The organism is Candidatus Chloroploca sp. Khr17, assembly GCF_004138165.1.
In the GTDB taxonomy this organism is placed as follows: domain Bacteria; phylum Chloroflexota; class Chloroflexia; order Chloroflexales; family Chloroflexaceae; genus Chloroploca.
On the sequence record NZ_RYFF01000019.1, the window covers coordinates 57,230 to 101,367 of the forward strand.

General features: G+C 58.6%; 36 protein-coding genes (1 of these 36 cut by a window edge). 16 read left to right on the forward strand and 20 right to left on the reverse strand.

Annotated elements, in window-relative coordinates; translation table 11 throughout:
* Positions 1–22 carry the 5' portion of an NAD-dependent DNA ligase LigA gene (gene ligA, locus EKD05_RS12930; protein WP_129673345.1) on the reverse strand. It extends 2,072 nt beyond the left edge of the window, so 22 of the gene's 2,094 nt are visible here — the first part of the coding sequence; the start codon lies at positions 20–22; the stop codon falls past the left edge of the window.
* A 259-nt stretch (positions 23–281) separates the two neighbouring features.
* Here ligA and EKD05_RS12935 point away from each other — a divergent pair, with 259 nt between their 5' ends.
* A complete protein-coding gene (locus EKD05_RS12935; protein WP_129673347.1) occupies positions 282–1,241 on the forward strand; it encodes a CPBP family intramembrane glutamic endopeptidase in 960 nt (319 codons plus the stop codon).
* Here the strand turns inward: EKD05_RS12935 and EKD05_RS12940 are convergent.
* Both EKD05_RS12940 and EKD05_RS12945 read right to left on the reverse strand, forming a co-directional pair.
* On the reverse strand, positions 1,226–2,386 hold the full coding sequence (locus EKD05_RS12940) for a glycosyltransferase family 4 protein (protein WP_129673349.1): 1,161 nt from the start codon (positions 2,384–2,386) through the stop codon (positions 1,226–1,228). The genes EKD05_RS12935 and EKD05_RS12940 overlap by 16 nt on opposite strands.
* Positions 2,387–2,842: 456 nt before the next feature.
* Complete coding sequence (locus EKD05_RS12945) at positions 2,843–3,871, reverse strand: polyprenyl synthetase family protein (protein WP_129673351.1); 1,029 nt, start codon at positions 3,869–3,871, stop codon at positions 2,843–2,845.
* 291 nt (positions 3,872–4,162) lie between these two features.
* Here EKD05_RS12945 and EKD05_RS12950 point away from each other — a divergent pair, with 291 nt between their 5' ends.
* Complete coding sequence (locus EKD05_RS12950) at positions 4,163–4,582, forward strand: BlaI/MecI/CopY family transcriptional regulator (RefSeq protein ID WP_129673353.1); 420 nt, start codon at positions 4,163–4,165, stop codon at positions 4,580–4,582.
* 119 nt (positions 4,583–4,701) lie between these two features.
* On the opposite strand, the gene rimO is transcribed toward EKD05_RS12950, so the two are convergent.
* Genes rimO through EKD05_RS12965 form a run of 3 tightly spaced genes read right to left on the reverse strand, consistent with a single transcriptional unit; the run spans position 4,702 to position 7,496 of the window.
* On the reverse strand, positions 4,702–6,078 hold the full coding sequence (gene rimO, locus EKD05_RS12955) for a 30S ribosomal protein S12 methylthiotransferase RimO (RefSeq protein ID WP_129673355.1): 1,377 nt from the start codon (positions 6,076–6,078) through the stop codon (positions 4,702–4,704).
* Between the two features lie 14 nt (positions 6,079–6,092).
* Positions 6,093–6,590 carry a YajQ family cyclic di-GMP-binding protein gene (locus EKD05_RS12960; RefSeq protein ID WP_129673357.1) on the reverse strand — a complete coding sequence of 166 codons (498 nt, stop codon included), beginning with the start codon at positions 6,588–6,590 and terminating at the stop codon, positions 6,093–6,095.
* A gap of 24 nt (positions 6,591–6,614) precedes the next feature.
* Positions 6,615–7,496, reverse strand: a complete 882-nt coding sequence (locus tag EKD05_RS12965; RefSeq protein ID WP_129673359.1) for a RodZ domain-containing protein — start codon at positions 7,494–7,496, stop codon at positions 6,615–6,617.
* Between the two features lie 499 nt (positions 7,497–7,995).
* Between EKD05_RS12965 and EKD05_RS12970 the strand changes: the two genes are divergently transcribed.
* Positions 7,996–8,862: a bifunctional 2-polyprenyl-6-hydroxyphenol methylase/3-demethylubiquinol 3-O-methyltransferase UbiG gene (locus EKD05_RS12970; protein WP_129673361.1), complete on the forward strand. Its 867-nt coding sequence runs from the start codon at positions 7,996–7,998 to the stop codon at positions 8,860–8,862.
* A 65-nt stretch (positions 8,863–8,927) separates the two neighbouring features.
* Here the strand turns inward: EKD05_RS12970 and EKD05_RS12975 are convergent, their stop codons facing one another.
* Positions 8,928–10,256 carry an amidohydrolase family protein gene (locus EKD05_RS12975; RefSeq protein WP_129673363.1) on the reverse strand — a complete coding sequence of 443 codons (1,329 nt, stop codon included), beginning with the start codon at positions 10,254–10,256 and terminating at the stop codon, positions 8,928–8,930.
* Between the two features lie 278 nt (positions 10,257–10,534).
* On the opposite strand from EKD05_RS12975, the gene EKD05_RS12980 reads away from it, so the two are divergent.
* The 4 genes from EKD05_RS12980 (at position 10,535) to EKD05_RS12995 (ending at position 13,469) form a co-directional block, all read left to right on the forward strand.
* Positions 10,535–10,882, forward strand: coding sequence for a hypothetical protein (locus EKD05_RS12980; protein WP_129673365.1), 348 nt, complete (start codon positions 10,535–10,537; stop codon positions 10,880–10,882).
* A 14-nt stretch (positions 10,883–10,896) separates the two neighbouring features.
* Positions 10,897–12,171, forward strand: a complete 1,275-nt coding sequence (locus tag EKD05_RS12985) for a glutamate-5-semialdehyde dehydrogenase (protein WP_129673367.1) — start codon at positions 10,897–10,899, stop codon at positions 12,169–12,171.
* Positions 12,172–12,284: 113 nt separating this feature from the next.
* On the forward strand, positions 12,285–13,046 hold the full coding sequence (locus EKD05_RS12990) for a type 1 glutamine amidotransferase (protein ID WP_129673369.1): 762 nt from the start codon (positions 12,285–12,287) through the stop codon (positions 13,044–13,046).
* 165 nt (positions 13,047–13,211) lie between these two features.
* On the forward strand, positions 13,212–13,469 hold the full coding sequence (locus EKD05_RS12995) for a hypothetical protein (RefSeq protein WP_129673371.1): 258 nt from the start codon (positions 13,212–13,214) through the stop codon (positions 13,467–13,469).
* A gap of 17 nt (positions 13,470–13,486) precedes the next feature.
* Here the strand turns inward: EKD05_RS12995 and EKD05_RS13000 are convergent, their stop codons facing one another.
* Together EKD05_RS13000 and EKD05_RS13005 are read right to left on the reverse strand one after the other, a co-directional pair.
* On the reverse strand, positions 13,487–14,353 hold the full coding sequence (locus EKD05_RS13000; protein WP_129673373.1) for a hypothetical protein: 867 nt from the start codon (positions 14,351–14,353) through the stop codon (positions 13,487–13,489).
* Positions 14,354–14,370: 17 nt separating this feature from the next.
* Entirely contained in the window at positions 14,371–16,470 is a 2,100-nt protein-coding gene (locus tag EKD05_RS13005; protein ID WP_129673375.1) for an immune inhibitor A domain-containing protein, read from the reverse strand.
* A gap of 519 nt (positions 16,471–16,989) precedes the next feature.
* On the opposite strand from EKD05_RS13005, the gene EKD05_RS13010 reads away from it, so the two are divergent.
* The 3 genes from EKD05_RS13010 to EKD05_RS13020 all read left to right on the forward strand — a co-directional run bounded on the left by EKD05_RS13010 (position 16,990) and on the right by EKD05_RS13020 (position 18,944).
* Entirely contained in the window at positions 16,990–17,778 is a 789-nt protein-coding gene (locus EKD05_RS13010) for a DUF4058 family protein (RefSeq protein WP_129673377.1), read from the forward strand.
* 244 nt (positions 17,779–18,022) lie between these two features.
* Positions 18,023–18,436, forward strand: coding sequence for an SRPBCC family protein (locus tag EKD05_RS13015; RefSeq protein ID WP_165360723.1), 414 nt, complete (start codon positions 18,023–18,025; stop codon positions 18,434–18,436).
* A gap of 43 nt (positions 18,437–18,479) precedes the next feature.
* On the forward strand, positions 18,480–18,944 hold the full coding sequence (locus tag EKD05_RS13020; RefSeq protein WP_129673381.1) for a MarR family winged helix-turn-helix transcriptional regulator: 465 nt from the start codon (positions 18,480–18,482) through the stop codon (positions 18,942–18,944).
* 198 nt (positions 18,945–19,142) lie between these two features.
* Here EKD05_RS13020 and EKD05_RS13025 read toward each other — a convergent pair whose 3' ends face one another.
* A complete protein-coding gene (locus EKD05_RS13025) occupies positions 19,143–20,021 on the reverse strand; it encodes a zinc metalloprotease HtpX (protein ID WP_129673383.1) in 879 nt (292 codons plus the stop codon).
* A 427-nt stretch (positions 20,022–20,448) separates the two neighbouring features.
* Complete coding sequence (locus EKD05_RS13030) at positions 20,449–21,216, reverse strand: ABC transporter ATP-binding protein (RefSeq protein WP_129673385.1); 768 nt, start codon at positions 21,214–21,216, stop codon at positions 20,449–20,451.
* A gap of 533 nt (positions 21,217–21,749) precedes the next feature.
* Here EKD05_RS13030 and EKD05_RS13035 point away from each other — a divergent pair.
* The 6 genes from EKD05_RS13035 (at position 21,750) to EKD05_RS13060 (ending at position 34,551) form a co-directional block, all read left to right on the forward strand.
* Positions 21,750–22,937 (forward strand): acyl-CoA dehydrogenase family protein, encoded by a 1,188-nt coding sequence (locus EKD05_RS13035; protein WP_129673387.1) that lies wholly within the window; start codon positions 21,750–21,752, stop codon positions 22,935–22,937.
* 197 nt (positions 22,938–23,134) lie between these two features.
* The gene (locus EKD05_RS13040; RefSeq protein WP_129673389.1) at positions 23,135–27,544 is read left to right on the forward strand and encodes an IPT/TIG domain-containing protein; all 4,410 of its coding nucleotides are present in this window, start codon (positions 23,135–23,137) and stop codon (positions 27,542–27,544) included.
* Positions 27,545–27,708: 164 nt separating this feature from the next.
* The gene (locus EKD05_RS13045; RefSeq protein ID WP_129673391.1) at positions 27,709–30,900 is read left to right on the forward strand and encodes a DEAD/DEAH box helicase; all 3,192 of its coding nucleotides are present in this window, start codon (positions 27,709–27,711) and stop codon (positions 30,898–30,900) included.
* Positions 30,901–31,060: 160 nt separating this feature from the next.
* Positions 31,061–31,453 (forward strand): hypothetical protein, encoded by a 393-nt coding sequence (locus tag EKD05_RS13050; RefSeq protein ID WP_129673393.1) that lies wholly within the window; start codon positions 31,061–31,063, stop codon positions 31,451–31,453.
* 16 nt (positions 31,454–31,469) lie between these two features.
* On the forward strand, positions 31,470–33,596 hold the full coding sequence (locus tag EKD05_RS13055) for a histidine kinase (protein WP_129673395.1): 2,127 nt from the start codon (positions 31,470–31,472) through the stop codon (positions 33,594–33,596).
* A 307-nt stretch (positions 33,597–33,903) separates the two neighbouring features.
* Positions 33,904–34,551 (forward strand): response regulator transcription factor, encoded by a 648-nt coding sequence (locus EKD05_RS13060; RefSeq protein ID WP_129673397.1) that lies wholly within the window; start codon positions 33,904–33,906, stop codon positions 34,549–34,551.
* A gap of 123 nt (positions 34,552–34,674) precedes the next feature.
* Here EKD05_RS13060 and EKD05_RS13065 read toward each other — a convergent pair whose 3' ends face one another.
* From EKD05_RS13065 to EKD05_RS26350, 9 genes are all read right to left on the reverse strand, one after another.
* Entirely contained in the window at positions 34,675–35,658 is a 984-nt protein-coding gene (locus tag EKD05_RS13065; RefSeq protein ID WP_129673399.1) for a P1 family peptidase, read from the reverse strand.
* Positions 35,655–36,182, reverse strand: a complete 528-nt coding sequence (locus EKD05_RS13070; RefSeq protein ID WP_129673401.1) for a zinc ribbon domain-containing protein — start codon at positions 36,180–36,182, stop codon at positions 35,655–35,657. Before EKD05_RS13070 ends, EKD05_RS13065 begins: the two co-directional genes overlap by 4 nt.
* Positions 36,183–36,515 (reverse strand): cyclic-di-AMP receptor, encoded by a 333-nt coding sequence (locus EKD05_RS13075; protein WP_097652499.1) that lies wholly within the window; start codon positions 36,513–36,515, stop codon positions 36,183–36,185.
* Complete coding sequence (tmk, locus tag EKD05_RS13080) at positions 36,512–37,207, reverse strand: dTMP kinase (RefSeq protein WP_129673403.1); 696 nt, start codon at positions 37,205–37,207, stop codon at positions 36,512–36,514. The genes EKD05_RS13075 and tmk overlap by 4 nt, the downstream gene beginning before the upstream one ends.
* 189 nt (positions 37,208–37,396) lie before the next feature.
* On the reverse strand, positions 37,397–39,112 hold the full coding sequence (locus EKD05_RS13085; protein ID WP_129673405.1) for a R3H domain-containing nucleic acid-binding protein: 1,716 nt from the start codon (positions 39,110–39,112) through the stop codon (positions 37,397–37,399).
* Positions 39,113–39,120: 8 nt separating this feature from the next.
* Positions 39,121–40,104: a hypothetical protein gene (locus EKD05_RS13090; protein ID WP_129673407.1), complete on the reverse strand. Its 984-nt coding sequence runs from the start codon at positions 40,102–40,104 to the stop codon at positions 39,121–39,123.
* Positions 40,105–40,151: 47 nt separating this feature from the next.
* A complete protein-coding gene (gene pdxT / locus EKD05_RS13095) occupies positions 40,152–40,724 on the reverse strand; it encodes a pyridoxal 5'-phosphate synthase glutaminase subunit PdxT (RefSeq protein WP_129673409.1) in 573 nt (190 codons plus the stop codon).
* Between the two features lie 28 nt (positions 40,725–40,752).
* On the reverse strand, positions 40,753–41,634 hold the full coding sequence (gene pdxS / locus EKD05_RS13100; RefSeq protein WP_129673411.1) for a pyridoxal 5'-phosphate synthase lyase subunit PdxS: 882 nt from the start codon (positions 41,632–41,634) through the stop codon (positions 40,753–40,755).
* Positions 41,635–41,873: 239 nt separating this feature from the next.
* Positions 41,874–44,138 (reverse strand): cohesin domain-containing protein (locus EKD05_RS26350; RefSeq protein WP_205703939.1); only part of this gene is annotated, 2,265 nt, incomplete at its 5' end.

Sequence of the window (44,138 nt, forward strand, 5' to 3'; positions counted from 1 at the left end):
GGCGAGCGTCTGTGAGCGTCATACGTGATCTTCCTGGTTATTGGTATAGCACTGCTAGCTGGGTTGTAAACAGGAGTGCTGGCTTTAGCCGGCTAAAGCCAGCACTCCTCAGCCGCACATTGTCTAGGACTGCTCTATTATAGTGCGAAAGCTCTACTAGTCTACACCAAAACCTATACCCCGGATGGGGATAAACTGGTGCGTAAGACTGATGCCATTGTTCGTCTGCATGATCTATGATACATCTAGTCTGAACTGAAAGTGAAGGGACACTCTACCTCATGCAAACCGCAAAATACCCGCTTGATCTGAAAGGGATCGTGAGCTTTCTTCTGCTCGCCAACGGCCTCGGCTGGCTTGTGGTCAGCCCGCTCTGGCTCAGTGGACAAGGCTTGCAGCATCCGCTCGTTGGGCTCATCCTGCCGGCTCTGATGTTCACGCCGGCCCTTGCGACGTTGATTGTTACCAGGTGGATCAGCCGCCCCCCTGAGGGCATGCGGACTGCCACTGGTCTGCGCCTGGGCAAAGGCTACCGCTGGGGCTGGTATTGGCTCTTTGCATGGGTTGGCATTACTCTGATGATCTTTGCCAGCCCTTTTGTCGCTGCACTCTTTGGCGTCTATCAACTCGATGTACAGACATTTTCCGGGTTTGCCGCCAATGTTGAGCAGGCCGGCGGGCTACCCGCAGGCATGTCGATCCAGACGATCGTGCTGATCCAGCTTGCGACCGTATTGATTGCGCCGATCCTCAACGGGCTCTTCACCTTTGGCGAAGAATGGGGCTGGCGCGGCTATCTGCTCCCCCAACTCTTGCCCCTCGGCCAGTGGCCTGCCCTGCTGATCAGCGGGGTGATCTGGGGACTCTGGCATGCCCCGGTCATCCTGCTTGGCTACAACTACCCCGATCATCTCGCCACCGGCTGGCTCATGATGGTCGCGATGACGACGGTCTGGGGCATTCTGCTTGGCTGGACACGCCTGGCAACGGGGAGCGTCTGGCCTGCGGTGATTGGACACGGTGCGCTCAACGGGGCAGCTGGCATTGTCTTCTTGCTGCACGCCGAAGGGACAACCTTTGATACCGCCCTCGTTGGCGTCACCGGGGTCACTGGCTGGATCATCCCCCTGCTCTTCATCGGGGTGCTGATCCTGACCAAACAACTGCCGGTACGCCATGCGCCCGATGAGGCACGTATGACAGCAGAACCAGCACTCACGGTGACTCAGGCAGCCGCATAGATCGCATCGTGCTGGGCGGCAATGGTTGACCAGTCGAAACTGGTTGCCAGCTGCCGCCCTGCCGCAGCCAGGCTGGCCTGTAAGGGCGCATCGCTTGCCAGGCGACGCAACGCTTCAGCGAGCGCCGGCGCATCGCCAGGCGGCACAAAGAGCACCGCTTCGCGCAGCAGGGTCGCCGTCGCTGCGTCGGCTGGGGTCGTCGTAATGACAGGGCAGCCATGCGTAAGCGCCGCCAGCAGGCTTCCCCGGCGGAACGAGGCCCCATCGGCAAAAGGCAGCGCCATGCAATCAGCACTCAACAGGTGCGCCGAGACAAACTCGTTGGTGACATGACCGGTAAGAATAGTTCGCCGCGCAAACTCTTTCTGACTCACCCGTGTGCGCAGCGCCGAAGCATAGGTCACATCCTGGGGCGCCGTCGCCGCGCCGCCAATCATGATCAAGCGCCAGGGCAGTTCAGATCCTTCGAGGGCATCGAGGATGAGATGCGCCCCTTTGGTGGGTGAGAGCAACCCAAAAAAGGCGACGACAAATTCATCAGGCCTGATGCCCAGCATCGCACGCCACTCTTCACGCAAGAAAGCCTGCGGCGGCGCAACCGCCATATTCGAGCCAAGCGGAATATGCGCTGCCCGATAGCGGGCCAGCGCCTGCGCATCGGCACTGGTGGTCGCAATGACTGTGTCGGCATCAGCCGCGAGCCGATGATGCACCCAATCGCGCAACGGGCCAGCTTTGGGCAGCAGGTAGGGGCGCAAGAGATCGTGAAAGGTGACCGCAACGCGCAACCGGGGGCGCAGCCCCCGCAGACGCCAGGGCAACAGATTGATGCCGGCTTGCATCCCATAGGCCCCCGTCTGATACTGAATATGCAGCCAGTCGGGGCGCAGCACATCAAGCGCCGCAATGAGGGCAGGCCAGCAGCGGGCCGACCAGTCGAGCCCTGTTCCCGCCGCCGTCAGGACTTCGCGCTGATGGCCCTCCGCGACCCGATAGAGCACGAGCAAGCCCCCTTCAATGGTCAGCACCGTGACGGTATAGCCACGGGCATCAAGGGCCTGCGCAAGGCACCGGGTATAATCACCAACGCCCCCCGGTACCGGTGGATACTCGCCAGTCAACAAGAGAATGCTGCGCGCCTGCATAGCTATCGTCCTCTCAATGTGCCATTCATCCAGCCATACGCTTAACGGCGTCGCCAACGACGCACCTTCATTAAACAAAGTTTTCTGATACCACCGGGGGCTTCGACAGGCTCAGGCTTCGACAGGCTCAGGCTTCGACAGGCTCAGGCTTCGACAGGCTCAGGCTTCGACAGGCTCAGGCTTCGACAGGCTCAGGCTTCGACAGGCTCAGGCTCCGTCCGTTCGCAACGCCCATCGCCCGCGGTTGGCTGAGCTTGTCGAAGCCAATCCCTATGCCAGGAAACGTACGTTACACACCAATGAGTAGTCTGTAACGTACGTTTTCTGATGTTGTATGATCCTCATGTTGCCCCCTCCCCAGCCCTCCCCCGCTGGGGGAGGGAGCCGGAGGCCTCCCCCCAGCGGGGGGAGGTTGGGAGGGGGGCGGAATGTCAGACAACGCCGTTGAGAGACTACTCATGCCTGGCGTCCGATCAAGCCCTCGGCAAGGGCACGCAAATGGGCCTGGGCTGCTTCAGCGGGTGTTCCTGCGACTGGTTCGATCTGCGCGAGGGCCGCAAAGGCGGCGGCGTGATGTTCACGGGCCTGCGCCGCACAGAAGGCTTGCGCATCAACTCCATCAAGAATCGCCAGCGCCTGCGCAACCGCAGCGTCGTCCATAGCTTCACCACGATAGATCCGCGCCAGTTCATCGCGGTGCGGGCTATGCGCCAGCGCATACACGACCGGCAGACTGACCTTCTTCCTGACCAGATCCGCCGCCAGCGGCTTGCCGGTCAACACTGGTGCGCCCCAGATCCCCAGGATATCGTCTTCGATCTGGAAGGCGAGGCCGACACTCCGCCCAAAATCACGCAGCGCGGCGACGGTAGTCGGCGAGGCCCCCGCCACGATCGCCCCGAGCTCACACGCACCGGCAACCAAAATCGCCGTCTTGCGCGCAATCATCATCAAATACGCTTCGGGATCAATACTCAGATCACCTTCGAAGCTCAGATCAAGAAACTGACCTTCGCAGATCTGCAAAATAACTTCATCAAAGCGATGCAACACCGCAAGCACACGCTCGGGGGGCACCCCGGTCGTGGTCAGGCCATGGATCGCCAGGTGCGCCAGAACAAACATCCCGTCACCGGCATTGATCCCCTGAGCGAGCCCCCACAACGACCAGAGCGTAGGGCGGCCACGGCGAGTCGCACTGTCGTCCTCGATATCATCGTGGATCAGCGTAAAGTCGTGCAGCAACTGAATCCCGGCGGCGAGCGGCAAGGCCTGCGTCGGATCACCACCCGCCGCCTGGCATGCCAGCAAAACGAGTTGCGGACGGATCAGCTTGCCAGGATCAGACTCGGTGAGGGCCAGTTGCTCATCGCGCCAACCAAGGTGATACTCCTGCATCTGATAAAAGCGGGCCAACCGGGCCTCGACCGATGGAAAGACGGCACGCATTGCCGCCTGAATAGCTCCTCGTGTATCAGGTTGCATCAGGTTTCTCTCAGCTAAAGCCCTTACAGGCTACCGTTTTCTATAGTACGAGTAACGCTAGTAAATACCGCATTCTAATGCATTGGATAACCCGTACCGACCGCGACAACGATCATGGGTAACTGTAACCTCTACGTAATCCTGATGCATTGTTTGAGACGAGAGCGACTAGTACACTGCATCATATGTAAGGCGGTAGGAGCACGGGCCAACAGATCAAACGTGTGAATGTTGACCCCAGGATCGCCAGCCTTGAGCCACAGATTCTGCTCTAGGGAAAGGATTACGTCCATGCCACTGAATATGCGCTTTCGTTTCAGCCCGGCCAAAGATGGCCTCGTCAAAGTCCTCGGCCCGCTTGAGACTGACATTATGCAAATTGTCTGGCAAGAAGATCGTAGCACCGTCAAACATGTTCATCGGAGCCTGTCACAGAGCCGCGAGATTGCCTATACAACGGTGATGACCACGATGAGCCGCCTCGCTGAAAAAGGGGTGCTCAACCGCAATCGTGAAGGCTTGGCCTATGTCTACTCGCCAGCGATCACTGAAGATGATTTTGTGCAGATGGTCGTCCATCAGGTACTCGATGGCCTGATGGACGAGTATAGCGATACCGCCATTGACTATATGGTTGACTATCTTGCGCGCAACAATCCTGCCGAACTCGAGCGCCTGCACCAGACCATCAGAGCACGTACCAATATCTAACTGTTCGCTCCACCTCACTGCCCTCTCCCTTTGCTAGCAGCATAGGCCAGTCGCCCTGGCCTATGCTGCCAGCAAAGGATGGGCAAGCAGGGGCGTGCATGGGCAACCCGTGCTTACCCCTACCCCTTTACCTCCCCCCAGAGATCGTATGCCGTTGCTTGCGTGACCTGAACCCGAGCAAACGCGCCAATTGGCGGGTTACCCCACACAAAGACCTGACCATCAACTTCGGGCGCATCACGGAACGAGCGGCCCACCGCAAGGGAGCGACCATCATCGCTCGTGCCGTGCCCTTCAATCAAGACCGGGAGCGTACGGCCGATCCAGCGGGTCATGCGCTGCTGTGAAATACCCTGTTGCAACTGCATCAGCGTATGCCAGCGTCGCTCGATCACCTGTGGGCGCACCTGATCAGGCAGCGTCGCGGCATGGGTTCCGGGTTCTTGCGAATAACGAAACGCCCCAACGCGGTCAAGTTGCATCGTTTCGAGGAACGTAAGCAGCGCGCGAAACTCTTCAGGGGTCTCACCAGGAAACCCGACAATAAAGGTCGAGCGCAGCGCCAGATCCGGCATCGCGGCACGCATCGTCGTCAACAACGCCATCGTTCGTTCAGTATCGGGGGGGCGTCGCATCCGGCGCAGCGTCGCGGGATGGGCATGCTGCAGTGGCATGTCGAGGTATTTGACAATCTGCGGGTGGTCAGCCATCACCTGAATGAGGCGCTCGGAAATCCCGTGAGGATACGCATACATCAACCGGATCCAAGTCGTTTCAGGCACCACCTGGCAAAGTTCCTCGAGCAAAGTCGCGAGGCCATCGCGCAGCCCGAGATCACGGCCATAATCAGTCAAATGCTGAGCGACCAACACCAATTCACGAACGCCGTGTTGCACCAATTCACGCGCCTCGGCGAGCACGGCCCCGACTGGTTTCGAGGCCATATCACCCTTGAAACTTGGGATGGTACAGAAGGCGCACCGCAAATTGCAGCCATCAGAGATCTTGAGGTAGGCAGAAGGTGTTTGACGGACACGTCGGATCTGAGCCGTGCGCCAATCGGCGTAGCCCGACAAGGGTGGTGCCGCGGCCACTGGCGCAGCAACCGGTTGAAGACTGAGCACCGGGATGGCCTGACCCTGTTTTGTCGTACGCTCGGTCGCGCCCCCAACCAGATCGGCAATCCGCATCCATTGCTGCGTCGAAAGCGTCTGATCGACCCCCGGCACTGCCGCCACCAGTTCACCGTGCGACTGGGCCATACAACCCGCTGCAATCAACTGCTGACCTTCGCGCTTGCCCCTGGCGAGTTCATGCAGCACCCCAAGCGTCTCTTCGCGAGCCGCAGCAATGAAGCTACACGTATTGACAATAATCACATCGGCTTCATCCGCCGTGGTTGCCTGCGTATGGCCTGCCTCAGTGAGCAAGCCGTCCATCCCCTCGCTATCAACGGCATTCTTGGGACAACCCAGGGTAACAAGATGATATTTCACAGTAGATCTTTACTCTAGCGATAGTTGGTAAACTGAAGGGGAACCTCAATCGTATCCTGAGCGTCACGGAGGAACTGAATAATCGCTTGCAACTCATCACGGCTTTTCGACGTAACGCGCAGAGTCTCGCCCTGAATGCGTGGTTGAACCTTGGGAAAGGCATCACGGATCATTTTGGCAAGCTTCTTCGCAAGATCGCTATTGATCCCCTTGCGCAGGGTCGCTGTCTGCGCGACCCTTCCCCCACTGACATCCTGCATCTTGGCATAGTCAAGAATCTTAAGGGACAACTGACGCCGCAGCATTTTGGTCTCAAGGATATCACGCACACTCCGCAGGCTCAGTTCATTATCAGTCGTGATCACCAACTCAGTCTTGCTCAACTCAAGCGTCGTACGGGTGTCCTTGAGATCATAGCGCGTATTGATCTCGCGGAGCGCCTGATCGACCGCATTGACCAGTTCCTGGTGATCAAAATCAGAGACAACATCGAAGCTATTTTCTGCAGCCATACCTCTACCTTATAAGATCACAGCTTAATTCGACGGCCAGGCCCAGTTGACTGGTTGACCGGCAACCTGCCCGAGCGGGCCCTGTTGCAGACCATTGACCGTCACGAGCACATCAGGGGGATTGCCCGCCCGCACGATCACGCGGCGCTGAGCACTAAAACTCAGACGCTCGCCGGCGCGCATAATGCCTTCAAAGGCAACATTGCCATCAGTCTGCACCCGCACCCACGAGTTCTCATTGCCACGGACACTTGGAACGAACACTTCAAGTGCAATGGGGGCCGAAGAAGTCGGTGTCGGCGTTTCCCGTGAAGGCGCACCAGCGCCACCTGGCCTGGAGACAGGTGGCGCTGCCGTTGCCGTAGAGCGGGGGACACCAGTTTCAGATGCCACGCCCCCGGCAACCGGTGGTATGATCACCACTGAGGGTAAAGGCGACGAGGTTGGCAGCGCCGCCGTGGGCATCGCTGGGAGCGGCGAAGGCGTCGAGATCACCACCGGCTCAACCTGAGCAACTGTTGCGCGATCACCAATGCGCCCCACCGCATTCAAGGCAATATAGCTCAACCCAATCAAGGCCACGGTCACAAAAAAGACCCCAAAGAAACTTGGCAACACATACGAGCGCTTACGTGGTGGCTTTGCCAGAGGCAAGACACGAATCGGATCAGTACCCCCACGCTCGTAGCGATAGAGTTCAATCATCTCATCGGGAACCAACCCGAGATACTGCGCATAATTGCGGATAAAGCCGCGTATCGTCACATCGCCAGGTAAGCGCTGGAAAGCACCTTCTTCAAGGGCAATAAGCGACTGCTGCAAAATCCTTGTGTCCATTGACGCCTGGACCAACGAAAGCCCTTGACTCTCGCGGGCCTGGCGGAAGCGCGCCCCGAGCTCACTCATCTGTATCCCCATGATGCAAGGCGACTATGTACGATCATGTACCTACCTGTATGAATGGAACGTAGCAGCAAAGGAGAATGAGGCAGGCCAAGCCAGGCCAGGAAGAGATGTTGCAAAGTAGCGGCCAAAGCAATTCTATTATACCATGCCAGGTATAACCTCCTGACATACTGAGTTGCTAGGAATCGCGCTGATGCAGTTTCTTACGCATGTTTCAGAATCGGGCCTTCCAGCTTGACCGTTTGGTAGCACCGGCTTCCAGCCGGTGGGGTTTGCTGACCGGCTGGAAGCCGGTGCTACTCTGCGCCGATACGGGCGGGCGAGCCGGGGCCGGGTTTGCTGACCGGTTGGAAGCCGGTGCTACCTTCGCTGCGAACTGTCAAGCTCGTTTGAAACATGCCTTAGTGGGTCAACTACGTTTCCCGGCATTCTGGAGTGCCGGCTTTAGCCGGCTGACGTCGGCACTCCCTTCGGCTATAGCAACCAAAGGTAGAGAACAATGAACTCTTTCACAAGCATCAACACCGGTGGCATCGATTGGCTCGCACGGTGGCGTGAGTTGTATGATGCCGAACGCGCCCAGGGCGAGGCGGCCACCGATCCGACCTTTCGCCGTCAGAGTGATTGCTGGAGTGGCCGCGCCGAACGGTTTGCTGCCACGAGTCGCCGCATCGAGCAGCCTGATGCCTTTATGCAACGCCTGGCCCCACGGCTACGACCAACCGACCGCGTGCTTGATGTCGGGGCAGGGACGGGGCGTTATGTGCCATTCCTCGCGCAGCACGTAGCCGAGGTGATTGCCGTTGAACCGTCACCCGCGATGCGCATTGAACTTGAGTTGACACTTGCCCGCGAACAGGTAACAAACGTGCAAGTCTGCCCGGAAAACTGGCCGTTGCGTGAGCCGATCCAGGCTGAGGTGGTACTCTCAGCCCACGTGGTCTATGGTGTGCGCGAGATTGGCCCGTTTCTCGCGGCGCTTGATGCGGCAGCGACCCGTCTCTGTGTGCTCTTTCTTGGGCTCAAACATCCCACGGCAGTGCTCGCCCCCTTCTGGGAGCGGGTGCATAGCGAGCCACGTTTGCCGTTGCCGGCTGCGCTCGAAACGCTGGCGGCTTGTCACCAACTTGGGCTACCCGCTAACCTTGAACTCGTCCCGGCGGTGCGACCGTTCCGTTTTGCCGGGGTTGAAGAAGCGCTCGAAGAGTTGCAGATACGTCTGCGCCTCGGACCAGATCCGCAACGGGAAGCCGTGCTTCGCGAGGCAATCGCCGACTTGCTCGTGATGACCCCCGAGGGCATGCTAGCCCCACGCAACGCCCCGAGCCACGCCGCCGTGATCTGGTGGACGCCGACCTCGCGGTAGCGATGCTCAGCGTAAGACCTCACAGGTCTTGAAGACCTGTGAGGTCTATGATATACGCCAGGCATTTATTCAGTTGGGTAGTGCGCAACCTGCGCATTGGCCTGGCGGATGACCATATGGCCTGCCCGCTGACGAACTTCTTCGATGACGCGCTGGCGGTCAATGGTGCGCAACTGGCGGCCCTGCATCAAGATGCGCCCGGCGACAATGACGGTGTCAACATCGGTCGCACGTGCGCTATAGAGCAACGTAGCGGCCGGGTTGTGCATCGGTTGCAGATGCGGTGCATCGTGCCCAATCAAGACTACGTCGGCCTGGTACCCGACGCGCAGTTCGCCCGTCACCCCGGCAAGGCCAAGTGCATGGGCACCTTCGCGGGTCGCAAGGGCGAGGACTTCGCCAAGGGGCAGAATCTGGGCATCCCGACGCGTGTGTTTCTCAAGCAAGGCGATCAAGCGGGCGGCTTCTAGCAGATCATAGCTATTGTTACTCGCGGCGCCATCACTGCCAAGCCCGACAGTCAGCCCAAGCTGACGCATCTGCACCACCGGCGTGACGCCAAGCGCCATCTTAAGTTCCGTCTTGGGCGTACTGACCACCCGAACATCAGCGGCCGCCAGGATCGCCAGATCTTCCTGGGTGGGATGCGCCAGGTGCGCCGCTAACGTAGGCACCTCAAAAAGGCCGGTATCGCGCACCAGCGCCACCGGCGTCTTACCGTGATGCGCCAAGCTCTGCGCTACCTGGCCAGCCGTCTCAGCCAGGTGCAGGTGAACTCCAAGCCCGTGCTGACGAGCCACTTCCGCGGTACGTTGTAGGAGGGCGGGCGTACAGGTATAGGGCGAATGTGGCCCGAGACCCGTCGTGATGCGCCCCGCAGCCGATCCTTGCCAGCGCTTGGCAAAGGCCAGACTGGTCGCCAACTGGTCGTTCTCTTGTGGCCCACTAAAAAAGACCTGCGCAAGATAGGCGCGCATGCCCGCTACGTCAACGGCGCGCGCGACTTCGTCCATCGCAAAATAGTGATCAGCCACACAGGTCACGCCAGCCTCGATCATCTCGGCAAACCCGAGGAGGCTCCCCCAATAGACATCTTCCGCCGACAGGTTCATCTCCATCGGCCAGATATAGTCGTTAAACCAGGACTCAACGGCGACATCTTCTGCGACCCCGCGCAGCAGGCTCATCGCGGTATGGGCATGGGCATTGATCAGGCCGGGGATGGCGAGTTTGCCCTGGGCATCAAGCACCTCACGGGCGAGCCCGGGGCTAATGGTAGGCGCAATTGCGGCGATACGACCATCAGTGATTGCCAGCGCATGCCGGGGCAAAAAACTGGCGGAAGGCCCCTCAATTTGAAGAATGTCGGCATTGATCACCAGAAGATCGTACATCAACCTTGCTGCTTCCTCTCAAACAATGATACTGGATTGTAGAACATAATCGGCAAAGGGGCAAGTGGATAATGCGCACACAAACCAGCTACGCTGGTTTGTGTGTGCACGAAGGCGTAGTTAGTCCGCCTTCGGCGGTGGGGTGTGGCGCGGCTGCGCCGCGCCACGAGAGTTTTTGGTTTGTTTTGGCGGCTTCGCCGCCAAAACAAACCAAAAACTGGGGTATGGTTGAGCAAGGCTATGTTACAATATTCGCGACTCCGAAGAGGGGGAGCAAGATGATCAATAGTGAAGTATTGCGCCTGATTCTGACGGTTGCCCTGATGTTTTTGTTGCTCAAACAAGCCGGACGAGCAATGCCTGGTTCGCGGCGGCGGCTTGCATTTGGGCTTGGGGCAGGTGGTATTGGCACCATTGCCGTGATGAATGCATTGGTGGCAATGCAGTTTGGGGCAACATGGCTCTATACTGCATTGGGCCTGGCTGGCTTTGCGTTGCTGGCGGGCAGTGTGCTGGCGCTGGTTTTTGCGTATCGCGGGGGCGAGCTTGATGAACAATTTCGCCAGGTGCGCGCCTCAACCCTCGCCGAGCGTGAACGGCGCGAACAGAAAGAACGTGGTGAATAGTAGGTGAAAGCGCTATGAAGCTAGAGCTTGAGTTGATCGGTCAACAGGCACGCCAGGCGGCACGATACCTAGGCTTGCTGAGCACCGAAGCCAAAAATGAGGCCCTGCTGGTCATCGCCGATGCTCTTCAGGACGCCCACGAGCCAATCCTGGCGGCGAATGCAGCGGATCTTGCCGCTGCCCGTGCTGCTGGTACGAGTGCGGCGTTGCTTGATCGCATGCTTTTGACCCCCGCCCGCCTCACGGCGATTGCCGAAGATACGCGCCGCCTGGCCGCGTTGCCTGATCCCGTTGGCGCACGCTATGAGAAACAGAACCTGCCCAATGGCTTAACGCTCGCCAAGCAGCGGGTGCCAATCGGGGTGATCGGGGTGATCTATGAGGCTCGCCCGAATGTGACGGTTGATATTGCGGCGATCTGCCTCAAGACTGGCAATGCGACGATTATGCGCGGCGGCAGCGATATTGCCCGCAGTGTCGCGGCGCTGAGTGCGGTGATCAGCGGGGCCCTTGAACGGGTCGGGGTGCCTACCGCAGCCGTGCAGAGCCTGACTGATCCTGATCGTGATCTGGTGCGTGCGTTGTTACGCCTTGATCGTTATGTCGATATGATCATCCCGCGGGGTGGGGCGGGGCTTCACCGTTTCTGCCTCGAAAACGCGACCGTGCCGGTCATCACCGGGGGCATCGGGGTGGTGCATCTCTTTGTCGAGGCCAGCGCCGATCTTGAACGGGCAGTACCGCTGATCCACAATGCCAAGGTGCAACGCCCGAGCGTCTGCAATGCGCTGGATACGCTGCTGGTGCAGCGCGCGATCGCCCCGGCATTGTTGCCCCAGGTGGCTGCGTCGCTCTGCGCTGATGGCGTTGAGTTGCGCTGCGATCCGGCAAGCCTGGCGATCCTGACGTCCCATCCTGATGCTTCATCATGGTCGCTTGTCGCAGCTAAGCCGGGTGATTTTGGAACCGAGTTCATCGATCTGATCCTGTCGATCAAGGTCGTTGATGATATTGATGCGGCTCTTCACCATATCCATGCCTATAGCTCGGGCCATACCGAAGCAATCCTGACCGAGGACGCGGCGATGGCACAACGCTTTACCAATGAGGTTGACGCCGGGGCGGTCTTTGTCAATGCGAGTACCCGTTTTAACGACGGAGGTCAGTTTGGCCTCGGGGCTGAAGTGGCTGTTTCGACTCAGAAATTGCACTGGCGTGGCCCGATGGGGCTTGAAGCGCTGACGACGTTTAAGTGGGTCGGTTCAGGTGACTACCTGCGCCGTGCGTGATCATCGATCAACGACGTTTTCTGAGATGCTCCCGAAGGGAGGGCCGGCTTCAGCCGGCTGAAGCCGGCCCTCCCTGATTTCATCATAAGCAAGAGCTTGCTCTGGATGATACAATGACTTATTGCTTGCATCTAGCCCATTGTTATCCATCGCATATGTCGATCTACGGCGACCGGGGCAATGTGATTGCGCTGGAGCAACGCTGCGCATGGCGCGGCATTGCGCTTGACGTGACGCCGATCGAGCCGGGCGATGCGGTTGATTGGTCGTCGTTCGATCTGGCGTTTTTTGGCGGCGGTCAGGATAGCGGCCAGGCGCTGATTGTCCAGGATCTCTTTGAGCGCCAGCGGGCAGGTTTCTGTGCGGCCATCGAAGCTGATCTGGTTTTACTGGCCATCTGTGGGGGCTATCAGTTGCTCGGGAACTACTTTTTGACCCACACCGGCGAACGCCTCCCCGGGCTCGGCATCCTCGATCTGCATACCGTTGGCGGCAAGCAACGCCTCATTGGCAATGTCGTTGTCGAAGCAACGTTTGGCCATGGCCCGCCAGTTCACCTGGTTGGCTTTGAGAACCACAGTGGCCGTACCTATCACGGCCCTGGCGTACGCTCGCTCGGGCAGGTCGTCGTGGGTCACGGTGATAACGGCGAAGACGGGGTGGGCGGCTCGGTCTATCGCAATACCTACGGCTGTTATCTGCACGGCTCGCTCCTGCCCAAAAATCCGCAACTGACCGATCATTTGATCCGGCTGGCCTTGCAGCGACGGTATGGATCTGAGGCGAAACTAACGCCATTGGAGGCCCGGCTCGAAATGCATGCGCAACAGACGATGCTCAAGCGTCTGCTGCCGCGCAGATTTTTTCGGCTTTAAGGCATGTTTCAAACAAACTTGACCATTTGCGGTGCTTGGAGTGCCGACTTCAGTCGGCTGAACTGGAAGCCGACTGAAGTCGGCACTCCAAACGGTCAAGCAAGCATACCCAATGCTGAAACATGCCTAAGACAAGGATTTAGGAGCGAAAAAAAAGGAAAACCCATGCAGACGCTTGTTACAGGTGGAACAATCGATGAAGAAGAGGTCGCAGCAGCGCTGGCGGTGGTCGCAGCAGTGCTTGAAAGCGAGGCGGCAGCGCTAGCGCAGCCAGGTGCGCCGGCGATGCCAGGCTGGGTCGTTGGCGCACGCCTGATCACCCAGGGCCTGCGGCCTACCCGCGTGCCCACACTGCCGCGCTGGCATACCATCGAGCGCCTTCGTCGGGCTGAGCGTGCCAGCACAGGCATCGTTGGGCAATAGGCAACTGACCCGGCCCGTCACCCTTGCAAAACCCACGCCTTCCACGCGGCTTCGAGTTCGCCAAAGGTGCGCCCATAGATACCAACATAATCGGCCGAGCCAGGTTGCCCTTGGCCCGTCACATAGAGCGCATCAAAGGCCTCACGCCCATAGGTCTCGATCAGATATTCCACAAAACTCGCCCACTGGTAGTAGAGCTTGTTCATATCGCTGATCGGCAAACCGACATAGCTGATGCCAAGGGGCAACTCTTCGCCCTGACGCAGCCAGGGGGCAACAAAAGCACGAAAATGGGGCGCGTCGCCAAGCCAGTAGCGACCAGCGCCCCAGGTGGCGATGCCCTCGGCTAAGACCAGGTCGGCCTGCAAGTGACGGTCACCATAACGGTCATGACAGAGCTGATGCACAAACTCGTGCGCCAGAATATTCACGGCACGGTTGAGCGGAAGCGTCGGACACGTAAAGACTTGCACCCGGCGCACGTCGGTATACGCAATGCCGTGGAGCCCACAGCCTGGTTCGAGCCCCACATAGATGTCAAGCGGACTCTGCGGGGCCAGCGCGGTGCGCTGCACAACATAGGCCAGCGCCTGATCCAGATCGGCAACCAGGGCCTCTTGGGCTTGAGGGTCGAGCAAACCCTCGGCAACAGCGAGCCTGAGCATCCCCATCTGACCGGTATAATTGCCACTGAGCGGCCAGGGGGTGGGCGTTGCGCCTGGTGGCATCGGACGTTCAACACCCGCCGGGAGTTGAACGGCTGAGTTGGGCGCAAAGCGGGTCGTCGTACGACCACCGGCAAAGAGGGCGGCCAGGATGATCAACAGCGAGCCAAGGGCCAGTGGGCCAAGGGCCGATTGAGGAATTTTGGGCCAGGAAGACATCGCTCTCGCTCTTTCCTCTACTCGACGATCACCTGATAACTCGCCTGCTCGGTCGTATGCGGCGTTGTTGGCACAACAACAAGCACGATCTCTTCTTCAGGGTTGAGCGAAGTTGCCACTGAGCCATCATCCTTCACCACAAGGGCCTCGACCCGATACGTCCCGTCGGACAACTTCCGCACCAGCCGCAATTGCCACAACTGCGGCAACGCACCATCCACCCGCACAAAACCTTCGGCCTGCCAGGAACTCGGCCCAGCATCGACCTGGTCAAAGAAACCCAGTTCAGGGATCTGCAGATTATCGATCAGCATACCCGGTGCATTGAAGCCTTGATCATTGATCTGCCAAAAACGCAACAGGATCGTCTGGCCCACATACGGGGTCAAATCCATCGTCTCTTCAACCCAGCGCCCACGCACGCCCTCTTCCAGACGAAACCCTGGCTGACCACTGATGCCTGTGATCCCATGCCCATAATTGAGCCCCTGCGGATCATCGGTCGTCGTCAACTGCCCTGGCAGGGTCTCCCAGGTACGGCCACCATCAGTAGAAACCGTTACGAAGGCATAGTCGTAGTCATGCTCGATTTCGTACCAGGTTGCAAACCGGAGGGTCGCACTCGTCAATTCGCGCAGATCAAACTCGCGGGTAAGCGTCGCCACCGAATCGTCGCTCCGGCCACTCCACCAGGCATACTGCCCAGGGATCGCGACGGCCGTCAGGGGGATCGTCGTTGCGCCCTCAAACGTGAGGCTGGTGCTGCCAGGCGGAACAAAGAGGTACGCAGCCCCAAACTGGGCCAGCGTCATCGCAAAACGGCTCTTGATCGTCGTGATCTGGGCACGTGAAGGCAACAGATCGGGCAACTCGTGGCCGGTCGCGTAGGTATAACGGCCATCACCCACGGTCGGATCGTCAATCAGATTCGCAACCGACCAATCGGCCACCATTTCGCCAAAGCTCGTATAGCCTGGGCGCGTCTCGTTCGCCAGATCAACGAACGCCTGCAAATTGTTGCCCGCATTCGCCTGCACCAGTGGGCGGATCTGAGCTTCGCCAGCATACTGGGCATAGATATAACGCATCCAGAGATGGGCAGCACCGTAGTGCGCCCCAGACGCACCAGGGCTGACCCGCCACGCCGTCAACTGCGTATCGGGATTGGAGAGATAGAGCGGGATAAAACCGGTATCAACAAAGCCATTCAGATCCTCGGCGAGCTGCGAGGCCCCCTCATTAAACCAGGTCGCACTGCCGGGTTGCTCGTGTTGATGGATCATATGCTGAAACTCGTGGGCCAGCACCGTCAAATAATTGGGATCGTTAAACGACATCAGCGCAAGATTCATAAAAAACATCTCGCGTTCATTGCTAAACCGATTGATCTGTCGTGGCAACGAATCTTGCGAAGAGTAGTAGCCAAGCACACGGTCACTCGGATCACGTGCATTGAGGATCGTAATGCGCAGATCGCCATCGACCCCTGGTTGAAGCTCTGAACCAAAGATTTCACGGGTACGTGGATAGATCTCCTCTTCAAAGGCACGTGCTGCCCGCTCGAGATCTTCTTGCACATAGGGCAGGCCCGTCTCGACATACATCAAAAGCACCGGCCCGGCATACCGCAACTCGGCGTCAAGCGAAATATGCGTATTATCGCGGAGATCGGTGACAAAAAAAGGCTCAACCTGTCCAACCTCAACCTCAAGCGGTGACGTCCGGGCCACCCGCGGACAGGCATCAAGCGTTGCGCGGCACGGCCCCAGAGCAAGCGCAAGCTCGATCTGATCACGCAACCGTCGCGGCGACGCCTCAATGAGGGCAATGGGATCGCGATCAGCGTCTTTCGCCGGGAGCGACGAAGCGAGCGTTGGCACAACGGGCACAGCGGTTGGCGAGGGTTCAACGGTCGGCACCGCAGCAGCAGTCGGTGCTGAAGCGGTGGGTTTCGTTGGAACCAGCGTCGGCGTTGCCCCAACGAAAGGCGCTTCCGTCGCCAGCGGCGCACCGGCAAGGCTCGTCGGATCGGGGCTTGTTGCAACGCGATCACCAGCAAACCCACAGGAAACGAGCACAAACAGCGCAAGCGGCAGCCAAAACAGACGTTTCTTCATAATCTTATTGTAGCGCTATCTGCTACCTGGATGCAACTGCGTGCGGCAAAGCCGCAGGGCTGATGCAAAGTCATTTCGATTGTCCGCAGATTACGCAGATTACGCAGATTACAGCTTCCGCATCTGCGTAATCTGCGTAATCTGCGGACACTATCTAACCCTACCGGGACTTTGCATCAGCCCTGGGGCAAAGCCGCACACATGCTCAGGGCGATTGCATCTTCCGTGCATGCACCCCACCAGGGCACCCGCAAGGGGTGCCCCTACACCGGCCCTGGCCCCCGGCCCTGGCCCCCGGCCCTGTAGGGGCACCCCTTGCGGGTGCCTCGTTGTTGCCGGGGGCCGCCGTGTGCGCCGCTGGTTGCATGCACATGCTGCCACAGAGCGCGTATTTTTATCCGGTTTCGTATGATGCAATCGCCCTGTTTTACGCACCCGTTAGGGTTGCGAGAGAACCTTGGTATGCTACAATTCGTTGTATGAACAGTAGCCAATAGCCTTGGGTGGAGGAACAGACATATGCCTTCTCCGTTTCCTGGCATGGATCCATATCTTGAAGGATACCTTTGGCCTGATGTGCATAATGCTCTTTCCGCAAAGATTCGTCAACTCTTAACCCCACTTATTCGTCCTCGTTATACTGCACGCCTGAATATCTATGTTGTAGAAGATGTATCGCCTGAAGGGGATATTGGAATCCTCTATCCTGATGTGGAAATTATGCGGTCTCAGCAACATGCAAGAGAGCAGCCGCCAGGAATGCTTCGACAAGAAACAGGATTTGGAGCCGTGACGCCTGCAGCACTTACAATACCTGTGATATTGCCGATTGATATTCAGCTTACGTCTGTTGAAATACGTGATACAGCACAGAACCAACTTATTACTTCGATTGAGTTATTGTCGCCGGTCAATAAACGTGAACCTGGCTTGCAGCAGTATCGTTTAAAGCGACAAAGATTGTATCAAGCCGGGGTTCATTTGTTGGAGCTCGATCTTCTGAGGCGGGGGACACGACCTATTTCTCACCCAACCTTACCTGATGTGCCATATCTGATTACGCTTACGCGCGCCCATACTGGCAAGACCAATGTATGGCCCTTGCACTTAAAAGATGCCTGGCCAAATATACCCGTTCCATTGCGCCAGCCTGATGATGACGTTGTGCTCCATTTAGGAAGCGCGTTTAGCGAAATATATGACGAGGCGGCCTATGATTTGTCGCTTAATTACCAGGAACCGCCGCCTGCACCAGCCCTATCAGATGAAGATAAAGCGTGGGTTCGAGCGTTGCTCGATCGCCGCTAAAGCGAACATATGAATGGGCGGGTATGGGTGGCAAAGCCACCCATACCCGCCCTTCAGATAGAAGCCGGGGCGAAACTCTAGACCTACGCCATCATCGGGTTCCGCGAAGTCATTCTACGAGGAGCGCTCAAGGCTCTGTCAACTCACGCCTGCACTTTGTCAAACAACAGCCCTTGACAAATTTAATAACCGTGATTATAATAATCACGGTTATTAAATTTGTCACATGGAGGAGCATATACCAATGTGGTCAACCCAGCATACAATTATCACGGATGTTTCAAAAGAACAAATTTGGCAACTCTGGTCCGATGTTGAACACTGGAACAAATGGGATCACGACGTAAAGTGGTGCAAGTTAGATGGTAACTTCGAGGTCGGAACAACTTTGACCTTACAGCCAGTCGAAGGCCCCACATCAACTTCTGTTATCACCCAATGCGATTATTTACAAGGATTTACGAATATCGCTAAACTTCCGCTATCCAAAATGAATTTCATTCATAACATCACTGAGCATGAAAGCGGAGTGGCATTAACCCATCGCGTAGAAATTTCGGGAATACTTGGGTTTCTTTTTGCCAAAATCATTGGCGAAAAAATCGCCAATGAGTTGCCTTCTGCAATGGAAAATCTGGTTAAATTAGCCAAACAATGAAGCAACAATATGAATGTTCCCAATAATGATGAGGTTATTGCTTATGAAGCCTCCTACTTCAATCTTTCAAATTGATACGCCAGAGGATAGTCCAGGTTTCGTGTTGTGGCAAGTATCAAATCTTTGGCAAAGAAGAATGAATTCAGCTTTACAGGCTGTAGATATAACTCACGTTCAGTTTGTGTTATTAGCTAACATTGCTTGGTTTACTGGAAACAATGAGACAGTAACTCAAATTCAATTGGCAACTCAGGCCAAGACGGATGTAATGATGACTTCAAAAGTCTTGCGTACACTTGAACAAAAAAACTTGATCATTCGTGAAACTAATCCAACTGATACAAGAGCAAAATCGTTAACTTTAACCAGTAGTGGCTATCAACTACTGATTAAAGCAGTCAAAATCGTCGAACAAGTTGATAATAATTTTTTTGCATCGTTACAAAGTCATATTTCGCAGTTCAATACATTACTGTTAAGTCTTGTGGACAATAATAGCGAATCTTAGCTCCGGAATTAGCCCATTCCAAGGCACATGCCACCCGCGTGAACCTGGTGCAGCCAACGTTGGTATTGATAAGCCATGCAACCATTGTGCTCCTGGCAATCGGCACCGTCGCCTCCGGTGATCGTGAATGGGCGGGTATGGGTGGCAAAAGCCACCCATACCCGCCCATCAGATAGAAGCCGGGGCGAAACGCCAGACCTACGCGATCATCGGGTTGCGTGAAGCCATTGCCCGCAGGCGCGCAATGCGCTCTTCGGTCTGCGGGTGCGTGCGGAAGAGGTTGCCAAGACCACCGACGATCGGGTTGATGATGTAGAGGTGCGAGGTCGCCGGACTCGCTTGCATTGGTACGCGACCAGCCGCCCACTCGAGCTTTTCGAGCGCACTTGCCAGGGGCAGGGCGTCGCCAAGGATATTGGCACCACCCTCGTCGGCCAGGTACTCACGCGAACGTGAAATTGCCATCTGGATGATCATAGCGGCAATGGGTGCCAGCACCATCATCAACACGCCACTGAACATCTCGGCCAGCCCGCCACTCTCCTCGCCATCGTCACTGCTAAAGCTTGAGAAGATCATGCTCCACATCGCCATATCGGCGATCATCGTCACCGCACCGGCAATCGAGGCCGCGATGCTCGAAATGAGCGTATCGCGGTGCTTGATGTGCGCAAGCTCGTGCGCAATCACGCCAGCAAGCTCATCACGGGTCAACAGACGCTCGATGCCAGTCGTGACCGCCACGGCACCGTGCGCCGGATCACGTCCGGTCGCAAACGCATTGGGCGTGTCGGTCTCGATCATATAGACCCGCGGCTTGGGAATCTCGGCACGGATCGAGAGCATCGCGACCATGTCGTGCAACTCGGGTGCCTCTTCGGGGGTAACTTCGCGTGCCCCGCTCATCTTGAGCGCCAGCTTATCCGAGAACCACCAGGCGCCCATATTCATCGCCACGGCAAAGACCAATGCGATGATCATCCCAAACTGCCCACCGAGCAGACCACCAATGACAACAAAGAGACCAGTCAACCCGGCCAGCAATATCCCTGTTTTGAACGTATTCCACATCTGCATCTGTTTTATTTTACTCCTTTTTGGTTAGGCTACGTGGTGTCGAACCTACGTTTCTTGATCCCAACGGGGGCTTCGACAAGCTCGGCCTCCGTCCGTTCACAATGCCCATCGTCTGCCGTTGGCTGAGCTTGTCGAAGCCAAGCCCTAGAGCAGAAAACTTTTGTTACTCACCAGCCATTAGTCTGTAACAAAAAATGTCTGGTCGCGCCGCCGACCACGAATGCTGATCACGAATAACCGAAGAGGGGCGTTGCGGTGCGGTATTCGTTTATCGTGGCCCCATTCGTGGTCGGCGAACGACGCCAGAAAACTTCATTCACAGACTAGAAAGGCTTCAGGTTACGTGACCACACGCTCATAACAAGCATACCGTTTTGCAAAGCATCTGCACAGAGAGTGAATACCCCTTGCAGAGGGGAAAATTACATTAGGGAAGAGGTTGACCTTGCAATAAGACAGCGCGGAGTTGTTCGCGCAGGGCGAGGAAACGGGGGTGGTTGGTCACGGCAAAGTCGCGGGGGCGGGGCAGATCGACCGTCAGGTCAAGCAGCACGCGCCCGGGGCGGGGCGAAAAGGCATAGATGCGATCCGAGAGCAGAAGCGCCTCGTCAATATCATGCGTCACCATGATGATCGTGCGGTCAAGCGTCGCCCAGAGTTGCAAGAGCCACTGTTGCAGGGTGGCCCGCGTGAGGGCATCAAGTGCGCCAAAGGGCTCGTCGAGCAGCATCACGGGGCGGTGCCAGAGCACGGTGCGTAGCAGGGCAACGCGCTGGCGCATGCCACCCGAGAGGGCCGCAGGGCGCGTGTCGGCAAAACCGGTCAGGCCAAAGGGGGCTAGCAATGCCTCGGCTTCGCGGCGCGCTGCGGCAACGTCGCCCCCCTGGACAACCGTCGCCAGCACGGCATTCTCGATCACACTACGCCACGGTAGCAGAGCGTCGCGTTGCGGCATATACGCAACCAGACCCCGCTGCCCGGTAATCTCCTTGCCATCAAGCAGAATCCGCCCGGCGTCAGGGCGCTCGAGCCCGGCCACCAGATTAAAGAGCGTGCTCTTGCCGCAGCCACTCGGCCCGACCAGGCTGACAAACTCACCCGCCTGAACTTCCAAATGGACATCTTCAAGCGCATGAACAAGTGTATGTTCAGAAGGATACGTTTTTGTAATTGAATCAAGGATCAGCGTTGTCATACCTGTAATGCTAACACACGCTATCTGATAGCACAAGCAGGGCTGGTGCAAAGTCTAGGGCGATTGCATCTTCCGTTCGTGGGGCCGCTCTGCTCGCGGATCGCGCGCATCCGCCCATACCGTCGGCGTAAACGCCTCGGCTACGCAGGGCAAAGCCGGCCTGCGCCGGCTGGAGGAGGCCACGCAGGTGGCCTTTGCTGTCCAGGAGCCGAGCCGTTCACGGCCACGGCAGGAAGATGCAATCGCCCTAGTGCAAAGTCCCAGGAGGGTTCGATAAAGTCCGCAGATGACGCAGATGACGCAGATTTAGAGCGTCCGCATCTGCGTCATCTGCGGATGATCAGGAGGACTTTGCATCAGCCCCGATAAAACAAGCGCTTGCTTGCGCAAAGGCCATGGTTTGTGGTATGCTTTATTACGCAGTGCGTCATAATGTAAGTGGAGTATGCGCCTCGATCTGGAACGTCTTTCCACCGCAGCCTGGCGCACGGCAATCTTTGGAACCATCTTGGCTTACTATGGAGAAACCCTCAATGGCAATGGCGACATTCGAGCGCGAACTGGATTTTTTTCATCTTGACGGGCTATTGACGCCTGATGAGCGTGCGGTACGTGAGCGCGTCCGCGCCTTCTGCGATGAGGCGGTCATTCCGATCATTGCCGATTATTGGGAGCGGGCCGAATTTCCGTTTGAACTGGTTCCCGGCCTGGCCGCGCTGGGCCTCGCCGGGGGTACGATCAAGGGCTATGGCTGTCCGGGGCTGAGCCATGTGGCCGTGGGCATCGGCGCGATGGAGCTTTCGCGGGGCGATGGGAGCGTCGAGACGTTTTTGGGCGTCACCAGCGGTCTGGCGATGCAAGCGCTGGCCTTCTGTGGTTCCGAAGAGCAGAAACAGCGCTGGTTGCCGGCGATGGCGCGCCTCGAACTCATCGGGGCCTTTGCGTTGACCGAGCCCGAGGTTGGCTCAGATGCGAGCCATATTCGGAGCACGGCGCGCCGTGTCGGGGATCGGTATGTTTTGAACGGGGCCAAACGCTGGATCGGCAACGCCTCGTTTGCCGATGTGGTTGTCGTCTGGGCCAATGATGAAGCGACCGGCAAAGTCGGTGGGTTCCTAGTGGAGCATGGAACACCCGGCTTCGAAACGAAAGTGATCGGTGGCAAAATTGCCAAGCGCCCGCTGAAAAATGCGGCGATCACCATGACCAACGTCGAAATCCCCGAAGCGAATCGTCTGCCGGGGGCGCGTTCGTTCCGCGACACGGCGCAGATCCTCAAGGCAACACGCTACGGGGTCGCCTGGGAAGCCGTTGGGCATGCCCTGGCCGCCTTTGAACTGGCCCGAGCGTATGCGTTGCAACGTGAGCAGTTTGGTCGCCCAATTGCCTCATTCCAGCTCGTCCAGCAAAAACTGGTGGTGATGCTTGGCGATCTGACGGCGGCCCAACTGATGGCCTGGCGGCTCAGCCGCCTGCTTGATGAAGACCCCAACCAGGTCACCGAAGGCATGGCCTCGCTTGCCAAACAGCAGTGCGCCGCCCGGGCCCGCAACGTCGTCGCCCTGGGGCGCGAATTGCTCGGCGGCAACGGCATCTTGCTCGAACACCACCTCGCCCGCCACTTCGCCGATATGGAAGCCGTGTACACCTACGAAGGCACCAACGAGATCAACTCGCTCGTCGTCGGCCGCGAGATCACCGGCTTGCAAGCCTTCGTATAAGCATCACCTCTGGCGCGGTGGGACGGCTTGGCCGTCCCACCGTGCCAATACCACCAGCCTTATTGCCGCCCGCCTTCACCAAGTCGTCAAGTGAACTTCCCACCGACTCGGGACATCTGCCTCACGCAACCGGGAATGCGTTGTGATAGCGTTACATCCAGCCTACCCTCGAAACAGGTTGAGCCAGGAGTAACCGTATGCGCGACCAGAGACTGCGGCAGATCTTCTCATTTGTCCTGCTATGCATACTCATCATTCCAGCCCAGGCATCGATCCGGCCTGTCGATGCCGCACCCGTCGCTCAGGGCGGATCGCCAGTTGAGTTTCTAGAAGATCGGAGCGAGTTTACCGGATTGATGACGGGTGTGAGTCGCTTTGTCGTTGGTGGGGGCTTCCTCTACTGGTGGAAATGCCCTTCGACCGGCCCGGCAGCCACACCGACGGCAGAAACGTATCTGCGCCGCTGGAATCTGCGCGGCGGGTTTCCCCTCACCCTGACCACCGCGCCGCCCTGTAGCGGGGAGACGATTCCCCACGCCATCGCCGACGAAAGTGGGTTCTACTACTGGATCAACGATCGCATCTACCGTCATAGCATTGCCGATCCATTCAACGCTGTGACCGTTACCACCGCAGCGCAGGCTGGCGCTACCGCCATGACCCTCGACGGCGATCAGCTCTACTGGGTCGCCAACGGTGACATGTTCGTCGTGCCCCGCACAGCCGTCTGGAGCGATGACCCGCGTTATGACGATCCGGTTGAGTCTATCGGGCGCAGTGGCACCGACGCGCGCAACCTCACCGTCAGCGGCCCCTACCTCTACTGGTTCTCTGGTGGCCGGGTCTACGAACTGCGCAAAGATTGTCGCTATGGCGACTGCACCGCTCGCGATCTCGGCCTCGATAACGGCGCACATCTGGTGAACGCTACCAAGATCGGCCCGAGCCTGGGTCAACTGACCACCCCGCTCTGGGCCTCGCCGCGCTCGATCGGCAGCGTGAATACCAGCCCCTACGCCGCCGGCCCAAATATCAAGGGCGAGAGCTGCGTATCGAATGTGCTCGGCACCTCGTGCAGCATCAGCACCTTGTACACCGCCAACATTGGGGCGAACACGGTAAGTGGGCCGATGGCAGTCGGTGGTAGGTACCTGTTTTTCATTATCGGCCGCCAGACCTGTGTGCAAGGTACCTGCTACCCCGATAGCGGCTATTCCAGTTACCTGATGAAGTACAACCTGGATCAATCGGTCTTCGGCGCAAATCCCTTTGACACGCCGCAACCGATCGCCTGTTCCGATTGCCTGAACGGTGCCTACGGCATCACCGACACCCCGCCAGTCTTCGTCGCCAACGGCTGGGTCTACTTTGTCGCCGTCCGCACCTCGACCGGGCTGCGAACGATCGCTCGGATTCGTGCCGATGCCCCGGCGGTAAGTTGGGATCAAGAGGCCCAGGCACTTGAAGTTGTGCAGAGTATTCAGAGTCCGGCCAACGATGTGCCACTCGTCGCCGACAAACCGACCTATGTCCGCTTCTTTGGCCGGGTCAAAACCGGCCCACGCCTTGCCGCCGCCGATGCCGTTTTGTATGGAAATACAGTCGGTGGCGCGGCCCTACCTGGCTCGCCACTGCGTCCGATCGACGGCAATCAAGCGCTGCTCCCCGGCAATGACGGCTCCAACCGTGCCGACCCAGAGGCGGGTTGGGTGTTTGAATTGCCGACGAGCTGGACAAAAAGCGGAACAATCCTGTTGAGTGGAGTGATCGATCCTGGGCAGCGCCGCTTCGATCCGGATGCGAACAACAACCGAACGCCCGCCCGCAGCTTCACCTTTGTACGCAAAGCGCCGATTTGCGCCGTCTTCATCCCGGTGCGTACCGCGACTCCCGCAGCGATGTTCGGCCCTGCCCACAATCTTGCCATTGAAACCGCTCGTCGCATCCTGCCGGCCGCAAACATCTGGGTGTTCGCGCAGAACGAGGATCTTGCCGAAACCGAGGCGCGTTTTGGTGTCCCGCCCTGGAAGTTCGGCCCGTATGAACTTCCAGAGGATAAGGACAAGATTTTGCTGTCACTCTGGACGCGGGATCAACTCTCTGACGATCCCGACCAGTGTGATGAGGCACGCGCCCGGACGCACTATGTTGGCGTTGTTGCTGGCGATACCCCCGGCGATCTGAATGGATCGGGACGATTGGGCGGTGATCAACTCTTCTTCCGCCTGCCCTCGGGCGATCTCAGCGCCGGCTGGCGTATGCGAACGGCACCAACACTAGCGCACGAACTCGGTCACAACTATGGTCGTCGTCACGTCGATTGCCCGACGGGCAATCCGGCCAATGCGGCGGGTTACCCGTATCCAACCTGCCAACTTGATTTCGACAACAACGCTGATCGGCACTACGCCTTTATCAACCTGTCTGGCACCAGTCGCTTCGAGGTAGTGTTGCCGACGCAGGCCGGCGATCTGATGTCGTACGCACATAATCTGGAGGTACCGCTGCCGCGCTGGATCAGTGACTTTACCTGGAACGGCCTCATGAACGAGATCCCGAACGGCGCTGCATTGCGTGCGCCTGCACCTGCGCTTGCCGCCACAGGCGACACCGTCCTGATCGGCGGGACGATTCTTCCGAGCAACAATACAGGTACGATCAGCAGTGCCTGGGTGATACCTGAGGCCGCAGTCAGCGCAGAGATGCGGGCGAAATGGCGGCGTGATGCAGCACCGATCGCCCTTGCCGCAGAGGGTTACACCCTAGACTTGATCGATCCCGATGGCACCATGCTTGCAACGCATGTGGTTAATCCTGAGCCGTTAGCTGATGCGGAAGAGGGTGCCCAGATCTTCACGCTTACGTTTCCGGCCCCTACCGGGACGGTGGCACGGATCGAGTTGCGTGCAGGCGAAACAATGCTCGCTGTCGCGACAATCGGTGCCGGCGCACCAACCGTGGCGATCACGGCCCCAACGAGCGGGGCAAGCCTCGGTGACAGCCTGACCATGCGTTGGCGCGCCAGTGATCCTGACGGCGACCCGCTGCGCTACACGATCCAGTACAGTCACGACAAGGGCGTAACCTGGCGTGCGATCCGGGTCGATCAGCCCGACCTGGCCGGTGATGAAGAGACGTTGGTGCTGAACAACATCAGCGATTTGCCCGGCAGCGACGAGGCATTGTTCCGGGTGATCGCAAGTGATGGATACCATACAACGCTTTCCGCGCCAGTAGCGGTGCAGACACCGCAGCGCGCCCCAGCGCCGCTGATTCTGGCCCCAACTCCCGGTCAGAGCATCCCGGCGGGTACGCTGCTGGCGTTGCGTGGTACGGCTTCGGATGCCGAGGATGGCATCCTGGAAGGTGCAGCCCTGCGCTGGCAACTTGACGGGCAAGACCTGGGCAGTGGTGCTGAGCGCCTGGTGAGCGCCCCGGCACCGGGAAGACACACGTTGACCCTGCTTGCCCGCGACAGCAATGGCCTCGAGACATCCACCGCAATCAGCTTCAATGTTGCGCCGCTGCAGATCCCGCAGGGCAACCCACCAATGCTCGACGGCGAGTGTGACGACGTAGCATATGCCGACGCATTCCACCTGAGTCTCGCTACATATGCCGATGGAGGCCGCGGCAGTGCCCTGTTACTACGATCTGGTGGGCAACTCTGGGCGTGCTTCGCTGGACTCAATCGCGCCGAATCAGGTAACTCGGGCAGCTTTGTCGGCGTGCGCATCGACGGCAACGGTGACGGTGGCGCACCACAGACCGACGATGTCGAGTTTCAGGTCTTTGAGGACAGCAGCTTCTTTACCCATCGTGGCGACGGCAACGGATTCGCCGCAGCGGGGCCAGGTGGCCTCGAAGCGCGGGTTGTGGTCGAGGACGACTACTGGAGCGCCGAACTGCGCATTGAGGCAACTGCGATCGGCGATCTTGAGCGAGCCGTAGCCCTCATCGCCGCTCAGGGCGGTGTCACCGCTGCGAGCGATCACTACACCTGGCCAGAGGCAGCCACATGGGATGAACCCGCCACATGGGCTGATACCGCCCTCGGCGATCCCGGTCGCGCCATTCATGTCAATCCCACGTTTACCAGCGTCGGCAACAGCGATCTGACCCTCACGATCACCGGGGAGGGCTTTACAACCGGTGCCACAGCCTTGTTCAACGGTGCGCCTCTGTCGACAACCGTCGTAAGTGCCAGCCAACTGAGCGCCGTGGTGCCGACCGAGCAATTAACGACTGCGGGCATCTTCATGGTAACGGCGGCCAACCCAGGGTTCGAGGCTGCACCGGGTGATGGCCTACCGTTTGAAGTACACAATCTGGTGCCGACGCTTGACTCGGCATCGCTCACAGGTACGACTTTAGCCGTCCATGGGCGTAACTTTGCGCCCGATGCAGAAGTGATGTTTAATGGGCGCACCGTCCCAACAAGCTGGATCAACGCCGACACGCTCCGGGGAACCGCTCCTGCCGACGAACTAGCTGCCCCCGACGCACTGGTAGGCGTCTACAATCCCGGCCCTGGCGGTGGCCTATCGAATTTGCTGGCGCCTGCAACGTCTGTGAATCGCATCTATCTCCCCATGCTCCGTCGATAAGCGTTCACCCTTCTCCTGGGAGCGCGGGCGTCCTGCCCGTGCTCTTAGGCGTGCCTGTTACCCCAAATGCGAACACGTACACAACCCATACTATTTGACGACTTGCACCGCTAAGAGTATAGTGGAAGGGATGTGCCACTGATATGCATTGATCAAGGTAGTCTATGTTGCTCTTGACGGCTGAGACGTTACCGATTGACTATTTGCTCAAGAATACCCACCCCACGACGGTCAAAGCTGGGCGTGAATTATATGACCGTGGGGCTGCGCGGGTTATCGAGAGTACCCACCTTTCCGCGAAATTAGAGGTGGAAGAGCCTGGCAAAGAGTTGGTCTATGTGACGGTGAATCTTGCAGGCAACCAGATTTATGTCAATACAAGCGCACGCACCCAATATGGCTGGGGCCTCTGCAAGCATCGTGTAGCCGGCGTGCTGACCCTGCGCGACTATCTGCAGGCCAATCCTCCTTCGGTCTGGCGCGCCGTGCTTGACCGCGCTATTCACGCGCCCCCCCGCCGCACAACTACCGCTGCCTTGAACAATGTGATCCTCTTTAGCCTACAAGAACGCGGTCAGAGCTGGGCTCTGCTGCCATATAGCCTCAATGGGCGCTTCCTTCCCCCTGATCATGAAGGCAACCCTGACCGCGTTGCCCAGGCGATCGAGCAAGACAAACTGGCCGAGCAGGTCAAGATGATCCGTAGTCAGATCAATCCCGATAGTTACCCTCTGGTGCCAGTTCCCATCATTGCCGCCGCCAATACCGCGATTACGGCGAGCAATAGTTACGGCTACTGGTACACCGGCACCAAAACGCTCGGCACCCTTTTAGCAATGCTCGGGGGGGGCCTGATCTATGCCGGCACTGATGTGGCCCCGCTGAGCCTGGGACGCCTCTATGTTCAAGAGCATCCGGCTACCGTTGAACTTGAGGTGACTAGGCACAGCGACGCCATCGAGGCAACGTTTCGCGCCTCGCTTGATACGCAGAGCATTGTCTTGCGCCCGGGCCAAGCCCATATTTTGACCCGTGATCCGCAGTGGATGCTCGCTGATGAGTATATCTTCCGGATCAATGAATTTGGCCCTGCCCCCGATTTAATGACCGAGCATCCCCGCCTGCGCATTCCAGCCAAAGATGAGGCCGAGTTCCTCGATAGTTATCTCATTCCGCTCAGCCGGACGGTGCCCGTGCGCGGCGATGTGGTGCAGTGGGAAGAGGTTGAGGCTGAACCTGAGCCGCGGATTTATCTCGCGGAACGTGAGGGTGAGTTGGTCGCCGAATTGCGCTTTGGCTATGGCGCGTGCGAGGTCCCCTTCGAGAAGCAAACGCCGATCGAGACGGTGACCCGCGTCGAGCAGACGACAACCTTCGCCCGCATTCGGCGCAATGCGATTGCCGAACATATGGCCCAGCAACAACTCGGGGCCAGTTTTGGCCTCAAACGCGGCTCGAATGCGCACGAGTTTGCGCTGCGCAAGTCGGTCGCCCCGGTTGATTTTTTGCTGCGTGATGTGCCCAAACTCGCTGCCGCCGGTTTTACCGTCTTTGGTGAAGATGCCCTCACCTCGGCCCGCGTGAATCGCCATCGCCCTTCGATTAGCTTCAATGTTAGCTCGGGCATCGATTGGTTCGATGTCGAGGCCGTGATTACTTTTGGCGATCAGGAACTCTCGCTCAAAGAATTCAAACGGGCGATGAAACGGCGTGATCGTTATGTCAAGTTGGCCGACGGGTCGCTCGGGGCGATTCCCGAGGAGTGGATCGAGCGTTATCGGCATCTCTTTGCTTTCGCCGAAGAGCGCGACGACGGCATGCGGCTCTCGTCGCATCACCTCGGGTTGCTCGATCAGGTGCTGAGTGAGGCTGACCGTGCCCAGACTGATGCCGCCTTTGCCGAACGCCGCGAGCGCCTGCGGAGTTTCGAGCGCCTCGAGCCACGCGCCTTGCCCGGTGGTTTTGTGGGCGAACTGCGCCCCTATCAAAAAGCCGGCTATGATTGGCTCCATTTCTTGCGCGACTATGGCTTTGGTGGCTGCCTCGCCGATGATATGGGGATGGGCAAGACGATTATCACGCTCGCGTTCCTCCAGTCACTCTATGAGCAGGAGCCGCGCCCTGCGGCGACGCTGATCGTGATGCCACGTTCGCTGCTCTTCAACTGGCAACGTGAGGCTAGCCTCTTTGCGCCCGGTCTTCGCGTCTATGTCCACGCCGACCAGGGCCGCATCAGCGAGCCTGAGCGGTTTGGCGAGTATGATCTCGTGTTGACCACCTACGGCGTGATGCTCCGTGATGCGGAATTGCTCCGTTCGTACATGTTTCACTATCTGATCCTCGACGAATCGCAGGCGATCAAAAATCCGCTCGCCGAGACGTCACGCGCCGCACGGACGCTTAAGGCGGAACATCGCCTCGTCCTGACGGGAACGCCCGTCGAGAATAGTACGCTGGAACTCTGGTCGCAGTTTGCTTTTCTCAACCCGGGGTTGCTCGGCAATCTTGACTATTTTCGTGAGGAGTTTGCCAATCCGATCGAACGCAAACAGGATGGCGAGACGGCGACCTTCCTCCGCAAGATGGTCTATCCCTTCATCCTCCGCCGTACCAAAGAGCAGGTCGCGCTCGATCTGCCCCCGCGCACCGAGGAACTGGTCATCGTCGAGATGGAAGCGGCGCAACGCAAGCTCTATAATAAGACCCGTGACCACTATCGTGCGCTGTTGCTTGGCCTAATTGATAATGATGGGCTCAATGATGCCCGCATGAAGATCCTCGAGGGCCTGTTGCGGCTCCGTCAGATTTGCAACCATCCGCGCCTGGTTGATGCGAAGTTCCGCGGGCAGTCGGCCAAATTTGAGGTACTGCTGCAAACTCTCGAAACGCTCAAGGCCGAGGGACACAAAGCGCTCGTCTTTTCGCAGTTCGTGCAGATGCTCACCCTGATCCGCCAGGGCCTCGATGACCGCAAGATCCCGTACGCTTATCTTGACGGCTCCACCCGCGATCGCCAGAGTGTTGTTGACCGCTTTCAGCAATCCGACGATCTGCCCTTCTTCCTGATCAGCCTCAAAGCCGGGGGCGTCGGGCTCAACCTGACCGCTGCCGACTATGTGATCCACGTTGATCCCTGGTGGAATCCGGCCGTCGAGATGCAAGCGACCGACCGCACCCACCGCATCGGACAAACGCGCCCGGTCTTTGTCTACAAACTGATCACTCGCGATACGGTCGAAGAGAAGATCCTCAAGCTCCAAGAGCAGAAACGTGCCCTTGTCTCCCAACTGATCTCTTCGGAAGGCGGCGTCTTCAAATCGCTCACCCGCGACGATGTGGAGGTCTTGTTTACGTAGCACTCGGCACCAATGAGCAACAACCAGAATGCGTCGGCCCAGGTTCCCGATGCGTCGGGACGCGTGCCTCTCGCCGACGGGAAGACGACAAGCTAGACTGGCTTCTATCACCACCACGTCAAAGAAAGAGCCCGTTCTCTCGCTTGAAAGGAGCACCTGTATGTCTACTGCTCGTCCCTGGACCCTGGTTGCCGCCATCACGCTGCTGATCTACACCCAGTTGCGCGACTTGCTGACCGTTGTCCTCGGTGGTCTGCCAGCCGGTGCCGAGATTATCCCACCGGTGGTCGTCTTCTTGGCCTATGTGATTGGCCTGCTCAGCATCGTGGCAGGCTATGGCCTTTGGACGATGCGGCGCTGGGCTGTGATTTTGACTATCGTCTTGATGAGTATTGGCCTGCTTAGTGCTGCGCCAGGCCTGGCGTTTGCCCCAACCCGAGAATTACAGGTTGCAGCGCTGATCGGAGTTGTCAGCAGCCTGGTCATCATCATTCTTCTGCTTCTCCCAGCGTCGCGGCAAGCTTTTCGCACCCAACAAGCTCAACCAGCATAGTCATGTTGGAACATGCATGCGCAGTCGCAACATCACAGCGCCACAGAGAAGATCGCTCAGCCTGGCAATGGCCTGGGTTGGCTGGCTGGGTGTGGTTCCACTCGCGATCAGTCTGACGTTTGCCGGGATCCCTGCGCGACGCAACGAGCTAACCGCTAGTCCCTGGATTGCGCCCTCGATGGGCGCAATCCTTGCGCTGGAGATTGGGCTTGCCCTGGTCTTTTTTGTGACGGCACTGCTGGTCACCTGGAAACGACCGCAAGAACCGATGGCACTCGTGCTCGCCATTACCCTGATCTTGCTCGGGGCCGTCGAGACAAGTCTCACCAATGCGCTTATTCTGCCTGAGCATAGCACCAGTGCGCAGCTCTGGCACTGGCCCGTGCTGGTGCTGCGCTCGCTCGAGATGATCTTTGCGTTGATCCTGCTCTATGTCTTTCCTGACGGACGTTTTGTGCCGCAATGGACCCGCCCCCTGGCTGTTATCTGGATTGGGGCCAATGTTGCCTGGTTGCTTTTACCTGATCTGCCCTTCAATACGATTTATGGACCAACCTGGCGCGCAACCCCCGTGGCATCGCTGCTGGTTGGCGTTGGCTGGTTTAGTACCGGCATCATCGCGCTGACGCTGCGCTATCTCCGCATTGATGATCCCATTCAGCGTCGTCAGACCTGGTGGGTCGCTGCGGGCTTGATCGCGGCGGTGCTCGGCGGCATTGGCTATTACGGTTTGCAAGTCATCCATTTTGGCCTCGGCATCAGCCTGCTTGGCGAGGCTTACTGGGTCGGACGTCCCGCGCTTCAGGCGGTCGGGATGGCGTTGCTACCGCTCTGTTTGGCCGTAGCGATTCTACGCTATCGCCTCTTTGATCTTGAAATTATCGTCAATCGAGCCCTGGTGCATGGTGCCCTGACGCTCTTTGTGATTGCAACCTACATCGGCATTGTCACGAGCCTTAGCTCTGTTTTTCAAGATGAAGGCAGTCTGCTCTTTTCGTTGCTTGCCACCGGCATTATTGCCGTGCTCTTCCAACCGTTGCGTCGCTGGTTGCAGGATCACGTTGATCGCTTGATCTACGGTGCGCGCCACGAACCCTACAAGGTCTTGACAAGCCTGGGCCAACAACTTGAACAGACCCTAGAGCCGGAGGCGATGCTGACCACGATTGTCACAACGGTGGCGACGACCCTCAAACTACCCTTTGTTGCGATTGCCCAGCAGGGTCCGGATGGATCGCCCGACGAGATCCTGGCCGCCTATCGGCTCGCATCAAGCGATGGCGCAAACGACAACCTCGCTGCGAGGCAACACTTTGCGATGATCCACCATGGTCAGGTGCTTGGTCAACTCATCGTCGCACCACGTTCAGGTGAGGTAAGCTTTCGCACCGACGAATTGCGCCTCTTGAGTGATCTGGCCAGGCAGGCTGGCAGCGCACTGCACAACCTACAACTCACCCGTGATCTCCAGCGCTCACGCGAGCGCATCATCAGCGCCCGTGAAGAAGAGCGTCGCCGTATTCGGCGCGATCTGCACGATGGCATCGGGCCAACCCTGGCGAGCGTGGCGCAACGCATTGGCCTCGCAACGGCCCTCATGCCGCACGACACCGAACGCAGCCAGCAACTGCTTGGCGAACTAGAGGATCAAGTGCGTGTGCTGGTGACTGATATTCGCCGTCTCGCCTACACGCTTCGTCCACCCATTCTTGATCAATACGGCATGAGCGAAGCGATCCGCATCGAGACCGAACGGATCGCCGCTACGAACATCAACCTCTGTTTCGAGGCTCCGAGCAGCCTCCCAGTGCTATCTGCTGCCGTTGAAACAACGCTCTACCGTATCGCCGTCGAAGCCGTGACCAACGTGATCCGTCATGCTGGGGCGACAACGTGTACACTTCGCATCAGCCTGGTAACAACTGATCAAACTGACCAGGTCGAACACCGCCAACAACCACCGTACTGGCTCCATCTAAGCATTGAAGACAATGGACGCGGGATGCATGCCAACAGTCTGGTCGGCATTGGCTTGCGCTCGATGCACGAACGAGCCGAAGAGATCGGGGGCAAACTCACCGTCACATCACAGCCCGGCACTGGCACAGCGATTCAGGCCATGGTTCCGCTGCTTCGTCCGTGAACGAAGTGTTCTGGTAGCACCGCCGACCACGAATACTGAGCACGAATAAACGAATATGGGCTGCCCCTGCGCCATTCGTTTATTCGTGGCCCCCATTCGTGGTCGGCCAACGACACCGGAAAACTTCGTTCACACACTAATGAGTGGTCTGTAACGTAAGTTTCTTGATCCCAACGGGGGCTTCGACAGGCTCAGCCTCCGTCTGTGCGCAACGCCCATCGTCCGCCGTTGGCTGAGCTTGTCGAAACCAAGCCCGAGAGCAGAAAACGTGCGTTACACACTACTGATCGAACAAGAGGAAAGCCTTATGGAAAGCCTACGCATCCTGATCGCCGATGATCACACGTTCTATCGTGAAGGCGTGCGGGCTATGCTCGCGTTGATGCCCAATGCCGAAGTAGTAGGAGAGGCCGTCACCGGAGAGGCGGCGATTACCCTGGCGGCGTCGCTGCAGCCCGATCTGATCTTGATGGATATCAAAATGCCAGGGTTGAACGGGATTGAAGCGACGCGTACGATTCTGCGCACAAGCCCGCATATTGCCGTGTTGATGGTGACAATGTTTGACGATGACGAATCAGTCTTTGCGGCCATGCGCGCTGGGGCACGCGGCTACTTGCTGAAGGATGCCCGCCACGACGAACTGATCCGTGCGGTAACCGCCGTCAGTTGTGGTGAAGCCATCTTTAGCCCGGCGATTGCCCAACGCATGATCCAATACTTCAAGCATAGCCACACCAATACCCTGGCCGCGATCTTCCCAGAACTGACCGAGCGGGAGCGTGAGATCCTGGCGTTGCTGGCGCGGGGCCATACCAACGAAGCCATCGCCCAGCGCCTCCATCTGAGCCTCAAGACGATCCGCAACCATGTGAGCAATATGCTCAACAAACTGCAGGTCAGCGACCGTGCGCAGGCGATTGTCAAAGCCCGCGACGCCGGGCTTGGAAGCTAAGCCAAGGATTTAGGAGCTAGAAAATAGGAAATAGCCGAACTGCCCATGCCGATCCCTCAAACCTCTGCGCCTCAGCGCCTTTGCGTCAAATAACCCGCCTTATCTCCTGGGAGTGACGGCTGGTTAGAGGGAGGCACTCGGCAAGCCACCGGCCGAACGCGCCATCAAAACGGCTCGTTCGACGGCACAGGCGAGCACATCGGCGGCAAGGCTGCCCAGCATCACCATTGGTGGGGCGGGGCGTTGCGCCGTCGCAAGCGCAAAGACGGTATCGCCATCAAAAGGCGTGTGGATTGGGCGAATCGTGCGGGCCAGGCCATCCTGGGCCATCTGCGCCAGTTTGCGTGCTTCGGCTTTGCTGAGCCGGGCATCAGTTGCAACGACGGCAAGCGTCGTATTGCCCAGCGCATCACGCTGACTGCCACCAAACGCGGGCTGAAAGCGCGGATCACGCAGCAGATCCATCGTGCTGAGCAGACCACCGTTCGCGCGATCACGGACCCCGGCGAGTTGCACCGTACCACCAGGCGTACGGCTTGCCACCGGATCGCGCCAGACATCGCCGTAGGCATTGACGGCCACGAGAGCGCCGACGACCGTGCCATCGGGGAGGATTTCGCTCGCAGTGCCGAGGCCACTCTTCATCGCCGCAGTCATGCCAAGCGCTTTGCCGACCGAAGCCCCGGCCCCGGCACCGACACAACCTTCGGCAACGAGGGTGCTCGCATTGACACAGGCAGCATAACCCATCGCAGCGTCAGGGAAACGATCAGCGCGTCCGAGCGCTAGATCAAAGAGCACCGCAGCCGGCACAATCGGCACACGCGCAACGCCCGTCTCGAAGCCATAGCCATGTTCAGCGAGCCACTGAACCACCCCGGTCACCGCCGCAAGGCCAAAGGCACTGCCGCCGCACAAGGCAATGGCATGCACCTGATCAACCATCGCCTCAGGAACGAGCAAATCCGTCTCGCGGGTACCAGGGGCACCGCCGCGCACATCAACCCCCCCGACAGCCCCGGCGGGGGTCAAGATGACCGTCACCCCGGTCAACGCCTCAAGATCGTGGGCATGGCCCACCGTCAACCCAGTGACAGCCGTAATCATCGGCGCGGCACCTCATCGGACTGAGCAAGCACAGGATAGGAGGGGCCAACGAGGGTCGCCGCCTCACGCGAGCCAGCGGTCGAACCATCGTAGGTACAATAGGGGCAGACGCTCCAAGTCAGATCAACCACCCGATCGCAGCCGGGGCAGCGACGGCGGAGATGCGCCTGACAATGGGGACACAGAATAAAATCGGGTTCAACGGGGCGTTGGCACTCGGGGCAGACATACTTCTCTTCAATATCGCGGCGCAGATACTCTTGCTCAAGTTCCCGTTCATACTTCTCGGCGATCGTCTGAGGGGGGCGGAGGACAAGATGGAGCACAAGGCCACCAAAAGGCAAGAGCAAGACAAGCGCCACCGCGAGCACCTGGACGGAGACATCATCGCTGCGGCGGCGAATATCACGATATGCCCAGAGCACAGACGCAGCCCACAAGAGGGCGAGGTAGGCCCCAAGGATCACCCCGCCCACCTGCAACAGGGGCACAAGATTCGCAAAAAAATCCTGAATAACTTCCATCTATGCTTGCAGCCTATCTACTTCAGCGTTGAGCACAAAAATAGTCGCCCCACCCACCTGAACCTCAAGCGGCGCAGGGGGATAGAACTCACCCGACTCGGCAATGGGAGGCATAGGCGAGACATAGCGAGTGCGGGTGGAACAATGCTCACGCACGACCCCAATCACGTGATCAAGATGGGCATCCTCAACACTGAGCATCAACGTCACATTGCCTTCGCGCAAAAAACCACCCTGGCTACTGAGGCGGGTCACTCGATAGCCCTCTTCGTTCAACGCATCAACAAGATTCGACGCATCCTGATGTTGAATGATAGCAAGGATCAACTTCATCCGTATGACTCCAGACGCGCAACACGCTGGACAAGCGGCTCAACTTCAGCCGCAATCTGTTCAGCAAGTTGCTCAAGCGACTGTTCGGCCTCAAGGCGGCGCCAGCGCGCCGGTTCACGGCGCATCAACTCGGCAAAGCCAGCGGCGACGCGCTGATGATACGCCAGATCGCGGGCATCGAGACGATTCCACTCAGGCGGGGTTGCAAAGGTTGAGCCTGGATGCGCCACTTCAAGCGTACGGTCACGGGCAATCCGTTTGCGTTGCAACCCCGCTTCGACATCAAGGTCAAGATACAATGTCAGATCGGGCAGCAAACCGCCGGTCGCAACCCCCGTAATCAGGTGCAACTCTTCGAGATCACGCCCGAGGCCGTACCCCTGATAGGCAAACGTCGAGTCAGCATAGCGGTCGCACAGAACAATGCCCCCGGTCTTCAAATAGGGGCGAATAAGCTCACTGACCAGTTGCGCCCGTGCTGCCGAAAAGAGCAACGTCTCGGTTGTCGGGGCCATCTCGGTATGGCGCAGATCAATCAAAATACGACGGATCATCTCACCAATGCGTGTGCCACCTGGTTCACGAGTCAGGATCACGGGATAGCCCTGCGCCTGGAGGCGCTCATAAAGCAACCGTGCCTGGGTACTCTTGCCACTTCCTTCAGGCCCCTCAAAGGTGATAAAGACACCCATCTTGCTGCACCATCTCACTCAAAGCTTGCCCACGCTCCTATTATACCCTACGCATGAGCAATAAGAAACAAAACCCACCTAAGACCAATCCGTTGCAAAGAAGGCGATTGTTTTGACGCAAAGGCGCAAAGGCGCAACGTTTTTCGCGTAGGTGAGCGAACCCTTCGTGTCTTCGCGTGAGCAGAAGGCTCAGCGAAAGATCTTCACTCGCCGATTCGCCTCTTCGCCGCGGCTCTCGGAGCGCAAATTGTACCGATCAGCCATCTGGTGTTGCAATTTGCGAATATAGCTACTTCGCGGGGCGAGTTCGACCATCATCTCTTCGCCATTCATCACCTGGGTAATCGCTTGCTCGACCTCAAGTAATGCTTCTTCAACGATACTACTCTCATCACCACGGCGTCCAGAGCCAGCCGTCTCATCGTAGTCACCGTCGCGGAGGTTGAAGACGAGAGCCAATTGGCGTTCCATTTGGGTGATCGTATTATTGCGCAAGACATAGACGGGCACACCCTGTTCTTCAGCTTGGCGGAGACGTTGCGCACTCTGGCGATAATAGTTTTTGAGGGTCATCACCAGGGTCGCATCGTGCATATCACGCACAATCACCGCCGGCACCCGCAGACGTTCAATTGCCGTTTCGAGGCGATTCCGGCTGACCCCAAACGGAAAGATGCGCTGGGTTGGTATCTGGCTCGCCGCCGAGGTTCCCGGATTGTTGACGGCACCAGGCACACTCGGCGAGGCCCCGGTACGCTCACGCAAGCGCGGGCCAGCGGTACCCATCAATTCACCAAAGCCTGCTCGCCCGCCACGGCCCCCCATGCGCTCACCGGCACGCTCACGCATACCCCCAGTGCGCCGACCAAGAGCGGGCGCATCGATCACCTCACGGCGCACAGCAACCGACTTGACTTCGCCATCGGCATCACGTGAGCGAGCCTCGGCGGGCGGATCTTCGCCGCGCAGAATCGCATCGACAGCCGCAGCCACATCATCATACACCGTCACCTGATCCCAGCTCTGGATCTCGACCAGCACATCGAAGGTCGGGGGGGCCTTGCGCTCGAGCACCGTCTTTTGCGTACCGCGTCGCCGGGCCTCATCGTCGCCGAGGGTCACGGCCTGGATCCCACCAACGAGATCAGAGAGGGTCGGATTGACCATCAGGTTATCGAGTGTATTACCGTGGGCCGTGCCAACAAGTTGCACACCGCGTTCAGCGATGGTACGAGCGGCCATCGCCTCAAGCTCGGTACCAATCTCATCAATGACGATCACCTCGGGCATATGATTTTCGACCGCCTCGATCATCACCGCGTGCTGGCGCGCCGGGCTAGGCACCTGCATCCGTCGAGCGCGGCCGATGCCCGGATGGGGAATATCGCCATCGCCCGCGATCTCATTCGAGGTATCAACAATCACGACCCGCTTACGGAACTCATCGGCGAGCACCCGGGCCGTCTCGCGGAGCAACGTCGTCTTACCGGTACCGGGCTTGCCGAGCAAGAGAATGCTCTTGCCACTTTCAACCAGATCACGAATAATCGTCACCGTCCCAAACACCGCACGCCCAACGCGGCAGGTCAGACCAATGACGCGCTCTTGGCGATTACGGATCGCCGAAATACGATGGAGGGTACGTGGAATACCGGCGCGATTATCTTCGCCAAAGGTACCGATGCGGGCCGTCACCGCATCAATCTCGGCCTGGGTCACCTCACGGTCGCTCAGAAAGAGCTCCTTCTGGCGATACCGAGCCTCGGGCAAGCGGCCGAGATCCATCACAATCTCGAGCAGATCAGCGGAAGCCTCTTCACTTTGCAACAACGCCTCGGTAATATGGGGGGGCAACGTCGCAAGCAACAGGTCAATATCGTTCGTCACCTCGTGGTGCTGTGACATAAGTATCTTCAGTCCTCTCTGGGTGCAGCAATGCGGGGCACAGGCATCTGTACCTCAAGACCAGGCTCCAACGACGGAACAAGCAAAGGGCGCCGCACAGGGATCACAGTATGTTTCACAAGCAAGGTCTGCTCATCAAACACCTCAAAGCCAAGCCCCTCGACGGGAGCAAGCAACTCGCCCTGGTACTCACGCAGTAACAGATAGACGGGGCGATTATCAATCAACTGAGCAAGCCCAAAACGCAACACATCAACCGCCAGATCGCGGGCATCGGGGCGAATCAAGAGACTGAAGACATGGGCGCCAGGGCCACTGACCATGCGCAGATACGCCGCCAAATCATCATCAGGCCCCAGCACCCAAGCTCGTACGCGGACGCTACTCCACCGTTGCGTCAGCGCCCAATTGCGCGCATTGCGCACCTCGGCCTGTTGCACCGGCGGGGGTGTTGTCGCGCCATAGAGCTTATGGATCGCCCAGTGATCGCGGCGCGACTGGACGCGCATAGGGGCAAGGCTCGTGCCCTGGTTCCAATCAGGCCCCGAGAGTTGCAGAATGGTCGCATGCGCATAGGCTTGAAAGCCAATCTGGCGGAAGATCTCGCGCAACTCACCAAAGTGAGCAGGCGGGGCCGCGTAGAGGCGCTGGATCTGATGGTAGCCCGCATGCACACAGATGCGTTCGAGCAAGCGATACCAGAGCTCGTAATCACTGGGCAAGCGGGCCATACGGGGGCCATTCGTCGCAAGATAGACAATATCCTGCTCGGGGCGGCCACTGCGCCCACTCGCCTGCAGCACCGCATTGCCCCCCCGTTCCTGATAGGTAACGGTACTCATGTCACGGCCATTGCCCTGCAGCATGCACCGCAAGGCAAACCAGGCAGGCCGATGTGACTGCGCAAGCAAATGTTCAGTAAAGAGCAACACGTGATGGCGGGGCTTGCGCCTCAGTGACCAGAGATCGGCGGGCGCGACTGAGCGTATCATAAAATACTACAGCGTGAGTAAGTAGAGTGGCGAGCAACACGCACTGGCTACAACTCCAGAAAATAGCGATGCACACGATCATCAGCGGCCAATTCGGGATGAAACGTCGTCACCAGCAAGCGACCCTGACGAGCCGCGACAATCGCACCGTCTTCCAAACGCGCGAGCACCTCCACCTCTTTGCCAACCATCTCGATCTGAGGGGCACGGATAAAGACCCCGCGAAGTGGCGGCTCACCGAGCAAAGGGATCGGCAAAAGAGTCTCAAAACTATCAAGCTGACTACCGTAGGCATTACGACGAACCGTAATATCCATCACAGCAAGGGTCGGCTGGCCACCCTTTTTGACATCGAGCACCTGACGGGCGAGCAGAATCGCCCCGGCGCACGTCCCCCAGATCGCCAGATCGTGCCCAGCGCGTGCGCGAATCGGCTCGAGCATCTCATAGCGATCGAGCAACCGACCGATGGTTGTACTCTCGCCACCGGGAATAATCAAATGACTGACTCCGGCAAGCTGGCGAGGCAAGCGAACCTCAACCGGTGCTGCACCAAGCTGATGCAGCACCGCAGCGTGTTCACGAAAATCACCCTGAAGGGCGAGGACCCCTACTGGCATACAGAACCCACTACCCTCTGCAAAGCGACTACCACCCGCGCTGCGCCATCAACTGCTCGGCAGGGATTTTGCTGATCTCGATCCCAACCATCGCCTCACCGAGGCCCTTGCTCACATGCGCAATAATCTCGGGATCATTGTAATGGGTCGTCGCCTCAACAATCGCCCGCGCCCGCTGCATCGGATTGCCACTCTTGAAGATGCCCGAACCAACAAAGACGCCATCAACCCCGAGTTGCATCATCAGGGCTGCATCAGCAGGGGTTGCAATGCCACCGGCGGCAAAATTGACCACCGGCATGCGGCCCGTCTCAGCGACTTGGCGCACGAGCTCATAAGGGGCCTGGATCTCTTTAGCATAGACAAAGAGCTCATCTTCGCCCATACTCTGCAAGCGACGGATCTCGCCATAGACAGCCCGAGCGTGGCGCACGGCTTCGACAACATTGCCGGTACCGGCTTCACCCTTGGTACGGAGCATCGCGGCACCCTCGGCCACACGCCGCAGACCCTCACCAATATTGCGGCAGCCGCAAACAAAGGGGATGTTGAACTTATGCTTATTGATATGATGCTCTTCATCGGCGGGGGTCAGCACTTCGCTCTCATCAATATAATCAATGCCGAGCGCTTCGAGCACCTGTGCTTCAACAAAATGTCCAATCCGAGCCTTCGCCATCACCGGAATGGTCACAGCCTCTTTGATCGCCACGATCAACTCGGGGTCACTCATCCGCGCAACGCCACCCTGGGCACGAATATCAGCGGGGACGCGCTCGAGCGCCATCACCGCAACTGCACCGGCCTCTTCGGCAATGCGCGCCTGTTCAGGCGTGACCACATCCATAATCACGCCGCCCTTCAGCATCTGGGCCAGGCCTACCTTGGTCGTCCAGGTAGACTTTTCCATTCCGCTCACCTCTGTCTTTATTTCGGGCGAACTATCAGCACACTCTTGCGCTGACTCGTCACGCCTATGCTTTGTTGCATAGAATATTTTACCATAAGCCAACATGCGGGGCAATGCGAGGCAAAAAATAGGTAGAACCCTTCTCCTGGGCGCGAGGGCGCGACGCCCTCGCGCCCAGGAGAAGGGTTCTACCGCACGGCCTGTTTGAAGCAAGGCGCCCTCGCTTCCAGGCTTGCCTGTTACCTCGTAAGCAGGTCAATCTCGGCGAGTTGCAGAAAACGGTTGCCATAGTCGTCCTGACTGAGTTCGGTGCCAAGAAGCCGGACACAGCCGAGGGTGCGGGGGGCAATGGCGAAGGTGATCGGCTGGTTGCTCGGTTGCGGATACCCAAACCGCGTGACCAAGGGCCGCCAGTTGCCGACGTCGGTGAAACGCGGGTCGCGGGGGTCACAGGTGTGGGTGGCATCCGTCACCGCATACTGCAGCACGAAGTCTTGGGGAAAACCCAGCGAGCGATCGTCTGGGCCGGCCCGCGGGCTCAGGCGTACCTGGCCAACCTGGGTCGGTTGGGCCAGCACCACGGCGGCCCACTCACTACTCGCCAGATGCTCGGTATGGATGCCACTGCTCCAGGCTGTCTGGGAATTACCATCCCGAAGGAGTTCGGGACTCCAGTCGGCCCAGGTGGACGAGGCCGTGGCCTCACGCCGGGCCAGGGCGTGTTCACCATCAAAGACCGTGACTTCGGCGAGTTGGAGAAAGCGATTGCCATAGTCGTCTTGACTGAGTTCGGCCCCGAAAAGCCGGACACAGCCGAGCGTCCGAGGGGCAAAGGTGAAGTCGATGGGTTGGTTGCTCGGTTGGGGATAGCCGAAACGGGTGACCAGAGGCCGCCAGTTGCCCACATCGGTGAAACGCGGGTCGCGGGGGTCACACGTGTAATTGGCATCCGTCACCGCATATTGCAGCACAAAGTCTTTGGGGAAACCGAGTGAGAGGTTATCGGGGCCTGCGCGAGGCACGAGCCGCACGCGGTCAACCTGGCCGGGTTGCGTTAGCACCACGGCAGCCCACTCACTACTTGCCAGATGCTCGGTATGGATACCACTGCTCCAGGCAGATTGAGGGCTACCATCATGCAAACGGGCAACACTCCAGTCAGCCCAGGTTGACGAGGCCGCCGCTTCGCGGAGCGTCAAGGCCCGTTGACCAATAAAGAGCGTCATCTCGGCGAGTTGGAGAAAGCGGTTCCCATAGTCATCCTGACTCAGTTCGGCCCCAAAGAGGCGCACACAGCCGAGCGAGCGTGCGGAAAAGGCGAAGTCAACGGGCTGGTTGCTCGGTTGCGGATAACCAAACCGCGTGACCAGGGGCCGCCAGTTGCCCACGTCAGTAAAGCGTGGATCGCGAGGGTCACACGTGTGATTGGCATCCGTCACCGCATACTGCAGCACAAAGTCTTTGGGGAAGCCCAGCGAGCGATCATCAGGGCCGGCACGCGGGGTGAAGCGCACGCGATCAACCTGGGTCGGTTGGGCCAGTACCACCGCGACCCACTCGCTCCCGACCAGATGCTCGGTATGGATGGTACTGCTCCAGGCGGTGTGGAGCGCATTGTCATTGAGATAGGAGCCACGCCAGTCGGCCCATGCGGACGAGACCGCCACTTGACTGATGGCGAGCTCGATGGGACGCGGGGTCGGGGTGGGGCTTGCGGTCGGGGTGCGGATAGGGACACGGGTTGCGGTCGGGCTTGCGGTTGCGGTCGGGCTCGCAGTTGCGGTCGGGCTCGCGGTTGCGGTCGGGCTTGCGGTTGCGGTCGGGCTTGCGGTTGCGGTCGCCGTGGGAAGTGGCGATGATACAAGCTGAACCGTCAAGCCACGGGTAGTCTCAAGCAACGAGGTTCCAGCATAGGTAAGATCACTCTGCCGCAAGAGCGATGGCTCACCCAGATTAAAGGTGAGCTCAGTTGTGCCTTCATCATTGAGGGCTTGCAAGACAAACGTCCCCACAACAAACGTACCACTCGGGAAAGGAGCCTGTAGCGCACCCACAACCAGATCCAGGGTACCTTCGGTAGTATTCACCTGACTCAAGAGGCGCACAGGCAGCGCCGAGCCTGGTTCAACCTTCAAAATGGCAACCTTGCTGGGATCAAAATCGAGGAACGCGGCAACACCGTCAACCATGCGTGACCCTGCCACTGCTTCGATCGTCACGGTGATCGTTGACCCGGCAGCAAGCGTCAGCGTTGAGGGGTTCAGGCGTAGCATTATTTGAGCTTCGGGCAACGGTGTTGCGGTTGGCAATTGCGTTGACGTCGCTGTTGGTGAACTGGTCGGGGTTGGCGTCGCGGTCAAGGTTGGCGTCGCGGTTGGTGGCGCGGTTGGTGGCGCGGTTGGTGGCGCGGTCGGCGTCGCGGTTGGTGGCGCGGTTGGTGGCGCGGTTGGTGGCGCGGTCGGCGTCGCGGTTGGTGGCGCGGTCGGCGTCGCGGTTGGTGGCGC

What these genes read in the sequence shown, in the direction of transcription:
- tmk (WP_129673403.1), bottom strand. Translation starts at nt 37,207, where the DNA reads ATGGGTGTCTTTATCACCTTTGAGGGGCCTGAAGGAAGTGGCAAGAGT.
- EKD05_RS12995 (WP_129673371.1), top strand. Translation starts at nt 13,212, where the DNA reads ATGCAGACGCTTGTTACAGGTGGAACAATCGATGAAGAAGAGGTCGCA.
- EKD05_RS13070 (WP_129673401.1), bottom strand. Translation starts at nt 36,182, where the DNA reads ATGGAAGTTATTCAGGATTTTTTTGCGAATCTTGTGCCCCTGTTGCAG.
- EKD05_RS13035 (WP_129673387.1), top strand. Translation starts at nt 21,750, where the DNA reads ATGGCAATGGCGACATTCGAGCGCGAACTGGATTTTTTTCATCTTGAC.
- EKD05_RS13025 (WP_129673383.1), bottom strand. Translation starts at nt 20,021, where the DNA reads ATGCAGATGTGGAATACGTTCAAAACAGGGATATTGCTGGCCGGGTTG.
- EKD05_RS13015 (WP_165360723.1), top strand. Translation starts at nt 18,023, where the DNA reads ATGTGGTCAACCCAGCATACAATTATCACGGATGTTTCAAAAGAACAA.
- EKD05_RS12975 (WP_129673363.1), bottom strand. Translation starts at nt 10,256, where the DNA reads ATGTACGATCTTCTGGTGATCAATGCCGACATTCTTCAAATTGAGGGG.
- EKD05_RS13090 (WP_129673407.1), bottom strand. Translation starts at nt 40,104, where the DNA reads ATGATACGCTCAGTCGCGCCCGCCGATCTCTGGTCACTGAGGCGCAAG.
- EKD05_RS13075 (WP_097652499.1), bottom strand. Translation starts at nt 36,515, where the DNA reads ATGAAGTTGATCCTTGCTATCATTCAACATCAGGATGCGTCGAATCTT.
- EKD05_RS12945 (WP_129673351.1), bottom strand. Translation starts at nt 3,871, where the DNA reads ATGCAACCTGATACACGAGGAGCTATTCAGGCGGCAATGCGTGCCGTC.
- EKD05_RS13000 (WP_129673373.1), bottom strand. Translation starts at nt 14,353, where the DNA reads ATGTCTTCCTGGCCCAAAATTCCTCAATCGGCCCTTGGCCCACTGGCC.
- EKD05_RS13040 (WP_129673389.1), top strand. Translation starts at nt 23,135, where the DNA reads ATGCGCGACCAGAGACTGCGGCAGATCTTCTCATTTGTCCTGCTATGC.
- EKD05_RS13030 (WP_129673385.1), bottom strand. Translation starts at nt 21,216, where the DNA reads ATGACAACGCTGATCCTTGATTCAATTACAAAAACGTATCCTTCTGAA.
- EKD05_RS13020 (WP_129673381.1), top strand. Translation starts at nt 18,480, where the DNA reads ATGAAGCCTCCTACTTCAATCTTTCAAATTGATACGCCAGAGGATAGT.
- EKD05_RS12960 (WP_129673357.1), bottom strand. Translation starts at nt 6,590, where the DNA reads ATGGCTGCAGAAAATAGCTTCGATGTTGTCTCTGATTTTGATCACCAG.
- pdxT (WP_129673409.1), bottom strand. Translation starts at nt 40,724, where the DNA reads ATGCCAGTAGGGGTCCTCGCCCTTCAGGGTGATTTTCGTGAACACGCT.
- EKD05_RS13045 (WP_129673391.1), top strand. Translation starts at nt 27,709, where the DNA reads ATGTTGCTCTTGACGGCTGAGACGTTACCGATTGACTATTTGCTCAAG.
- EKD05_RS12935 (WP_129673347.1), top strand. Translation starts at nt 282, where the DNA reads ATGCAAACCGCAAAATACCCGCTTGATCTGAAAGGGATCGTGAGCTTT.
- EKD05_RS12985 (WP_129673367.1), top strand. Translation starts at nt 10,897, where the DNA reads ATGAAGCTAGAGCTTGAGTTGATCGGTCAACAGGCACGCCAGGCGGCA.
- EKD05_RS12940 (WP_129673349.1), bottom strand. Translation starts at nt 2,386, where the DNA reads ATGCAGGCGCGCAGCATTCTCTTGTTGACTGGCGAGTATCCACCGGTA.
- EKD05_RS12990 (WP_129673369.1), top strand. Translation starts at nt 12,285, where the DNA reads ATGACTTATTGCTTGCATCTAGCCCATTGTTATCCATCGCATATGTCG.
- EKD05_RS13065 (WP_129673399.1), bottom strand. Translation starts at nt 35,658, where the DNA reads ATGATTACGGCTGTCACTGGGTTGACGGTGGGCCATGCCCACGATCTT.
- EKD05_RS13050 (WP_129673393.1), top strand. Translation starts at nt 31,061, where the DNA reads ATGTCTACTGCTCGTCCCTGGACCCTGGTTGCCGCCATCACGCTGCTG.
- pdxS (WP_129673411.1), bottom strand. Translation starts at nt 41,634, where the DNA reads ATGGAAAAGTCTACCTGGACGACCAAGGTAGGCCTGGCCCAGATGCTG.
- EKD05_RS12965 (WP_129673359.1), bottom strand. Translation starts at nt 7,496, where the DNA reads ATGAGTGAGCTCGGGGCGCGCTTCCGCCAGGCCCGCGAGAGTCAAGGG.
- EKD05_RS12970 (WP_129673361.1), top strand. Translation starts at nt 7,996, where the DNA reads ATGAACTCTTTCACAAGCATCAACACCGGTGGCATCGATTGGCTCGCA.
- EKD05_RS13060 (WP_129673397.1), top strand. Translation starts at nt 33,904, where the DNA reads ATGGAAAGCCTACGCATCCTGATCGCCGATGATCACACGTTCTATCGT.
- EKD05_RS13005 (WP_129673375.1), bottom strand. Translation starts at nt 16,470, where the DNA reads ATGAAGAAACGTCTGTTTTGGCTGCCGCTTGCGCTGTTTGTGCTCGTT.
- EKD05_RS13010 (WP_129673377.1), top strand. Translation starts at nt 16,990, where the DNA reads ATGCCTTCTCCGTTTCCTGGCATGGATCCATATCTTGAAGGATACCTT.
- EKD05_RS12950 (WP_129673353.1), top strand. Translation starts at nt 4,163, where the DNA reads ATGCCACTGAATATGCGCTTTCGTTTCAGCCCGGCCAAAGATGGCCTC.
- EKD05_RS12980 (WP_129673365.1), top strand. Translation starts at nt 10,535, where the DNA reads ATGATCAATAGTGAAGTATTGCGCCTGATTCTGACGGTTGCCCTGATG.
- EKD05_RS13085 (WP_129673405.1), bottom strand. Translation starts at nt 39,112, where the DNA reads ATGTCACAGCACCACGAGGTGACGAACGATATTGACCTGTTGCTTGCG.
- EKD05_RS13055 (WP_129673395.1), top strand. Translation starts at nt 31,470, where the DNA reads ATGCGCAGTCGCAACATCACAGCGCCACAGAGAAGATCGCTCAGCCTG.